Genomic DNA, 57671 nt, shown 5'->3' on the forward strand with positions numbered 1-57671 from the left:
TCACTAACCCTGATTAAATGTATGAATAAAAAATGCCAGTCAGAAAAACTGACTGGCATTTTTGTGTTTGCATCTTAAGAAACAATGCTTGAACCATAGTTGAATCAGCGCAAGTTTAACTCAGGGACCGTTTGACCACGCTTGCTGTAGAATTCGCTAACAAATCCATCAAATTGATCTTGTTCGAGGGCGTCTCTGATGCCTTGCATCAAACGTTGGTAATAGCGTAAGTTATGAATGGTCGCCAGCTGCGCGCCAAGCATCTCTTTACACTTATTTAGGTGATAGAGGTATGCGCGGCTAAAGTTTTGGCAAGTGTAGCAGTCGCACTCAGGATCTAGTGGGCCTTCATCATTGCGATATTGGCTATTACGGATACGTACCACACCAGCATTATCCGTGTCGCCTGTCACAAAATAATGACCATTACGCGCGTTACGGGTCGGCATGACGCAATCAAACATATCGACGCCGCGGCGCACCGCTTCTACGATGTCTTCGGGCTTGCCCACACCCATCAAATAGCGCGGCTTGTCTGCTGGCATCGCATCTGGGATATAGTCGAGCACATCCATCATCTCATCTTTTGGCTCGCCAACCGATAGACCACCGATTGCGTACCCATCAAAGCCAATTTCTAGCAGACCTTCAAGAGATTGCTTGCGCAAATCAGGATACATACTGCCTTGAATAATCCCAAATAGGGCATTGGTACTGCCCAGTCTGTTGTGCTCATCCACGCAGCGCTGGCCCCAACGCAGTGATAATTCTAAAGATTTTTTTGCTTCCTCGTGCGTTGCAGGATAGGGGGTACATTCATCAAACTGCATGACGATGTCTGAATTCAAGCTATATTGAATTTGCATCGATTTTTCAGGGGATAAAAATACCTTGGCACCATCGATGGGGGATTTGAAATTAACCCCTTCTTCAGTAATCTTGCGCATCGCGCCCAGACTGAAAACTTGAAAGCCACCCGAATCCGTCAAGATAGGCTTGTCCCAATGCATAAATTTATGCAGGCCGCCAAACTTATCAATCACTTCGGTACCAGGACGTAACCACAGATGAAAGGTATTGCCCAAAATGATATCGGCACCAATGGCTTCGATATCACGGGGCAGCATGCCTTTGACTGTGCCATAAGTACCGACAGGCATAAAGGCTGGCGTTTGGACATCACCATGATTAAGATGAACGGTACCGCGACGGGCGCGGGTGTCGCCACTGGCGGTTTTGTGAAGAGTAAACTGCATAAAATAATCGCTATCTGAGCTATGAAAATGACACCAATTATAGCATTGCTACTGATTGATTGGGGTGGCGATATGCCCTTCTTCTACAATTGCCGCGCCTGCACAGTCAGACAAGGTTGTCACTACCGAAATGACACAGACAGGGCGAGCGTCCAGTTGCTAGAGTAGGCAACATGCTGGTGAGATTATTAAAATAAAATCATCAGACCCTACTTTGAAAGACTGGAGACATCATATGAAAAAAACAGGTTATTTATTACTGCTGGGCGGCCTATTGGTGATATCAAAAGCAGCTGTGGCTGCTGATACAGAAGAGCCAGAGTATACATTATTGGCAGAAACGGATGATTTTGAGTTACGCCATTATGATGAGCAATTGGTTGCCCAAACGTGGGTAAGCGGCGATCAAGACAGTGCCAGCCGTGCTGGCTTTAAAATCTTAGCGGATTATATCTTTGGTAACAATACGGTGCCCACAGGTGGCAGCAGTAAAATCAGCATGACCGCACCTGTGACCATGCAGCCTGACAACCAAAAAGATGAGGGTGAGTCACAGAAAATTGCGATGACCGCGCCTGTGAGTATGCAGCAAGAAGATGGTAAATGGCGCGTAGAGTTTACCATGCCCAGTAAGTATACAATGCAAACGCTGCCCAAGCCGAACAATCCAGATATCACGATTAAGGAAGTGCCAGCACAGACATATGGTGTGATTAAATTTTCAGGATTGGCAGGCAGCAAAAAAGTCGCTGCGAAAACTAAGGCGTTACAGTCTTGGATGGAAGAGCAAAATCTGATCGCAACTGGTGAGCCTGAGCTGGCTCGTTACAATCCGCCTTGGACGTTACCATTTATGCGTCGCAATGAAATCATGATTGCCTATGAGCAACCGTAACGGCTATATCAATAGATAGATTTGCAGCTCTGCCATGATATTAAAACCATAAAAAAGACAGCCATTGCTGTCTTTTTTTATGATGAAACATTGGGTGGTCAGTCCAGCTGTTTTTTTAGCTGTTTTGCTCACGGATGATATTTAGCATACGACGTAATGGTTCTGCTGCGCCCCATAGGAGCTGGTCACCAACAGTGAACGCCCCCAAATATTCAGGACCCATGTTAAGCTTACGCAAGCGGCCCAATGCCACTGTTAGCGTGCCTGTCACCGCGACAGGGGTTAGACGGTTCATGGTCGCTTCTTTGTCGTCTTCGACTACGTCCAACCACTTATTACCGCTGTTTTTCAGCGCCGCTTCGATGTCCTCTAAAGGAATGTCTTTTTTGAGCTTAATGGTTAAGCCTTGCGCGTGGCAACGCATGGCACCGACGCGAACACACATACCATCAATCGCAATGGTATCTTCTGCTGAGTTGCCAAGGATTTTATTGGTTTCGACGCCGCCTTTCCATTCTTCTTTTGATTGCTTGTTGTCTAGCTGTGCATCAATATAAGGAATCAAGCTGCCTGCAAGTGGTACACCAAAGTACTGCACTGGGAAGCCTGCAGAACGCTGAGTGTGGGCGATTTTTTTATCAATATCGAGGATGGCGCTTGCAGGATTAGCCAGCTCATCTTGTACCGCATCACGCAATACACCCATACCATTGATCAGCTCACGCATGTTGTTGGCACCAGAGCCACTGGCGGCTTGATAGGTCATGGCACTGACCCATTCAACCCAGCCTCTATTAAACAGCTCGCCGATGGCCATTAACATGAGAGAGACGGTGCAGTTACCGCCGATAAAGTCTTTTGTGCCACCAGCTAGCGCATCATCAATGACACTGCGGTTAACAGGGTCTAAGACGATGATGCTATTCTCTTCCATGCGTAAGGTGCTGGCCGCATCAACCCAGTAACCTTCCCAGCCACTAGCACGTAGCGGTGCGTGCACCTTTTTGGTATAGTCGCCGCCTTGGCAGGTAATAATCACATCGCATGCTGCGAGCGCATCAATATCATGAGCGTCTTTGAGTGTGCTTGCGGTAATGTTATCAAAACTTGGTGCTGCGCCGCCTGCGTTACTGGTTGAAAAAAATACAGGGGTGATGCCTGCGAAGTCATTTTCTTCGCGCATACGTTCTACCAATACCGAACCGACCATACCGCGCCAGCCTACCAAGCCTACTGTCAAGTTGCTCATTAAACTCAATCCTTATTACAGTTGTTTTTGACCATATCGACAGATAACAATGCCGTGAATAGTCATAAAAAGCAAGGGCTTTTGCGCGATAGTGGCCAAAATTTGCTCAATAATCGCTATGGCTATGATAACTTTTGTTTATACCAAAAAAGTATGTCGATGAGAATAAGCGGTTAAGCACTAGACATATATATGACTGGGTAGCGCTTGATGGAACTTGGTCAGGCTAAGTGTAGTGTTTTGATGACAAGCGTATGAGAATCAATGATAAGCAGTAGGCGACGCGGTGTCTAAGTGCTAAAGTAAGCAGGGATATATGGCTTGTGCTGACAGTTGCTACAATATGCTCGCTCAAATCATTCACTGAATAATGGATCAACATACCTTATGGACTTCTCTTTACTTTATTATGGCGTGCTATCCTTGGCCGGATTTGTGGCATTTATCACTGCTTGGGGCTTGCTACCGCTCGATCATTGGTGGGTACGTATGGTTGATTTCCCGCGTATCCAGATTTTGGTACTGGGCATAGTCGCTTGGGTGGGTATGTTGTTCTTTTTGTCACAGTGGCAGACATGGCAGCTTTTATTGTTCGGTGCACTGAGTATTGCGCTCATTTTTCAGCTGCGTATGGTGTTGCCATACACCAGACTCTGGAAAAAGGAAGTTAAACATGCCAAAGATAAGCCAGAAGGTGAGGTACACCAGCTCAAATTGATGGTGTCCAATGTTTTAACCCCTAATGAAAATAAGCAAAAGCTGGTCGATCTGGTCAATGAAAAACAACCAGATATCCTCATCACGTTAGAGTCAGACAAGAAGTGGGAGACAGCGCTGGAGTCGGTTGAGCCAAGTTATCCTTATACGGTAAAAATTCCGCTGGATAATCTATATGGGATGCATCTGTATTCTAAGCTTGAGCTGATTGATCCGCAGGTCAACTATTTGATGATCGATGACATCCCCTCGATTCATACGCAGCTGCGCTTGCAAGGTGGGCGCGTGATTTGGTTGTATTGCTTGCATCCGATGCCACCAAGCCCTACTGAGGCAGACAAGTCAACCACGCGTGACGCTGAGCTGCTGATGGTCGGTCGCCATATCAAGGAGAAAAATCAGACAGCGATTTTGGCAGGCGACTTGAATGATGTGGCATGGTCTCAAACCACGCGCCGTTTTCAACGGATTTCAGGACTATTAGACCCGAGGATTGGGCGTCATTTTATCAATACCTTTCATGCCGACTATCCTTTTTTGCGCTGGGCACTTGATCATATCTTTCATAGCGCCTGTTTTACTGTGGTTGATATCAAGCGTATGCCCTCTATCGGCTCTGACCACTTTCCTGTGATGACGACGCTACAATATGAGCCAGAGGAAGCGAAGGAACAAGAAAAAAATGCGCCTAGTGCTGAACCGGAAGATATTGAAGAGACCGAAAACAAGATAAAAGAGGGCAAAAAAGAAGGTTATAAAGTCTCACAAGATCATGCTGACGCTGCTTTGAAAAAAGAATGCGTGTAAGCATAAGCGTACATCAAATAGCGCTTTTGGCGGCTAGTGGTCTATGCTAGATCGGCATACAATACAACCATCAACACAAGGATAGGCAAGGATGCAGTGTTGAGGCAGTAGCAAAACAAGTACAGGTCAGCCCGCTGTCTTATACGTTACTGTTTATGACTTAGGATAAGTCGCCATGGAAGAGATAATAATAATAATATGACACCCGAAACCCGAACCAATCGCCCTAGGTTCGGGTTTTTTCTTGTCTCGTGATTACTGGCAGTGCATTGACAAACCATAAGCGCTGGCAGATAGTGCCAAGCAGTGTATTCCCAGCCCATCAATCTTTATTTTTTAATAAGCATGTCCAAAAAAATTCAGTAAAAAAAGGCATGTGCATCAGCACATACCTTTTTTATTAACATATAAAATTATTTTTTTGAGATTAGGGACACGCCCTAGCGTATCTTAGTTTAACACTTGAATATAAGCACCTGAACGCAGCTCTTGTAGCCAGTCTTCCTTGGCTTGCGGTGCTAAGCGTTGGTACAATGTTTGACGTGCCATATTACGTCGGTATTGTTCGCTCACGTCTTGTTGACGGGTATCTTCAACTTTGAGGATATGCCAGCCAAACTGAGTTTTAAAAGGTGCAGAATAGTCACCAACTGGTGTACGTTTCATCATTTGTTCAAAAGACGGAATCATATCGCCTTCACTGACCCATTCCAAGTCGCCGCCACGTCCTGCAGACCCAGGATCATCAGAATAGGTCGCTGCAAGCGCTTCAAAATCTGCGCCCTGACGCAACTGCTCGTACAAGTCATTGATTTTTTGCTCGGCAAGCGCATCGGTTTGTAAGTCATCGACTTTAACCAAAATATGACTCGTGTGCCATTGCGGGATTACCATATCGCCGCTGTCTTTTCTATCTGCAAGCTTGATAATATCAATACCTTCAGGCGTTACTAGCGGCTGGCTGACCTCGCCAACGTCAAGCTTGGTGATCTCGCTTGATAGTTCTGTAGGGAGATTGGCGGCTTTGTGAAAGCCCATGTCACCACCTTGAATGGGCAAAGCATAATTGTCCTGCGTCTGGGCAATGGCAGCTGCCACATCGACGTTTGGCGCTTGTAAGCGGGTACGCAGACGTTCTGCCACCGCCAGCGCATCATCACGCTGCGATTGTGACAGACGGCTATAATCATCGATATAAGGGACGCGTACGTGGATGGTTTGATATTCGCTTTGATTAAGGCGCTTGGCTTCAGGTGAGGACAAGAACGCATCGATATCCTGCTCACTGATGCGCACACGATTGCCGACTTGGCGTTGCTGCAAAGATTGAATGGCCGCGTCTTCTATCAGTTTTGCGCGTAGTCCTGCGTAGCTGCCGGGCTGCGCGTTATCCATATACTGCTGAAGGGCACTTAGGCTTGGCAGGCCTTCTGCTTGGGCAATTTGAGCCAAGCGCTGGTTGATAGCAGCTTCATCTGGACGCAGACCGACACGATTGACCAGTGACAGCTGTAGCTCGCGCAATATCAAGGCATTTAGTACCTCTGATTGCAGCTGCGCTGAGTTAGCAATAGGCTCACCAGCGGCTTGTGCCCGTGCACGCGTCTGCTCAATCGCGTTAATGAGGTCACTTTTTAAGATCACGTTATCATTGACCAGTGCGATGATGCCGTCACTGTTAGCCGCAGGCGCACTGCGAGTAGCAGTGCTTTGGTTGGCAGCATCTGTGTTTGGTGTGGTTGCTGCCTGCGCTTGCACGCCAAGCAACAGCGCAGTGCTGGTACTCATCGAAAACAACACAGCACGGCTGGTCTGACGTAAAGAAAAAAATCTCATGATGCTCCTCATCAATATCATCGCATCGGATGGTAGTTGGTCATTTTTATCTGCTCTGTCAGTACTGCAGGTAAGCTATTTGCTATACCTGCGGTCAAAAACAAGATAAATTTGCCTATAATTTTGCGTAAGTCTATCGCGTTCTATAACCACTTGCCAATACGTTAGTCTTTCCAAGCAGTTTGTACCGGCTCAAATCCCAGTATTTTGTCAGATAATAAGCGCGTTAAGCGGCTACTACTGCTGCCAAGTCCGTTCAGTCTGATCTCTGCCATAACGGCTTGTGTTGGTTTGTCTTTGATGTTCAAGTCATTGTAATAACGGCGGCCATAAACAGCGAAGCCAAAGCAGCAATCTTCGTAGTCAATACCGACGAGTGAGTCGAGTACTTTGTTACGGCGATGATCGTACTGGCCTTGTGCCAATATGCGCCAGTTGTCATTGACTGGAAACACAGCTGAGGCAGTAAAGGCGGATAATGGCAGCTGATTGGTATTGTCATCACGTTGGCGTTTGACATAGCCAAGGTTGAACAAGCTGTTCATGGATGGCTGATAACGCAGTTCTGTGGTCACATAGTTGAGATCGTAACTGGTGGTCAACGCACCGCTCACATCCACCCAAACATTGTTATAAGGCTGTGTGCTTGCATCCCAAACCATACCTGATGATGAGGCGTTAAAAACAGGCTGCTGGTCTTCTAAAGTGACACGACCATCATCAAAATAAAATTGCTCTGCAATGCTACCATCAAAACGTGTCACGCCCGTTGCATCGATGTAACGATAGTTAACGCCAGGGGTCAAGGCATGCAAATCCTGCAAGCGATCGTGCCCCAAAAACCAACTGTCAGAAAACAGCTGCTCATAGTTGATTGAGGCGATACGGGTATTAAAGTTAGGAATGTCGTTTTGATTTTCATATGGTGAGTAAGTGTATTTTAGACGTGGGCTGAGCAGCTGATAACCACCGAGCGAGTCATCAAATGTCCCAAAGGGTGAGCCTGCTTGATAAAAATGTAATCCTGCATCAATACTTGCTTGTGGTACAAATACTGAGCGGCTACCGTCTCTATCATTTAGGTTATTGTCCTCTAGGCTGTCTTGGTCGTATGAGGTATACAAATGCTGTAAGCTGAGCTTTGGTTTGACATAGCCCCATGCATTTTCCATTGGGTAGGTGGCACTGATTTTATCATAAATACGGACACCGCTTTTTTCCGCTTCAGAGCCGTCATCAATGGACTTTTTAAAGTAAGCTGAGTCGTGTACACCATTGACATCAAAACGCTCAAACCACGGCAAGCGATAGTTCAGCTCTAATTGCGGCAAACGAGAGTACGGCTTGTCCTTGTCTTCTAACACCATTTGACTGTCGGTAAAGGCTTGCAGGGTTTGAAAGGTTTCAATTTTCAGTTCGCCATTGACATAGTCATTGTAATAATTCAGACGCGCGCGTCTGGGTAAGTTGAGTGTGTTGTCCGATAGCCCCAAGGTGTCAAAGTCATTGATATAGTCAGCGTCGGATACATAGCTGTATTTGGCGTCACCGCTCAAGCGAGGAATGCTACTTGATGACCAATAATGATCATAAAAAAAGCTGCTGCGATCTTTGCCATCATATTCTCTATCGTTAGGCAAGTACGAGCCATTAAATACTCCTTCGCCGTATTGTTCGTCCAGATAGCGAAACTCGCCTGACAGCATGGGGTTGCGGTTGCTATAAACGCGGGTGTTTAGCGTGGCATCATAGTTGGGTGCAAGGTTGAAGTAGTAAGGGACATTAACCTCAAGACCGCTTTCACTGCCGACACTGGCGCTGGGCAATAAAAAGCCAGAGCTGCGCCGATCGTCAATCGGGAAGTTGAAGTAGGGCAAATAAAACACGGGAATATCAGCGATACGAAAGGTGGTATCACGGGCTTCGCCGCGACCAGTATCAGTGTCTAAATCGATACTTTTGGCTTCAAGTTGCCATTTGCGATTGGTCGGCGGGCAGGTACTGAACATGACTTCATCTAATTCGTACTGACTCTCATTGGGACGGTTGAGGCGTTTGGCATAGCCGTGAGATTGTAGGGGCACGCTGGTAAAGGCCACACCGTAAGCGGTGGTCTGGCCGTTTTGGGTACTGTAGGCCAAGCTGTCTGCCACCCCAATCAATCCTCCTTGAGCTGAGCGATCAGTAAGTGATAGGCGGCTACCATCTGAAGACTGGTCTGAGGATTGGGTGGCGGTATTGCTCATTGCCTGCTCGGTGAATCTGACTTTGCCTTGCGCCCCTGCCACGCCATTACTCAGATCGATAACGATGTTATCCGCTTCAATCTGCTGTGTGCCTTGGTTAATCACCACATTGCCCGACAGCTCGGCATAGTCGACGTTGTCATAATAACCATAGTCAGACTCTGTAAATAAAGGTGCCTGATTGTTGGGTACTGCGCTGACATCAGTGGCACCTTGAGGGTTGGCCTCATTGAGGGCGCGCTGATAGTTGGGATTGGGCTTTGGATAGACCCATTGTCCTTCGCAGCGCTGAGCGCTATCGACGGTATTAGAAAATGGGTTTAGGTTGGTGCCCAACTGCTCAATAGTTTGCGGCTCGGCAAGGTTTGGTGTCTTAATATCGTCTGCTGGGGCGGGCGTTGGCTCACCTTGATCGTGAGTAGCTGTGTGGCTGTCCTGTGCTGACATTCCGCTGTTTTCGGCGTCATTTGATTTGGGACGCAGCTCATAAAACTCAGCCAAGCGCTGCAAACTCTCTTGAATACTCTCGTCACTGACATCAAGCTCGCTATTATCCAGTGCAGGATCGGTGGCTATGTTTTGCTGTGCTCTTGATGGTGCTTTGAGGTATGTTTTTTGCTGGGTCGCTGTTTGGTTTGGTGTGACCGTTGTATCATCGCCAGCGTCTGCCGCAACCACCTCATCGGCAGGCGGCGCGTCAGCAACAAAATCGCTAGTGTCTATGCCGCCCTTGTTCATACTTTGGGTAGGTGACTCGCGTGTAGACGTCGTCGAGACAGAGGCATCAGGTAGGGCATTTGCTGCCTCCAGCGTTTGGGTGGCTGCAAGTGTCTCCTTGCCCTCACTGTTGATGGCTGGCATTTGTGTCGGCACACTGCTTGGAGCGGCATCGCTTGAGTGGCTGCGTGTAATAACGGTGTGCTCGCTGATGGTCAGTTTGGGCGCTGGCGGGTTGACGGCGGCACCAGCAGCGCTCACAGTCAGGCCTAAAGCACCAAATAAAATCAAACGAATGCTTTGGTAAAGCGGAGAATATAACAAGGGCACACCTATGATTGCAGAGCCGATTCGAGTGCGGCGGGTATAAGACACCATACATCACCGCAGATAAGGCACATAAACGTAAAGCATTGTGGCAGTATGAGAACTGCCTGTGGCATTGACCAACAATATCGTGAATACGGTCTAATATATCATTAATAACCCAAAGCAGGCACAGATTGTCAGATCCGATGACTGTTATCAGTCGTGTAATAGCATCGCTGCCAGCGCCGTTTGTGATGATTAATGAGGATTGTCATGTTTGTTTTGACGACTTATCATAGTCAAAAAAAAGCAAATCAGCTACACTGTTCGGCAGATTTTATGGCGCTACTACGCCGTTTTTGCATAATAGCGTTTTTGATTGGCGGCGCAGTTTGATTTGCCGCTCATCATTTTAGCAAGTATTCTTCTGAGTTATCACTGTTTTAGTCAGTGATGGCTTATCTTTATATGTAAGGGCTTGTCACTGCTGTGGTGACAGGCAAACGATGGTCAACCTGCGATGCCCTTTGTGAGTGACAGTTTATGAATGACAATGCCCAACCCATTTTTGATCATGATAGTACAGTTCTCCATGCTCCTGAGACTCGCCAGCAGCAGCTGACGCAGTGGCTCCAGCAGATTTTTGCTGAGCAGGACTTTGTGCTGGAGAGCTTACCGGGTGATGCCAGTGCTCGCCGTTATCACCGTATTCAACTGAACGACGCGCCAGATGCCCGCTATATTGTCATGGATTCTGCAGATGAGCAAGATGCTATGCGTCAGTTCATTCATGTCGCCAAACTGATGCTGCCTGCCGTCAATGTACCTACCATCATCGCACAAGAGGTGAGTAAAGGCTTTTTGGTATTACAAGATTTTGGCTCGGTTGAGTTTGCGCACTTGTTGGTTGAGGTGCCGCTTGAAACTGTGGATGACCATTATCAAATGGCGCTAGATACCCTAATCGCCTTGCAGCAACTGCCCGTACAAGCGCCTTATCCATTACCACTCTATGATAAAGCGTTATTGGATCGTGAAATGGATCTGTTTAGCGAGTGGTTTGTCCCTTATATTGGCGTGAATTTAAATGACGCCGTATGGGAAGACTTAAAATCGGCGTTGGTGAATGAGATTTTGCAACAACCACAAGTGATCGTTCATCGTGATTATCACAGCCGTAACTTGATGCAGGATCAGGCCAACCCCTCGCGCTTAGGGGTGATTGATTTTCAAGACGCCGTAATTGGCGCGTATACCTATGACTTGGTATCACTGGTACGCGATGCTTATGTTGAATGGCCAGAATCGCAAATATCTGCATGGATACATGATTTTTGGCAGCTGCAACAGCAGCACTCGCTTACCACAGCAGACAATAGGGTTCAGCTTGAAAACGATGTGAATGTCATGGGCGTGCAGCGCCACTTAAAAGTGCTGGGTATTTTTATCAGATTATCTGAGCGCGATGGCAAAGATCGCTATCTGGCTGACATTCCAAAAGTCATGCGTGATTTAATCACCGAGTTAAATTGGCTGGCGGAGCAAGGTGATGACGCGATAAAGCGTGCTATCCTACCTTTCAATCAATGGCTACACGACACAGTCATGCCTGCATACAAAGACAAGTTTCCTTCAGCGTAGATGATGCTCAACCAAATTAATGATATAAATAATAAAGACAGGAGTAAGCATGTCTAGATCGACGATTACACAAGCCATGATTTTGGCTGCAGGCAAGGGCACACGCTTGCGTCCGCTAACACTAGATACGCCCAAGCCTTTGGTCGAAGTGGGCGGTCAGCCGCTGATCGTTTGGCATATCAAGGCGCTCAAAGCCGCTGGTATTACCGACATTACCATCAATGCCTCGTGGCTTGCGGACAAGCTGATGGACGCGCTTGGCGATGGTGAGCAGTATGGTGTGCGTTTGCATTGGTCTGTGGAGGATGATGAGCCATTAGAAACAGCAGGCGGTATTTTTCAGGCGCTGCAAACAGGTAAACTGCGAGATGAGCCGTTTGTTTTGGTCAACTCTGATGTCTGGACGACGTTTGATTTTGCACGCTTAACAGGCTATACGCTGAGCACTGATCAGCAGGCGCATTTGATACTGATTGACAACCCTGAGCACAACAGCGGTGGCGATTTTGCCATTAACAACGGTTTGGCCAGTGAGCAGCCTATTGCTGACGCAGACAAATATACCTTTGCAGGCATCAGCGTGGTATCGCCGCGCTTGGTCGATGGGTTGGCCGCAGGTCAGCCTGCGCCGCTTGCGCCGTTACTCAAACAAGCAATGCTCAAGTTTCAGGTGACTGCTGAGGTAATGAGCGATAACTGGATCGATGTCGGTACGCCTGAGCGTCTAGAGCAGGTCAATGACTTTATCGCTAAAAAAGGAGCAGGTGAACACAGCGGCAAATAGCCTGAGTTATAACACCAAAAACGCCGTAGGGGCAACGATATTTCTCGTTGTCCCTACGGCGTTTTTATGCGCACTGTGGTTTGACGGTTAGGGCTTGATGGATATGAGCGCTGTACTTAGACGCCCATAGCGAGTTTGATAAGCTGTGCAATCGTAAAAATGGTTAAAAACCCTGCGACATACAAGCCAATAAACCAAGCCCATTGGCTTTGTTTTTTACTCAAATTTTTCATACAAACCTCTTGTCTGATAAATGTGCTGCAGACGCCATCAGCGTTGATGACGACTGCACTTGGGAAAATATTAATATATTCTGATCAATACATATGCTCGTGGTCTGTTTTGCCTTTAAAAACATAATAAGCATAAGCGGTATAACTTAAGATAATCGGTAACATAATCACCGCACCAACCAGCATAAAGGATAGCGAGGTATCGGCAGCCGCGGCTTCATGTAGCGTCATCTGATAAGGCACGATATAAGGGAACATCGCGACACATACACCAATGTAACCCATCAAGAATAACGCCACCGTCAATAAAAATGGACGGTATTCGCGTTCTGTCTTGAGATCCTTGCGCATGATAAAAAACAGTATAAGAGCAATAATCGGCATGGGTGCCAAGTAAGGCAGACGTGCGAGCGTGAACCAGTTCTCAAGTGCGTCGATATCTGAGAAATACATAAAGATAGTGACCACCACCATCGCGCCCACCAGTGCTGAGAGTAACCACCCAGATACTTTTCTAGCCCATACCTGTAATTTATGTTCGGTTTTTAGAATCAGCCATGTCGAGCCGAGCAATCCATAACCAATGATGACCGCGATACCACTGACCATCGAAAATGGTGTAAACCAATCAAAAGGCCCGCCCGTATACAAGCGGTTGCTCGCATCAAGACCGTGAACCAGCGAGCCGAGCATCACCCCTTGGAAAAAGGCAGCCATCAGCGAGCCGACAAAAAACAACGTGTCCCAGATATAGCGGTGGTCGTGTTCTTTAAAACGAAATTCAAAAGCCACGCCGCGCAAAATCAGACCAACCAACATCAAAAACACAGGCAAATATAGCCCTGTCATAATAATGCCATAGGCTACTGGGAAGGCAGCAAACAAACCGCCACCACCCAATACCAGCCACGTCTCGTTACCGTCCCAAAACGGCGCGATGGAGTTCATAATGCGGCTACGGTTTTTGTCCGAACCTGCAAAGGGAAACAAAATACCACAGCCCAAATCAAAGCCATCTAGCAGTACATAGATAAAGACCGCAAGCGCAATAAGTCCGCCCCAAATGAGAGGTAAATCTAATACATCACCGAAGTTAAACATTAGCGTAGCCCTCCATCATCGACATCATTTGCAGGTGTATCGGCGTTCGGTTCAGTGGTGTTACTTTCAGGATCATTATCGCCGCTGAGCGTACGACCTTGACCTTCAGTTACTGAATGCTCGTAGAAATTATCTTCTGCAGGATCTGCGTATGGTTTTGGCCCTTGACCAATCAAGCGCAGGATATAAAAGCTGCCTGCACCAAAGACAAAGGTATACACAACGATAAAGCCGATCAATGTGGTGGCCACTTGTTGTGCGGCAAGTGGTGACATGCTCTCAGCGGTACGGATAACGCCATATACAGTCCATGGCTGGCGACCAGTCTCGGTGACAAACCAACCTGAAAGGAGCGCGATAAAGCCAAGTGGTGTCATCATCATCCACGCTCGGTGAAATAGCTTGCTGTCAGGATTGAAGTGTTGTTTTTTGAAATATTTGAAGGCACTAAACAGACCGACCAGCACCATTAGCATACCAATGGCAACCATGATACGAAATGCCCAAAACACAATGATAACAGGTGGTTGGTCTTCAGGCGCCCAGTTCTTGAGTCCTTTAATCTCACCATCTAACGAGTGGGTTAAAATCAAACCTGAGACGTAAGGGATCTTGACTTCGTATTTGTTAGACTGCGTTTCTTGATCGGGAATCGCAAACAGACGCAAAGCCGCGCCGCGCTCATCTTCCCAAATACCCTCCATCGCTGCCACTTTGGCAGGCTGATGCTCAAGGGTGTTGAGCCCATGCTCATCGCCAATCAAGGCCTGCGCTGGTGCCACAAAAATGGCCATAATCATTGCCATGCCGAGCATCACTTGACCATGTTTTTTGTGCTCAACGTGTTTTTTGGATTGCAAATAATACGCACCGATACCACCGACCACAAACGCAGTGGTTAAAAATGCTGCGGTCACCATATGGGCTAAACGGTAGGGGAATGAGGGGTTGAAGATAATCTCAAACCAGCTGGTGGGGTAAAGCAGGCCGTCTGCACCGATCATAAAGCCTTGCGGTGTCTGCATAAAGCTGTTGGCTGACAAAATCCAAGTCGCTGATATCAGTGTGCCAATAGCGACAGTGGCAGTGGCGATAAAGTGCATGCGTTTACTGACACGGCCCCACCCAAAGAGCATGATGCCCAAAAAGGAAGCTTCGAGGAAAAAGGCGGTCAATACTTCATAGGCGAGGAGTGGGCCTAAAACGTTACCGGCTTTGTCGGAGAATACAGCCCAGTTGGTTCCGAATTGGTAAGACATCACCACCCCTGAGACCACGCCCATGCCAAAGACCACAGCAAATATTTTTACCCAGTGTTTGTAGACTTCAGCAAAAACAGGATTACCTGTCTTTAACCAACGAAACTCAAGCACGGCCAGCCAGCTGGCAAGTCCAATAGAAAAAGCGGGGAAGACGATATGAAAGGAGACAACAAAAGCGAATTGGATACGTGCCAATAGCAGCGCATCCATTTGATCGATCATAAACGTAGCAAACATAAATGGTTACCCTTATCTGTTAGCCGATTGGGCGCTAGCGTCCATGATACGCTCAAGTAATTGTCCCAGACCAAAAGGACAAGTAGTACGGGCAATAGCCAAGTGCTGAGATGCAAGCAATACCCTAAGACCCAATATTGCAAGGCGACACACTATTTAAGTGATGTGAGTCATTTATATCCGTATAAATTGACAGTAATAAACCTTTTTAGTGTATAAAAATGACAAAAATGTAACGTCAAGACATTATGCGCTTCCCTAAACACGCACGCAAGCTGTGTGTGAGGATGGTCGCAAAGCGATGCATTGCGAAATATTTGGGTAAGGTCGGTAAATATTTCAGACAATTTGGCTAACATTATGATTATTAATATATTATGAATATAAATAATAAGAACAGTGTTTTTTTTATGCCAAATTGCCATTTCATTGTTTACAATGCTTATACAATTAGGCGGCGATAACCATCAATAATCGTTATACGGCTTATCGCCATAGGTATCTTTGCGATACTTATTGCTCCAATTGTTGATGCAAAATACGTCGTAGGTTGAGTACGGTTTGTGGGTTCTCTTGAATGCTGTGGCCGCCGCTGATGACAGTCTCAGAAGCTGCGCCATCCAAATGGGCACTGCGATACGGCACAATGCCATCGGATAAGCGTGCGGTGAGAGAACTATTGATGCCTTTATTCACCATTACCGAGGCGATCAGCGGATCACGCTCGTTTGCTGATGACGCTGGCGTGCTACTGGCATTTTGGTTTTCGTTAACCGCATTGGCTTTAGGCAGGGCTTTTGAGAGATCGATTTTTGCGCCACTTGGCTGCATTTGCGCCAAGCCTTGCGTGATGTCCTCGTCATTGCTGGCAATGATGGTGTGGTAGGTGATGTGCTTATCGATTTGAATGTCGCGAGTCAACTTGATAAAAGAGGACTTGTCACTGAGCTGGCTGGCCCCGTTTTGAAGGTACAATGCGCCCAGTGGATTGTCTGCCAGCTCACCTTCGGTGGCGATGGTGGTTAGGTTGTCAGTGACGGTTTTGATGACACTGATCGGCAGATAAATGATGCGGCGGATGGCACGGGTAAACCAGCGATCGGCGTAGTCAGTACCTCGAAACGGCGCGGACAAAAATACGGCGGTATCCACCTGTGGTAGGGGTTGTAGTGTGAAGCGCTGACGCAAATCCTCGTTGTCAAAAGCGGCTCTGAGCATGGTGTCGATTTGACGTTTGCTGTTGCTGGCGATGATGCTGTTGTCATCTAACTGGTCAAGGTTTTGACGCAAGTCGTTATCTGAAAGCATCATGCGCGCAATGACCGCACCCATACTGTGACTGATAATGACGCTGTGCTGGCTGGCACGATTTTGGCCGCTGGGGTCAGTCTGTTGATAGGTGGTTTCGATCAATTTTTGGATCTGATAGCGGTTTTCTAAAATAGGTAAGTTGGTGGGATAAAAAATCTGCCACACTTGGTAATTATCACGCAATTTGTCATCATTAAAGATGTCGTTGGTGAGGTTGACCCATGTGGTAGGGCTGGATGCCAAGCCATGAATCATGATGATCACGCGCTTGTTGGGATCATAAGGCTCTAGCATAAACAGCTTAGGCAGGCTGGCTTCTTCTTTATGTGCCAGCAAGTTCAGATAGCCGACACCGTCCAATTGGTTTTCAGACAGCCACAGTCCATAGCCCGCTGAAAAATTGGCTGCCAGTGGGTACTCATCGCCCAAAATAGTAACGCCCTCGCTGCGATACGGGTTATATAAATGCACGTCTAACTGATTACTGCTCAGTACGTCAAGCACGCTGGAGCCTGTAGGCTGAATAAGGCCTGTCATGAGTAAATGCCCTGTGGGATAGATACGCGCGCTGGGATCATCGGTGTGAGGGTCACGTTCCTCATCACTATCGTTTTGTGACAGTCTGCCTGAGAGAGACGATACCAGCAGTTGCTTGATGGTGGTGGTATAGCGATCGTCCAATGAGGCCACCAGACTGATGCCTAGCCCAGGGCGTTTGCTGATAGAGTTAAGTCCAGATAGGCGTATCTCATACGTTGATACCAGATCTGCTAAGGCTGAGGTTTGTTTGTGCGCATTTTGCAAATAATTGTTTTCGTTGGGCAGATAGGTATTTAGATGATAATTGCCAATTTGGGTTTGCATCACCTGCACTTGATCAGTGGCTGCGCCGCGCATGGGGGCATGGTTCGCCACTGATGCTGCACGGCTGTCTTCTAACTGATCGGCGATGGGCAGATAACGCACTTTGGTATCACCCATCAACTTATAAGCACTACCCGTTGTGGTATACAGTTGAGTGATGATGTCATTGCTGGCAGCGTTATAAATGTCTTGTGTTTGGATATCCAAGTCGCTGGGAATACGGTTTGGCGGCGCAAAGCGACTGCTGTGTTTTTTGGCACCTTCAAAGTCATGCGCCAAGCTGTCATAGAACAAATAGGTATAGCTGTATTTGACCGCATCAAACAACCGCGCTTGATAGTCCAATAAGCAGCGACTGGCCGCTTGTTTTTGCTCAGCAGCTTGTTCAGCGGTGGGGTCGGCATTGGCATAATAAGGGTCTAAAGGTGGACGAGCAAGAGCATCGCGGCACGCAGAGGATTTTGCAAGTTGGCGTGCTTTGGCGTAGTGCAATTCGGAGAAAATTGCCAGTTCAGGTCGATAGTGTTGGTTGAGCATACTGTCGGTTAATTGATCCAAACACAAATCAAACTGCTGAAAACAGGCCTGCTCATTCAAGCCTGCAGAGCGTAAGGTGGAGGCAGTATCGCTGCTCAACTTGTTCTCAGTAACGATATTACCGCGCTGGGCGGAGATGGTTTTGGCGGACGCCTGCTTACTGACAGAAACCACACTGCACGCAGGCAGTACGGCTATAGCTGCGCTGAGCATAACGACGCTGGGCCATAAATAGGACGTGTTTTTGGCAGGCGCTGTCATCGAAGCGACAAGGCTGATAGGTGTCATGATAGGCCCTCTGATTGGGTCATGGTTAACGCGTACAAACAGTATAAGCGTGCGCCGTCGGTGACTGAGATGTTGCTATTGCGAATGATGTATGGCTATAGATAGATAGGTACGTACTAGCCTGCCGTACCGTTTATCTGACAGTGTAATGCCGCAACGCGATCTATCGCGACAAAAAAACGCAGTCGCTTGATGATTGATAACCTATCAATATCAGGCGACTGCGTTATTGATCAGTTGCTGGCAAGGCAGCAACCGTCATCTGCTTGTGGTCAATCAGTTGCTAGGCTTGATACTGATGCTTGGGGCTGGAATGTCCCAAATGTAATATTCACCGTTTTCAACCATTCTGATTTGCTCACGAATGATGCCATTATTAGGCTCGCGCTGCTCAAGGCGGCGCAGGCGATCTAATGCTTGAGAGCGGCGATCGCTCAGCAGGTCCGACTGTGCCAAGCTTTGCTCAGCTTCTGTATAGCCCAGATTTACCGCGCGATCTAGGTATTTTTTACCTTCTTTAAAACCACCACCTTCTGACAGCATCATGCCATACAAGAAGTTGGCTTCAGCACTATCCGATTTGAGCTTGATGGCGCGGTCAATATACGTGCCTGCACGTACTGCAAAATCTGAGCCTAAGTCTAAGTTGCGCCCCATACCATTCAGTTTAGCGGCACGCAATAACACATCGTAAGAGGCGTTCGGCGCGCTCGCATATGGCTCGATCCATTCTGACATGGCTTTGACTTTTTCACGCGTGTAGTAGCGCTGTGAGCGGTTGGGGAAATTGGGTGGGTAGTGACGCGCGTTTGGTGAGGCTTTTGTGATAAAGTCATCGAGTAAGCTGACATCAATTTTATCTGTGCCCAGCCCTTGTTTTTGTGGAATTAAAACAGTGGGGACAAAGCTGATATCAGAGATGCGTACTTGCGGCGTAGGAATGCGAGACAGTTGACTGACATCGATACCAGTGCTACTGATCGGTGCGTTTTGATAGACACGGGTGGTGGCGTTATCATTGTCTGTGCCAACAGGGCGCAAAATAGGTGGCGCGGCTTGAGCATTTGCTGCTGGTTGAGAACCTGAGGAAAGGCGAACCACGCGCTTGCTCGAATCGATAGCGCTTGGAACATTGGTTGCGCCAGTCGTAGGTGCGGCGGTCGCGGAGACAGACAAGAGCATCGCGCACGCAGTGGCTAATGCGGTCAACGCCGCCATAGGACGTGAGGTCGAAGCAGGGATGTTTGTTATCGTTTGGGTCTTAGCATTCATAGCAGTCCTTACCTTAGTTACCTGTCGTGTTAATATAGCGTCAGCGCATACGACAGAATATATTAATATATCAGCTGTTGATGAAAAAGCGATCAAAAAAGGGCGCAAATTTTTCATACCCTAGCAAATTCGGACAAACCCTCTCAATAGTAGGATTGTTAACCACCTCACTTTGATAGCCTAGGCGGTTGTGCCAGTACCTCCTTGCACATGACAAAACCTTAGCTAACGTTACAGATGATAAGCCGTGGCTTTCATACGATTTGCCATCCAGCGCATGGTGTGGCGTACAGGTGCGGATAAGGCTGCGCCGCCATTTTCTAACGCCAGCTCACGATGATGCAGCTCCTCAATATCCATCTGTGCCAATATTTCTTTAGAGCGAATATCTTGCGGTGGCAACTGACCGATATGGTCTTGCAAATGCTCGCTGACCTGCGCTTCAGTTTCGGCAACAAAGCCCAAGCTAAAATCGTTAGAGATGGCCCCTGCCAATGCGCCCAAACCAAATGACATACCATACCATAACGGAGTAAAGATACTCGGATGACTGCCCAGCTCCGTCAGTCGCGTCTCACACCAGACCAGATGATCGACTTCTTCTTCTGCCGAATGCTGCATGGCCTGCTTGACCGCCTCATCTTTGGCCGTAAATGCCTGCCCGTGATATAACCCTTGCGCGCACACCTCACCTGTGTGATTGATGCGCATCAAGCCTGCGACATGGCGCGCTTCAGTGATGCTGAGTTCAGGAATATTGTCACTGCTGACAGGCAGTGGGCGTGTGCTTGGGTTGGAGTGCGGTACGACTGCCCGCAGCGCTTTATCGACACCCAGTAGCAACTGGTCAGTTCGGGATAAGGAACGCAGTGCCATAAATAGCTCCTGTAAAATAACAGTTGAGATCAAAAGAGACGCTTATTTGGCGATAAGCCCACTTTTATCGTAAGTTTACAATGCCATGAGCGCATTGGTATAGAGGATAATAACAAACAATCTTGGTCGCCTGCGTATCAATTCTATTTACTGTCGTCTTTATTGCTCGTTTGACTGACCAATGACAGCGTTAAACCGTAGGCGCATCTTCATTGGTCTGAATCACGGCATTTTTAATGTGCTGATTGAGTTTTTTATACAAAAACAGACCAAAGACAATGTTCAGCACGCCCGTGACCAAAAACAGCTGCGGCAATGACAGACCAAGGGTATTTAGCAGTACGATCGCAAAAATCGCTGAGCTGACCATAAAGATGGCATTAAAGATATTGTTCGCGCCCACGATACGTGCGCGGTGGCTTTTTGGCGCATAAGCCTGCATCGACGCATACAGCGGCACGATATATAAGCCGCCACTAAAACCCAAAAAGAATAAGTCAGCAAATACCCGCCAGCTGCCCGCCACGCTAAACAAATCAGTAATGCCAAACAGCGCTGCAGCATCAATACTCAAGCTTGATAAAGAAAAATACAAATCGATGGCAAAAATACTCAGGCCTGCAATACCAAAAGGCAAAAGGCGCAAGCTGACTTGATTTTTGGTAAAAGATTTACACAGTAGCGAACCGATAGAGACCCCAACCGAAAATAGGGTCAAAAGAAAAATGACCACCGACTCATCACCGTGCAAGATGACTTTGCTAAACTCTGGCGTCTGGGTCAAAAAGGTTGCGCCATAGAACCAAAACCAGCTGTTGCCCAAAATCACAAAAAACAAAAATGGCAAAGAATATAAATAGCGAATCGTCGCCATACTGGTGGTAAAAATATTCCAGTTGACCTTCAGCTCAGGCTGCATCGCAGGCGTCATAGGAATAAAACGCGCCGTCAAATAACCCAAAATCGCCACAATCACCACCGTGGCGCTGACCCAATATAGCGACTGGGGCAACTGCGTGAGCACGCCTGCGATGATCATACCCAGCAAAATTGCCAGCGAGGTGCCCATCTGGAACAATCCGTTTGCGCCGACCAACTCATCATCTTGCATGGCCTGCGGCAAATACGCGTATTTGATCGGGCCAAAAAAAGTCGAATGCGTGCCCATCAAAAACAGCGCCACAAAAAGCAGTGGATACCACTCAAACACAAAACCGACCGCTGCAATCAGCATAATGACCAGCTCAAGCAGCTTGATAAATCGAGTCAACTTGGATTTTTCATATTTATCTGCCAATTGACCTGCCAATGCCGAAAACAAAAAATAAGGCAAAATAAACAGCATGGCTGCTAAGTTGTTAAGAATACTGACGGCCACTCCAAGTTGGCTGGCGGCGGTATAGGTCAGTACCAATATCAAGGCTTGCTTAAACACATTGTCATTAAACGCACCCAAAAACTGGGTAAAAAACATGGCGCTAAAACGGCGATGTTTGAACAACTGAAACTGACTGGCCATGAGGGCTCCTACAAAGCAATATACGTTTGCACCTGCTGGGGTTGCAGGGTACACTGTGTTTCACGCGGATATTATTATTAATATAATCAAAAACTTATCTAAGTGTAACATGGGTTTTGTCACCGTTACGCCGTATAATAGCAAGGCTTTGGCGCAAATACATGCGTCAGGTGCTATGATTTGAAAATTAACTCAGTTATGATTTGTAAATTTTGTGCATCAGTATCATAATCTGCACAATAATATAGAGGTCGCCAATAGCAGACAAAACCCTGCTAAGAGAGTGCGCCGTTATAACCAGTCAATCGCATGAGCTGCTATGATTGCTCAGCGCCACAAATATATCCACCGGTAAATACTGACGTCAGCTGTCGTCATGATTGTCCCGCCGCTTGAAATGATAGGAAGTCAGCCACCATGAGTCGTCAGTTATCAAAGCCAGTCGGCAATCGCTGCAGTCGTTCATTCGTGCGTACCACTTTGTTTAGGGCGCTTGCCAGTAGCCTAGTCGGATTTGGGGCCTTGCCTGCGTTGGCTGCAGAAACCAATAATGCTGTAGACAGTGCCAGTGCTACCAGTCGTAAAGACAGCGACGAGCAGTTGAATGCGGCGTTAGATGCGCTGCACCTTAAAAAAGCAGTAGAGCAGAACATCATTGAGCAGTCTGTCTTAGACGACTATGCTGAACAAACGCTTGGTATCCCGCCCAAAAACAAGCGTCCAAAACAACCCGTCACCAATGTTAATGTCAATAGCAGCAATAAGAACGGTAATAGCAATAACAGTGCGGATGGCAATCAAACCACCTTGCAGCAGCAGGCCAAGCAGGTACAGCAGCAAGGTTATCAGATGATGACCCCTGAGCAAATTGAGCGTGAGCTGGCACAAGCTAACACCTTGAATGATGCTGGTTTTGATGAGCCAGTCGCCACACTAGAGAGTCATCAGCCGCCGCTTGGTCTCGATACCAGCTTGGACGCGGCTAACCTACCCGCACCGACCAATTTAGACACACTCGGCATCAATACTCCCGTAGGTGCCAACCAAAGCGCTGCTGAGATTGCCGAAGTGATGTCGCGTCCAATTGAGGTGAGCGACAGTGTCAGTAGCCAAACAGCAGCTAATGATGTTTCAAATGGGATATCTAACCCTGACCGTGAGGTTGCCAGTGCTGACGACATCACGCTGCCCACCACTGATGCGTCAAATACCGATATCAACCCTGATGATTATCTGCCAGATTATGAGGCGGATACCGAGAATGATGCCATCAATGCCAGTATCGAGCAGGCTGATGACGATGAGCCACGCGCTCGTAACAGTAGCAACTTTATCAAACGCACATACAATCGCTTGTTCAATGGCGGCTATGTGGCGCTACCCAATGTGGACACCACCATTTATGTGCAGCAAGCTGCCAAAGGTACCAATGCCGCACCCAAACTGGTCAAAGCAGATACTGACACGCAGCCAATCAGTAACATTAAGGCAGCGCTTGATGATACCAACGTACAGTCTGTGGCAGATTTTACTGCCGCGTTGCCGCGCCTGCGCCAAACGGCACTGGATGCTGCACGTGCAGTTGGGTATTATGATGTGACGCTGAGCTTACGTCAGCCCAAAGCAGATCGTATCGATGTGATTATCGAACAGCTTGGTGAGCCCGTTCTTGTGGACAGCCAGATTGTTGATGTTCGGGGTGAGGGTAGTGAGCAAAAAGAATACCAAGCGTTGGAGGACAATTTACCACCGACAGAAGGTGAGGTTTTCAATCACCGTGTATACAAGAGCAGTAAGGCGGCACTTGAGTCGCTAAGCAACACGTATGGCTATTTTGACGCCTTTTGGTTGAACAAATCAGTCGATATCATCTTGCCTGATAATACCGCTGATGTGTCACTGATTTATGACACCGGTCAGCGTTATGAGTTTGATGATGTGGTGTTTTTTACCTATGATCGCGCGTCAGGCACATTGACCACTGACCCCGACAAATTACCTGTTGAGCCGAAGCTGCTGCGCCAGTTGTTTGACTTCCAAGCGGGTGACCCGTTTTATCGTCCTGACATTACCGATTTTAGTAACAGCTTATCGGCGACGCGCTATTTTAATACGGTCAACGTTGAGACCATTTTGCCACCAGATGAGCGCAGTGAGAGCAGTACACTGGCTTTTGATAACACGTCTACGAGCAACACATCAAACGGTGATATGCTCGATGACGATGTTGGCGACGACTTGCTGGCGCGCGATGGCAGTGCTGACAATGCCGAATCAAGTAGGGCACGCACCGCAATGATGTCGGCTGACAGTGAGGAAGATACGGCCGCAACTGAGAATGCCGACGATGACAGCAGCAACGCGCAAACGTCAAGTGGCGCGGCGGTCAATGCAGCCGATATCGCGCCTATTGATTTTGAGGTTGATGAAGAAACCAGTGAAAAGCTGCAAGCGGTTAAGCAAAAAGCTGATCGATTGAGCCGATTGCCCAATGATCGGGTACTGGATGAGAAGCCAGCGAGTGCCAAGAATATCTTAGGTAAAATCAGTGACTCTATCAGTAATGTGGCACAAAAAATCTTTCCTGATGACGAGCCTGTCATAGACGAAAACTTTGTACCGCCAACCCTTGCTGGGCGTAAAACGCCTGCCGAAGTCCAAGCGAGCAAAAAAGTACCGTTATACGTTTTTGTCTCATCAGAGAAGCCGCGTGATGCACAATTGGGTATTGGTTATGGCACCGATACAGGTGTGCGCGCCACCGCCAAAATCGATTACAATTTGCTCAACCGTCAGGGCTATCAGGCAGGTGCGGAAGCGGCTGTATCTCGGATTAACAAGAATATCACCGTTTATGCCAGCCGCCCATGGCAGCATCCGCTCAATGACAAACTTGAGGGACGTCTGACGTATGAAGAAGAGGTGATCGATCAAGGTGAGGGTAACTTTGACTTGTCGACCAAGACGCTAAAGGCACGGGCTGCACGCAATATTCATGACGAAGACGGCTGGGATCGCAGCTACTTTGTGCGTTACCGCTTAGATGAGCTTGAGACGGGCGTTGAAGGTGCGGCACTAAAAGACTTGCCAGTACGCTTTACCTCATCAAGCCCCAGCCAGCAGGCATTGCTATTTGGCTACGGTATGAGTCAGACCAACGTGGACAATATCGCCAATCCAACGCAAGGCTTTCGTCAATATTACAGTATCGAGGCAGGCAGTGACAAAGTACTGAGTGATACTGATATGGCGATTGTGACAGCTGGTTTGAGCGGTATTTATAGCTTTGGTACAGATAACAAACACCAAGTTTTGGGTCAACTCACGACTGGTTATATTTGGGCGGATGACTTTTATGATGTACCGTATAAGCTGCGCTTTTTTGCAGGCGGCGATCAAAGCATCCGTGGTTATGACTACAATAGCTTATCGCCACTCGAAAAGGGCTATTTGACCGGTGGACAAATACTGGCGGTGGGCAGTGCTGAATATAACTATGAGTTCAAGCCTGGACTGCGCGGCGCGATATTCTCTGATGTGGGTAATGCTTATGACAAAGATTTCAAGGCCGATACCAAAGTGGGCGTCGGCGTTGGTATACGCTATGCCACGCCAGTTGGTACCGTGCGAGTCGATGTTGCAGCAGGCGTGACAGAAGACAACATCCCTGTACGATTGCACTTCTTTATTGGCTCGCCGCTATAATGGGTGAGGATGGCGTTATGATGGCAGGGCTTACATAAGTATCAAAGCGCGTCGTAACCAAGCAGTCAGGCAAGGTATCACAAGGTTGACCGCCTCAAATGCCTGCCAAATATATCACTCTGATTTTAATCGTACTGGTCGAATTACTGGCGGGTACTGAATTTTTCTTAATGTAGTTGAGCACCATGCCGATTAAAGATTCTCCGCCTACTCAAAACTCATCGGATGAAGATCCTGCACAAAGAGATGCCCAAGCCATGCAGCGCTGGTATCCGTTGTCATTTGTGCTTAAGTTATTGGTGCTGATATCGATTGTGTTGGCGCTGATGTTTGCTGTCTTTTTTTATATGGCGGGCACAGAGTCGGGCACGGAGTTTATCTTAGATAAGGTAGGCGCTGAGACGAATATTGACTTCAAATACGGCGCGGGCAACTTGCGAGATGGCCTTTGGGTTACAGATATCGATATCAACGCGACAGAAGACATCGAAGTTTTTGTGGACAAGGCCTACGTCAAAATCGGCTGGCGTGCAGTATTTGCTAGAGAAGTCCATTTGCGTGAAGCTGATATTCATCGCATCGATATCATCAATAAAAAAGCCCCGACAGGCGAGCCATTTGACTACAAAACTTTAGAACTGCCTGTCAATTTGCGCTTTGATCAGGCCAAAGTCGATACCATCGTCTATAAGCAAGTCACCAAAGAGCCGATGGTCATCCATAACATTGCCGCAAGAGATTTGACATGGGTAGGTACGACCGTAACCGTCGGCCGTGGCGACTTGCGCTATGCCGATATCGTCAAAGTGAGCGCGCTACAAGGCAATATTGACTTACAAGGCGATTATCCGCTTGATTTGACTGCGATTGCTGAAGTGAGCGCTTTAGAAAAAGCGTATATCGCCCCCTTAAATATCACTGCCAACGGCAGTCTCAAGCGCACAGTTGGCAAGGTGCGCAGCCGCTACAATGAAGGCGACGTGCGCGGTAGCTTTGTGGTACAGGGCATGGACAAAGACGCGCCATTTGAAGCCAAGTTGCAATGGGATGATGTGCTGATTCCTTATCTAGAAGCACAAGATATCCATTTGCAAAGCGGCATGGCGACCGCGTCAGGCGTGCTCTCAGAGATCCGCCTGCGTATCAATACTGATCTGAGCGCTACAGACATCCCGTCAGGGCAATACCAAGGCCGCGCGGTGATCGCTGACAGTCAACTGCGCATTGATCGTCTTAGTGCCAACGTACCCTCTGGTCGTTTATTTGTGCAAGGTATTGTTGATTGGCAAAACAGCGTTGATGCCAAGCTGCAAGCCTCAGGCACCAGCTTTGATATTCGCCGCGCCATTCCCAGTGAGTATGCTGATTATAAAGCCTACGCCCCAAAACAGCTCAATGGCAAGTTATCGCTTCATGTCCAGCAGGCCAACGAAAACGGTAATTTGCAGCTTGATGCCGACCTGCGCCAGCGTGATGGCGAACATGTTAATGCCAAAATTGTACAAGGCAAAACCTCCGCCAAATCCAAGCAAGCGCCGCCGCTGTATATTGACGCCATATGGCAAAATGTGCGCCGCCAGCAGCTGCCCAATATCGGTAATCTCGACAGCCCGCGTGGCACAGCAAGTGTTATTATGCGCGGATCACGCTTATCGGTCGATGCCAATGCCACGATCAATGAGTTAAGTGCAGCGCCCAAAGGCAACTACGACATTAAGTTGCTTAAATCAGGCAACACAGTGGATATCAACCGCTTAAACTATCAAGGGGTTGTGGGCGCGTTGTCAGGTCGTGGCCAGATTCAACTGGCTGCTAACAATCGCCCATTGACATGGCAAATCGATGCCAGCAGTGACGGACTGCTACCTAAACAATACCGTAGTGACCTTCCTGTAGAGCGTCTTACGGGCAGTATTCGTGCCAATGGTCGCCTACTGGACATCAGCAAAAATAATGTTGCAGGTCAGCGTCACATCGTCACTATCACGGACACAGACTTACAGCTGCAGCTTGATGACACACAAAACGGTCGCCGTGTCGGTATTGATGGTAGCGGCGATGCCACGGTTGACATCATCGGCGATGCATTGTCCGTTTTTGATGCGCGTTTTGATGGCCGTATTGATACCCAAGATGTGCCCAAAGGCCGCTTATCGATCAATGCAGCAGGCACACCTGAGCTGATTAGCTTTCGCCAGCTTGATTATGCGGGCGAAGCAGGCGCGGTGAACGCTAAAGGCGTTCTGGATTTGCGTAACGATATTGGTTGGAACGTGGCAGGACGTTTTGATGACTTTAATGTCGGTTACTTTTTGCCCAACACGCCTGCGATTTTGACTGGAGACTTGACCACCAGTGGCCAATGGCAGCCAGCACCTACTAACAGCAACGACAGCACTGCTGCCCAAGGCAAATTGCAGCGTTTTACGCTTGATTTTGATGGTGCATTGGAGGCTGAGCAATTGCCTGCAGGCAAGCTGTCTATCAAGGCCAGCGGTGATGATCAGCAAGTAAGTATTGATCGCTTTAGCCATGTGGGTGCTGCAGGCAGTATCAATGCCACAGGTTTGGTTGATATTCGCCAAGGCGTGGCATGGGATATCAAGGCGAATATGGATCGCTTTAATATCGGCTATATTCTAAAAGACATGCCCAGTACGGTGACAGGCAGTGTGAACACCAATGGCCGCTGGAGCAGTGCTGAGCAGGTGATCAATTTACCACAAATTGATCTAAGCGGTACGCTCAAAGGTCAGCCGCTTAGTGCCAAAGGCAGTTTGGCTGCCACCTTACACCTGCCAGAAGATATGGCAGGCTATTTAAGCCAGCTACAGACCAAAGACGCCCAGTCACAGTATCAACAAGTCAATGCCTTGGTCGAAAGCCTGAACGCAGATGATCTTGTACTGCGCTGGGGCAATAATTACGTCACTGCAAACGGCAATGCCAACCAATTACAAACCAAAATCAATATTACCAGCCTAGATCAGCTCTCAGATACCCTAAGTGGTAAAGTCACAGGCGGTGCTACCTTGCTGCAACCTGCAGGACAGGCGCTACCGACGGTTTATATTGATCTGGTGGGTGAGCGCATCTCGCTACCAAACTTTGTCCTGCGTGAGGGACGTGTGCGCGGCAAACTGGTCAATCTGGCCAATAGCCCAAGCCAGCTGATCGTCACCGCAGAAGGTTTAACGGCGGCAGGTCAGCGTTTTGAGAAGATCAATGCTTCTTTTGATGGTACTCAAGACGCGCATGTGCTCAACATGGATGTGGCTAACGAACAACTGGACATCCGCGCGCGTCTCAAAGGTCGCTTTGATAGCCGCAATCTGACATGGTCAGGTACGGTTGGCAACGGCCAAGTGCAGTCCCAATATGCCACCTTAAACCAATTACAACCCGCGCAGCTGATTTTAAATCTACCCAACAACAAAGCAGGCAGCGCTGACGACTTTAAGGTACAACTGGCTGCACATTGCTGGCAAGCTAAGGATCAAACAGGCAAGCTGTGCTTGCGCGAAAACCTTGTCGCTTCAGCGACAGGTGGGCAGGTCAATTTGGCTGTGCAAAAGCTCGATACCTCACTGTTTTCAGTCTTTTTGCCGCAAGATATCGACTGGCATGGCACGATTAATGGCAGAGCGATTGTTGGTTGGCAACGCGGCGAGACGCCAAAAATCAACGCGACATTATATTCTGACAATGGCAAGATTGGTCTGATACAAGATGGTGATGCAGCACCCATCAGCTTGCCTTATCAGCGCGTGTCATTGATTGCCCTGTCGGTTCCTGAAGGCCTCAAACTGCGTACGGATATCAGCACCACTGACAGCGCGCGCGGCTATGCAGAAGTGATTGTTGACCCTTATAAAACACCCAAACCCATTTCGGGTGCGCTGGTGCTCAATGAGTTGAATTTGGCAGTATTTAAGCCTTTCTTCCCCGGTATGCGCGTACTTGAGGGTAACGTGACACTGGCAGGTGGTTTGGGTGGTACATTAGAAAAGCCGCAGTTTTATGGTGATGTCAACCTGAGCGATGGCCGTGTTGCCATGCTTGATCTGCCGGTTAATCTGACCAACATCAATGCCACGGCCAAAATTCGCGGTACAGAAGCGCTGATTGATGGTCAATTCAATAGTGGCGACGGCGAAGGCACCTTAAAAGGAACGGTCAACTGGCAACAAAAACTGCAAGCCAAACTCAGTGTCGAAGGTGAGCGTTTGGTATTAACGCAGCCACCACTACTGCTGGCTGAAGTCAATCCTGATATTGATATCATTATTCGTCCTACAGATCGCTACATCAATATTGAAGGCGCGGTCAGCGTACCGTCTGCGACCATTCGTCCACCAGAAGCCAGTGAAGACATCGTCACCCAGACCGAAGATGCCGTGGTGATTGACAGACGCTTGATCGGCAATATTGACGAGGTTCTGGCGATCTCTCAGCCATGGTCAATCAATGCCGATATCGGTGTTGATTTGGGCGATGATATCAACTTCCGCGGTTTTGGTGCGGTGATTCCGCTGGCAGGCGCGCTGAACATTACTCAAAATGGTCAAGGGGTGATGCGCGCTAAAGGAGTAGTACAAGTTTCACGGCGTACCGATATCAATATTTTTGGTCAAAGTCTAGAGCTTAACTATGGTCAAGTGCGTTTCAATGGTGATGTGATGAAACCCAACTTGAGTATTGAAGCGGTTAAAAGTATCAATAGCAAAACAGTCGGCCTACGTGTGACAGGTACTACCGAAAATCCAAACATCGTGGTCTTTAACGATGCGGGACTGACCCAGCAGCAAGCGATGAATGCGTTGGTAACCGGCCGAATCAACAACACAGGCGCGACCCAAATCAGTGAGCAAGGCTTTAAATCTGAGGTCAGCAACAACTTGGCTGCCGCTGGTTTGAGTTTTGGTCTCAGTGGCACCCGCCGTTTGACCAATCAGATTGGTCAAGCATTTGGTCTGCAAGGCCTAACGGTTGATGCGTCAGGTAATAGTGAAGACACCAACGTCAACGTTACAGGATACGTGACGCCTGACTTGTATATTCGCTATGGTGTCGGCGTGTTCAATGCCCAAAACAGCCTATCGATTCGTTATCAATTGACGCGCCGTATTTATATTGAGGCGACATCAGCTGCCGAAAACGCCGTAGATGTGGTGTATAGCTGGCAGTTCTAAGCCAAAGTCACTGGTTTACCTGAATATGAGGAGCCATCGTTACAATTGCAGTCCGTTATCAACCAGTGATTAACCAATAAAAAACGCCTTATCAGTAAGGCGTTTTTTTATGCGGGTAGCTATGGTGTATCGGCTAAATTATTTGGTCAGAATCAGACGATTATTACGGGTTAAACGCAGGCGATATTCTTCACCTTCATGCTCAATGCGCACTTCTTTGGTCAGGGCAAATAGATGTTGTGATTGTAACGTTGGTAGGCGATTTTCACGGCAGTTCAAGTAACGAGAGATAACCATGCTCATAATAAATTCCTTTGATGGTGGCTGGGTGGTCATGTGTGATGTGACACGCCGCGCCAAGCTAGTAGTGTAATGGGATAGTTATATTAACGATAATAATTATCATTTAGATTGGAGGTCTTTGCAAGCGATTTATAAAACAAAAGACGGTTATTATGTAAACTTATGTATCGCTGCCATCATCAGGTCAGTATTTTGTGATTATTTTTGCGTTAACGCTGCCATCTATTTATCATCGTAGCTTTTATAAGCGTAGGATCGTTATGTCTCCCTCAGCTGCACCCACATTGTCTGGCTCCCTACCAGCTAAAATCGTTAATGTTGCCGTCGCGGTCATCCATTATCAGAATCAGTACCTACTTGGTTTTCGGAGCCAAGCTCAGCATCAAGGCAATCGTTATGAATTTGTTGGCGGCAAAATAGAGGATGGTGAATTACCGCAGGTAGCGCTGATCCGTGAGGTGGCTGAAGAGACAGGCATCGACATCACAGAGAATGTCGCCATAAAAATGGGTCGCTTGCACCATGACTACGGCGATAAAATCGTTTGTCTGCATGTCTATGACGTGGCGCTCAGCATCACGCAGTTTGCGCCGTATAAAGCGGTGGAGCAAGGCTTAGAAGGTCAAGCGTTAACATGGGCGGACAAAGACAAGCTGCTGGCAGGGGAATACCCATTGCCTGCGGCGAACAGCACCATTCTGGCATGGCTAACATTGCCACCGCATATCGCCATCACATATCCACTGGCGCATTTTGATGCGTCATCACCTGCGTTATGGCTCAGCTATCATCAATCATACTTGCCTATAGGGTCATGGGTCTATTGTCGCCCAAAAGCAGCCCAGCAAGGGCATGAGAGCGTATCAGCGGATACCACGCTAGACCGCATGGTTATACAGCAGTTGTTACAAGCGCGGCCAGATATCTCAGGTATTGCCCCTTGGACGGATACCGCCGCGCAGAACGATGAGTTATCAGCTGAGGCAACGGTATGTGCCTATCACCTGAGTCATTCCCAGCTGATGGCTTGGTTTGTACAAGCGCAGCATCAAGACAACCAAGCAGATAAAGAAGAACAAATCTTGCCAGCACTACAGCAGCCATTGATCGTCAGTTGCCATGATATCAGCAGTATTGAAGCGGCTAATCAGTTGGCACGTATCAGACTTGCAGCAAAGCTACCGCCCGTTATCGGTATGTTTTTGTCTCCTGTATTGGCGACACCGACCCATCCTGATGAGACAGGCTTAGGCTGGCAAGCGTGGGCGGCGTTGGCGCTACGTGCTGATATACCTGTCATTGCCTTGGGCGGCTTATATCCCGATATGAACGCGCAAGCAGCCGAGCAGGGCGCACTTGGCATAGCAGGCATTCGACATTTTCATGAGTGCCAGCCGTCATCACTTTTATGAGGTGAAAAACAAGGTATAAGTGCTTTACGTTGCCGCTCTCATGCTTTTACACAGGTGTTACACAGTAGGAGAGATGATAAATAACGGTTATCTCACTTACAAAGCGTTGCGTTTCCCTACATTGCTGCACTACTTTAATGTAAGCGGCAGTCTTACTATAAAGCATGAATCAATAGCTTCTATCAGAAAGTTAATATATATACCTATATAGGTTTAAGGCTTGCGGTATTTATGATTGATACAAACCGTGCATGATAAGCCGCCTTTGAGCTTGCTGATAGCCAATTATCAGAGACAGTTATTACGCATATTTTTTATTCACAAAAACAATGATTATACGGTATCACTATGAAAACCAATAAGTTACCTCAGCCAGCATTATCTGGCTCACAGGCAGCCGGTTCTCAGTCGCATCAAAACAATCAAGCGCAAACGCGTTATCTGTCTTCTGATGCTGATGAGCAAACGGATCAGGCCAGCAATGATGCAGACTATGCGCACGATCCTGAACGTGCTTATATTCGCCATTCATATGAGCGCGACAACAAGGCGACGACTATGGATGATAAGCGTGCAGCCAATAACTCTGCTATAAATAGCGCCTATAAAAAGGCATCAGGTGCACCAACTGATGAGTATTTGTCATTTGTATCTGATAACACCCCAGAGCCTGAGCATAGTGCTGAACCTTATGCGCATGCCAAGCTTCGTCAGTGCATGGCAGATAAGCCAGCAGTTGACAGACAACCCGCTCAGCATAGCCGTCGGCGCAACGCACAGATATCGTCTTCTTTTCCAGAAAGAGATATCCCTGAGCGTATTTTTATGAATACTCTGATCAAGCACACCGCGATTGCCTTGGCGATTATTGTTCCTTTAGCGGCCTTTTCTGCCTATGCGGCACCCATGCCAGCGATGACCATGAGCGCAGACAATGGCGAAAACAGTCATACGGCTGCCGATACCCTTGCGGTTACCCCATCAGACATTATTCATAACGTTGCTTCTGAGCCAACCACCGTTGACGGTGTTGACCTAGATCAATACGCAGGTACGTGGTATGAGATTGGCCGTTTGCCGATGCGTTTTCAACGCAACTGTGCCCGTGATGTGACTGCCACCTATACGCAGCAGACAGATAACTCAGGTATTGACGTGCTCAACCAATGCGTGGGTGAAGATGGCAAGTCCATTACCGCTGATGGCGTCGCTACTACCGCCGACGACTCAGGCAGCAAGCTGAAAGTGACGTTTTTACCCTCATGGCTACGCTGGTTACCCATTGGCCGTGCCAATTATTGGGTACTGGCGCGTGATGATCAATACGATACAGCATTGGTCGGTACGCCTGATCATAAGTACTTGTGGTTGCTGGCACGTACGCCAGATATTCGTCAAGACACGTATGCCAAATACCGTCAGATTGCGCAGCAACAAGGTTATGATCTCAAGGAATTCAACTTAACAGTACAAACAGGTCAAACGGCCAATCTGGTGCCTTAGAATAACAAGTGTCACATCAGCTGGCAGCATGAATCAATCCACCTCAAGGCAGTGAAGTTTTGACGACAGTCATGAGTAATCATGGTTATTACTGGCAAAATTGGGCGTTTTAAGCTAAAATTTAGGCGATTTTGTTGCACTGACTGTAATAGTGAGGTCTTTATAAGCCACTGTTACTGCAGCCAATCCCAGTTTTTGCCTTGTTTTATCACTCGCAACTGACCCTCATTTTACTGACCATAAGGATGTTTCTCGTGAGCCACGCTGATACCTTACGCCAATTGCATCAAGACAACTTAAATAACTATAACAATCAAGAGCAGCAAGCCATCGAATTGATGGGTTTGCTTAACAAGCTATACAATGAGCAAGACGTACAAGTAACCATGTTTGGCGAAAGCTTCGACACCACCTCTGTGGGTCAAGTATTGGCATTGCATCAAAAAGCTGCCAATCGTGAGCAAGGCGCTCAAGCCATTGCTATCGCCGATACCCTAGCTGTGGTAAAAACATTGGCAGCGAGCAACGATCTCCAAGCCTTGCGTGTTGACGTGGGTCAATTGATTGCCAACGATACTGACGTGGCACAAGCGCTACAAACCATCAACCGTGATGCCTCTGTAGAAAACAATGCCACTGACGTTGTATTGTATGGTTTTGGCCGTATTGGCCGTATCCTAACGCGTTTGCTATTGTCACAAGCATCCAGCGCAAAAGGTTTGCAACTAAAAGCCATCGTTGTACGTCCAGCGGCAAAAGGCGATTTGGCCAAGCGCGCGTCATTGCTAGAGCGTGATTCAATTCATGGCAACTTTGTTGGCGGCGTGAGTATCGATGAAGAGCATAACGGCATTATTATTAATGGCCGTTTTGTCCAAGTGATCTATGCCAATGACCCAAGTGAAATCGACTATACCGCTTATGGTATCGAGAACGCTGTGGTTATCGATAACACAGGCAAATGGAAAGATGAAGACGGCCTTGGCAAGCATTTGCAGTCTAAAGGCGTTCAAAAAGTATTGTTAACTGCTCCTGCAGGCGGCGAGATCAAAAACGTCGTGTATGGTGTAAACAATGATACCATTGGTGATGACACCATCGTGAGTGCGGCCAGCTGTACCACCAACGCCATCACACCAACGCTAAAAGTATTAAACGACGAGTTTGGTATTGAAAACGGTCATGTTGAAACCATTCACTCATTCACCAACGATCAAAACTTGATTGATAACTATCACAAAGCCGATCGCCGTGGTCGTAGTGCGGTATTGAATATGGTTATCACCAGCACAGGCGCAGCCAAAGCCGTCGGTAAAGCCTTACCAGAGCTTGGTGGCAAATTGACTGGTAATGCCATTCGTGTACCGACGCCGAACGTTAGTCTTGCGATTTTGAACCTAAATCTAAAAACTGCGCCGCAAAGTAGCGATGCATTGAACGATTTCTTACGTCAAGTGGCCAATAGCAGCACATGGCAGTCACAAATCGCTTATACTGACTCAACAGAAGCTGTATCAACTGACTTTGTTGGTACCAAGCACGTTGGTATCGTGGATGCACAAGCCACCATCGTGACGGACAACCATGCCACCGTCTACATCTGGTATGACAATGAAGTAGGCTACAGCACGCAAGTATTGCGCGTTGCTACCCAAATGGCGGGTATCAGTTACACGCAAATTCCAGCATAATACCCCTAAGGCTGACTGCACTTGCATTAGGTGTGGCAGTTTTAGATAAAGCTGTGTTGGTTTGTGCTTTACCCATGGTACTTATGGCACCCGATAGTCTTTTTGGTTATCGGGTGTTATTTATCATGCTGATGATAAAAACCATATCAAGCCACCAAAGGGTGCGATATGATGCATTATTGACAGTTATTAATGATTTTTTATCACAGCCATTGATGACAGATAAGCGGCATGAATGACCGCGCACAACCAAAAAAAGACAGTCATTGACTGTAAAGATTGCAAATTAAGGAACGTAACATGCGATTTATTGATGAAGCCGTCGTAACGGTAAAAGCAGGTGACGGCGGTAACGGTATCGTCAGTTTTCGCCGAGAAAAATACGTCCCACGTGGTGGACCTGATGGTGGTGATGGCGGTAGTGGCGGTGACGTCTATGTTATTGCTGATGACAACACCAACACGTTAGTCGATTATCGTTATACGCGCCGCTACGATGCCAAGCGCGGCGAAAATGGACACAGCAAAAACTGCTCAGGCAAAGGCTCTGACGATATCTTTTTGCCAGTACCGATTGGTACCACCATTATCGACACCGAAACAGATGAAGTCATCGGTGATATGACCGAAGTCGATCAGACACTACTGATTGCCAAAGGCGGTGATGGCGGTTTGGGTAACACCCATTTTAAAAGCTCAACCAACCAAGCCCCTCGTAAGGCCACTTCTGGCTTTGAAGGCGAGCTCAAAGTGTTAAAATTTGAGCTAAAAGTTGTGGCAGATGTGGGTTTGATTGGTCTGCCAAACGCGGGTAAATCAACCTTTATTCGTCAGGTTTCTGCGGCGAAACCAAAAGTTGCTGATTATCCGTTTACCACCATCGTGCCCAACCTAGGTGTGGTCGATATCGGTCGTCATCGCTCTTTTGTGATGGCTGATATTCCAGGTCTGATTGAAGGCGCGTCAGAGGGTGCAGGTCTTGGCATTCGCTTCTTAAAGCATGTGGCACGTACTCGCCGTTTGCTGCACATCGTCGATGTACAACCCATCGATGGCAGTGATCCTGTACACAATGCCCGTATTATTTTAAATGAGCTGGAGCGTTTTTCACCCGAGCTTGCTGATCTGCCGCAAATATTGGTACTGAACAAAATCGATCAGGTGTTGGATGAAGAGATCGATGCCTTATGCGAGCATATTGTCGCTGAGCTTGAATGGACGGGTACAGTATTTCGCGCCTCAACCTTAACGGGCGAAGGCATTGATCCGATCAAATATCATTTGATGAATGAGATTGAGCTCGAACGTGAGCGCGAACTAGAAGATCCAGATTTTGCTGCGGCTCAAAAAGCCCGTTTTGAGCGCCTGGAGGCTGAAGTGCGCCGCAATACTGAAGCACAGCGTGAGGCTTATCGCGCCGCTCGTAAAGCGCAGCGTGAAGGAACTGACTTGGATGATGATTTTGATGACGACGATGAAGACGGCGTTGAAGTGGTCTATGTGCCGTAATGTGGACTGCATATAATAACACGGCGATACGCTACTATTGTTGTTGATAATACCGATTGTCGTTATCAATCGGTATCTATTTTAATTAAGAGGCCTTATTGGTTATATAATCGGGCCTCCATTTATTTTAATTTATGCCTACATAATATACAGGAGTTTTTATGGCAGTCGATATGGAACAATCACTTGACGAAGCACGGTTTGTCAAACAAGCGCGTAATTTTGATATCAAGCGCGTCATCGTTAAAATCGGCTCGTCACTATTGACCAATAACGGTCGTGGTCTTGATCGGACTGCCATTTATGAATGGGCAAAACAGATTGCCAAGTTGCACAATCAGGGTATTGAAGTACTGTTGGTGTCATCGGGTGCCGTTGCCGAAGGCGTGGTGCGCATGAATTTGGATGAGCGCCCCAAGAAGTTGGCTGCGCTACAAGCCTGCGCCTCTATCGGGCAAATGGGTTTGATTGAAACGTGGTGGTCAGCGCTGATTCAGCATGGCGTCCATAGCGCGCAGCTGCTACTGACTCATGATGATTTATCCAACCGACGCCGTTATCTCAATACCACCAGCGCGTTAACCCAGTTATTGGATTGGCATGTGTTGCCCGTTATTAACGAAAATGACACCATCACTATTGATGAAATCAAATTCGGTGATAATGATACGCTTGGTGCCATGGCAGCGGCCATGGTACATGCCGACTTATATATCATTTTGACGGATCAAGATGGGGTGTTTACGGACAACCCCCGTGATAATCCTGATGCCAAAATGATTCGTCAAGAGCGCGCGATGGCAGATTATTTGTTTGATATCGCAGGTGATGGCGGCAAACTGGGTCGCGGCGGTATGTTGACCAAAATCCGCGCTGGACGCTTGGCTGCGATGGGCGGCTGCCCGACTGTGATTGTAAGCGGTGCGATTGACAATGTCATCACACGCGTGGTCTCAGGCGAAGCGGTAGGTACCCTGTTGACTACTAATGATGAGGACAAACTCATTGCTCGTAAGCAGTGGTTGGCCGCGCATTTACGGATGGCAGGCACGTTGATCGTCGATGCGGGTGCTGCTCGTGCTGTGATTGAGCACAATAGAAGTTTGCTACCTGTCGGTGTGGTTGAGGTGCGTGGTGACTTTGATGAAGGAGATGTGGTTGAGATCGTACATCAAGACACAGGCGAGCGCTTAGCTGTTGGTCAGGTCAACTTCTCATCTCCAGATGCCCGCCGCGTAGCGCGCGAGCGTACGGAGCAGTTTGACCGTATTTTGGGTAACAGTGAAGAGCGTGTGGTGATGGTACACCGTGACAATTTAGCCTTATACATGTAGCGCTAAACGATCAGCAAGCGCCTCATTACGCTGACCTATTTTATCGTTTTTATTCTAACTAATTTCTAATTTATTTTTTGGAGAGTTGTGCATGAGCGCCTCAGAGACCAATACCGACCCGCAACACAAATTTGCACCGCTAAAAAACGATAGATTGTTGCGGGCGCTGCGTTTTGAGCCAGTTGATACCACACCTGTGTGGATGATGCGTCAGGCAGGCCGTTATTTACCAGAGTATAAAGCCACGCGTGCTGAAGCAGGCGACTTTATGAGCCTATGCAAAGACACGGCGCGCGCAACTGAGGTGACGCTGCAACCGCTACGTCGCTATGATTTGGACGCGGCTATTTTGTTCAGTGATATTCTGACCATTCCTGATGCGATGGGACTGGGCTTGTATTTTGAGACTGGTGAAGGGCCTAAGTTTAAATATACCGTCCGTGGTCAGTCAGACCTTGAGCAGTTGCCAGTACTAGACGTGAATGACTCTTTGGATTACGTCATGCGCGCAGTGACCAGTATCCGTAAAGCGCTAAATGGCTCAGTGCCGTTGTTTGGTTTTTCAGGCAGTCCGTGGACGCTGGCCACGTATATGATCGAAGGCGGCAGTTCAAAAGATTATCGTTATACCAAAGGAATGCTCTATAGCAAGCCTGAATTTTTGCATCAGTTGCTTGATAAACTTGCCACGGCAGTGACCGACTATCTCGATGCGCAGATCATCGCAGGCGCTCAAGCGGTACAAATTTTTGACAGCTGGGGCGGGGCGCTGGGTCATCGTCAATTTATCGAGTTCTCTCACAACTACAACAAGCGTATTGTTGCTGCGCTTAAAGCGCGTCACCCGTCAGTGCCTGTGGTGCTGTTTACCAAGGGCGGCGGCCTATGGCTCGACATACAAGCCGATAGCGAAGCCGATGCATTGGGACTTGATTGGACCATGCCTCTTGATCGCGCCCGCCAGACATTGGTAGAGCGTCAGCGTCAACTGACCAAGCAGCACAAAAAGATACAGCAAAGCAAAGCCATTCAGGGCAACCTTGATCCAGCAACGCTATATGGCTCTCCTGAGACCATCCGTGCTGAAGTCAAAGCCATGCTCGATAGCGCTTACGCGGGCGGTGAGAAAACAGGCTATGTGGCAAACTTAGGTCATGGCATCACCCAGTGGGTTGATCCTGATCGCGCCAAAGTCTTTATCGATGCGGTACATGATTACAAACTATAATACGTCTATCGACTTACTTCTAAGCGTAAAGATGGTGCGCTTGGCAATAATGAAACATCAAAATTAAGGACACTTTATGATTTCAGTAGCTATTGTTGGCGGTACCGGATATACCGGTATTGAGCTTATTCGTCTGCTCTCCTCACACCCTGAGGTATCCATTGACCTGCTGACATCTCGAAGTGAAGCGGGTACCCGCGCTGATGAGATTTTTCCAAGTTTGCGCGGCATCTCTGATATTGTTTTTAGTGACTTGGGCGATGATACCTTAACGGCGCTAAAAGAGCGCGACGTGGTCTTTTTTGCTACGCCGCATGGCGTGGCAATGAAGCAAGCAGAAGCCTTGACGACAGCGGGCGTTAAAGTGATCGATTTGGCAGCAGATTTTCGTTTGCAGTCACTTGCCGAGTTTGAGCAATGGTATCAGCAGCCGCACAGCTGTCCTGAGCTACTCAAAACGGCAGTGTATGGCTTGCCAGAATTGAACCGTACGAAGCTTGCAACAGCAAAAGTCGTGGGCAATCCAGGCTGCTATCCAACCACCGCGATTTTAGGTTTAAAGCCAGTCATTGAGGCGCAAAACGAGCAAGGTGCGCGCCTGATCGACGCACGTATCGTGATCGATGCCAAATCAGGCGTTTCAGGGGCGGGCAGACAAGCCAAGCTGGCACTCAACTACGCAGAGACAACAGACAACTTTGAAGCCTATGGCGTGACGGGTCATCGCCATTTGCCAGAGATTGAACAAGGCGTATCGCAGCTGCTTGAGAGCCAGTTTGATCATCGAATTCGCTTTTTACCACATCTGGTGCCCATGATTCGAGGTATGTTCAGCTCAATTCATTTAGAGCTGACCGACGCGGGCAAGGCGATTGATTGGCAGCAGGTGTTTGAAAGCAGCTACGCGGACGAAGTCTTTATTGATGTGTTGCCACGTGGCATGTATCCAGACACGCGCAGCGTTCGCGCCAGTAACCGTTTGCGTATTGCCGTCTATCAAAATAATGATAGAGACGAGCTGACCGTCTTGGTGGTACAAGATAATTTGGTGAAAGGAGCTGCAGGACAAGCCGTACAAAATATGAATGTTATGCTGGGTCTTGATGAAACCTTGGGCTTAACCTTTGCGCCAATTGTGCCTTAACCTTTTGCGCTTATCGTATGATTGTTACGACAAAAAATGATGGTCAATTTTGCATGGTGTATTTTGTTTGGTATTACAGAATCATTACTACAAAGTCACCATGCTTACAGCGCTGTGCTAGGTATTGATCCTGAATTCCGTTATAATGTGCCGCCTTTCCTGTTAAGAGATATTGCCTAAATGCGTGTTAAGACTGCCCCCCGCTTGTGTTCGCAGCCAGCACGTTTATCGTGTCACGCATCTGCATCCGTATGGTCTGAAGATATGCCTATTGCCAGTACGGTAGTGGGTCGAACAGTGGGCAGATCGCAGCAAGGGGCGGGGAAGCTACTGCTGTTTTTGTTTATTGTTGCCATATCAGTCACTGCGGCCGTCACTTCTGTTTTTGGGCACATGATTGGCTACCAAAGTGGCTATCATAAACTGGAGTCTGAGGCGGCGCTGGCGGCCAATATCAGCAAGCAGGCCAGCAATGAAGTCAAAGACTTACGCCTGAGCAATAAGGTGATGGAAAATCAGGTTGAGACGGCCAAACAAGAGCTTGCGATTAGTCTGGCAAATCTTGATGATACCCAAAAAAGAAACCAAATACTCAAAACAGAAAGTCAACAAGTCTCACAGCTCAATATGTTGTATGGCAAGTTTATCACTGAGCAAGGTGGCATGCCGCTACAGGTGCTTGGTTATAAAATTACCCCATTGCCAGAAAATGCGTTTGAATACGGTTTTGATGTGGCGATGTTGAGCGAAGATGGTCAGGCCAAAAACCTAACGGTCACGTTGACACTGCAAGATGAAGACAACTTTATCTCCGTGCCGCTTGATCCAAAAAGTTATATGATTGAGGGCATCGTGCGTATTCGCGGCCGTTTTGTGATGCCAGCAGACTTCGAGCCTCTACAAGTAAAACTTAGCTTAGAAGCAGGTGATGAGCAAGTTGAGCAGCTTTACGATTGGAGTCTTGGCGATATGGTAGATAATATGCCACTGTCGCTGACAGATTTGCCAGAAGTAGATGAAAGTCCTATCATAACTGACACTGACACTGACACTGACACTGACACTGACACTAAATAACGCATAATGCACTAAACATTCTGTTATCAGCGTATCTGTTCTCACAGTGAGCGCTTGCATAGCAATAGCAAAATTTATTTAATATTTTTCAATATATCTTTATCTAATATATTATATATGGTTATGAAGACGCCTATGTTATCCGTAATGACGCCGACAACTTGTGACTGGCATTTCCCAACTGCGCCAGCAGGCCACCGTGCGCAAGACAATGATACTGATGCTGAGACCACACCCCAAGTAGATGTGATGGTTGCTGAGCCAGAAGTGGCCAAACCTCCGATGTATGCAGTGGTAATGTATAATGACAACTACACGCCGATGGAGTTTGTGGTTCATATTTTGCAATCAGAGTTTCGCCACAACATCGAAAAAGCGGTAGAAATCATGCTGGCCATTCACAACAGTGGCAAAGGCATTGCGGGAATTTATCCAAAAGACATCGCAGAAACCAAAGCAAAAAAAGTAAACAGTCTGGCGCACCGCGAAGGCTATCCGTTATTGACTCAGATTGAGCCGAATCAAGGCGACTGAGTTATCTAGCCGTACATTTTTTGCATCAAATCCAAATTTATTTCATCCTATCCCATTGTTAATCTTGATTTTATTGTTTTATCCTCCATATATTATTGTATGATGGTTTCGGTGTGCTATTGACCTATTGAATCGCTGTTATCATCATAAAATTGTCTGTTTTTTATTCTCTAAGTTCCTTTTCTCTCATTGATTATCCATTTTTTATCGTATTCATTATTCAGCATTTGTTAACCACCCAAAATCTATTTAATTCAGTCAAACCGTTCATCCATCAACATTGTGCATGCTTTGATACATTTTACAACGTGTTAATAGATTGACTATGGGCGATGATCATGTTGATATGAAGAAAAGTGGTTAATAGTAGCTCTCCACTAGTAGTAGCTAGTAGCTATCCGCTGTTTTGTAGAGTAGACACTTGCTGATTAAGCCATCGCTTCCCTTGAACAATTCGTTTGTCGCCCTGATTTACTAAGTAGTGACCCATAATATTATTATATGAAAATAGGTATAACCGTAGGAATCCATTATGTTAAGTCGTCATCTTGAAGTCTCGTTGCGTTTAGCAATGACGCTCGCGCGTCAAAAGTCACATGAGTATCTCACTGTGGAGCACTTGTTATTGGCGCTACTAGAAAACACCCATGCTGCCAATACGTTGACGGCTTGCAATGCTAATATTTCCAGCCTTCGTGCGGAGCTTGAAGCTTATATCAGCAAGCATACGCCAACCATAGAAGAAGACATGGAGCAATCGCCGCAGCCAACACAAAGCTTTGATCGCATTTTGCAGCGTGCCATTTTTCACGTGCAGTCGATTGGCGGCGGCCGCTTGGTCGAAGGCTCAGATATTTTGGTATCGATGTTTTCAGAGCATGACACCTATGCGGTTTATTTGCTTAAAAAACAAGGCATCAGCCGTTTAGAGCTCACGCAGTACCTATCACATGGTCAAGACAAAAATGAACCATCTGAGCCGCGTGCATCCATGACGGGTGAGCGCCGCAGTGCCTCTGAAAAAACCAGCAAAGACCCACTGGTTGAGTTTGCGACCAACTTAAACCAGCGTGCTGCAGAAGGAAAAACCGATCCGCTGATTGGCCGTGGCCCTGAGATTGAGCGTACTGCACAAGTGCTATGCCGCCGCCGTAAAAATAACCCCTTATTGGTGGGTGAGCCAGGTGTTGGTAAAACCTCTATTGCCGAAGGTTTGGCATGGCTGATCATCAACGATAAAGCGCCAAAGCCATTAAGTGGCTGCGTTATCTACAGTCTGGATATTGGTTCGCTAATAGCGGGTACCAAATATCGCGGCGACTTTGAAAAACGCATGAAGTCTTTGTTAGAGGCGCTTAAGAAAAAGCCCAATGCCATTTTGTTTATTGATGAAATTCATATGATTATTGGTGCAGGGTCATCAATGAGCAGCAGTATGGATGTGTCAAACTTGATCAAGCCTGCATTGGCCAATGGTGAGTTGCGCTGCGTGGGCTCAACGACATTTACTGAATATCGCCAAGTGTTTGAAAAAGATCATGCCTTATCGCGCCGTTTCCAAAAAATTGATATTAAAGAACCAAGCATCGATGACAGCATTGATATTTTGCGCGGTCTCAAATCGCGTTATGAGTCTTTCCATAATGTCGAATATACCGACCAAGCCTTGGTAAGTGCTGTGGAGCTGTCGGTGAAGTATGTTCATGAGCGCTTTTTGCCCGACAAAGCCATTGATGTGATTGATGAAGCGGGGGCGTATAAGCGCCTAGGGGTGATTCCTGACGCTGATGACATCAAAGCTGAAGAGAGTTTTATCAAAGATTTGGCACAAGACTTTGATGAAGAAACACTGAGTGGCATTGATGATGATTTTGACGCGCAGGATAACGAGATGGATGCTGCTGCTACGGCAGCAAAAGCAGAAGACACGGCCAAAACGGTCAACGACCTGCCGACTGGTAATAAGAACAAAGCGCCTGTTACCATTGATGTGGGTGATATCGAAGCGATCGTTGCCAAGCTTGCCCGTATTCCGCCCAAAGCGGTCTCAACAGATGATAAGAGCATTCTTGAGCACTTAGACCGTGATTTGAAGCGTTTGGTCTTTGGACAGGACGAGGCCATTGCTACCCTTGCCGATGCGATTAAATTGTCTCGTGCAGGTCTTAAAGCGCCAGAAAAACCAATTGGTTCGTTTATGTTTGCAGGCCCAACAGGGGTGGGTAAAACAGAAGTCTCGCGTCAATTGTCAAACTTATTGGGTGTTGAGTTGGTGCGCTTTGATATGTCAGAGTACATGGAAGCGCATACCGCTTCTCGCTTGATTGGTGCGCCGCCAGGCTATGTGGGTTACGATCAGGGTGGGCTCTTGACTGAAAAAATCAATCAGTATCCGCACTGTGTCCTGCTGCTTGATGAGATTGAAAAAGCCCATCCAGATGTTTTTAATCTATTGTTGCAGGTGATGGATCATGGTACGTTGACGGATAACAATGGCCGCGTTGCCAGCTTTAAGCAAGTAATTCTGATTATGACTACCAACGTCGGTGCGGACAGTATCAGTCGCTCATCGATGGGCTTTACTCAGCAGGATCACAGCCGTGACAATACAGAAGCGCTAAAACGTGTCTTTACTCCTGAGTTTCGCAATCGTTTGGATGCCATTATTCAGTTCAACCCACTAGATACCTCAGTGGTGATCTCAGTGGTTGATAAGTTTTTGGTTGAGTTGCAAGCACAGCTGGATGACAAGCAAGTTACGCTTGAGATTGATGACGATGTGCGTGATTATTTGGCAGAAAAAGGCTATGATCGCTTGATGGGGGCACGGCCAATGCAGCGCTTGATCCAAGATGAGATTAAAAAGCCGCTGGCCAACATGATTTTATTTGGCGATTTGGTCAATGGTGGTGTGGTGCATCTGACGCTAGAGCCAGAATCTACGACTGATGATAGTACTGCGGATACGGAACAAACCGCGCAGCTACCCAGTGATAAGGGGTCAGCCAACAGCCGTATCTTACTTACCGTGGTTGAAACTCACGAGCCGCGCTCCGACTCCGAATCACTCGCCAGCTAATAAAATAGCCTAAGCAGAAAACCTAAACGTATCACAAAACGGCTGCCTATGTAGCCGTTTTTTCATGTCAGTTTTTTCTCTATAGTAGCCAATAGCATTGACAGCGGCTGTTGTCCTGCTATGCTAACGTGGCTTTTGTCAATATCATTATTTTACAGTCAGGGTGTGGTGATCATCTTAAGATAGATTATGTGCAGTTGCACCGATTAAATAATAAATAAAAAGAGGCAATACCCATGCAGTTATTCGACGACCAGTCCGCCGATTCTGAAAAAACCAATGCCGAAAAGCAGGCTATATTAGACAAAGTGCGTTTACCTGAAGATTGGAAAGTAGCATTGGCAGAGGAGCTGACCTCAGAGAACATGGACAAGCTACGTGATTTTTTAAAGCAAGCGTATCAGTCAGGTACGCCAGTATTTCCACCAGCGCCACTGATGTTCAATGCCTTTAATCTAACGCCGTTGTCAGAGGTCAAAGTAGTGATTCTGGGTCAAGATCCTTATCACCGTGCAGGTCAGGCCATGGGACTCTCGTTTTCAGTACCAAAAGCCATCCCAAAGCCGCCTTCATTGAACAACGTGCTTAAAGAAATGGCCAATGATATTGGTACCAGCTATTCTAAGCATGGTGACTTGACCCACTGGGCAAAGCAAGGTGTGTTGTTATTAAATAGCTCTTTAACCGTGAGCGAAGGTGCACCGAACAGCCATCAAAATAAAGGCTGGGAAACGTTTACTGATGCAGTCATTGATGTCATTAATGAGCAAACCGAACACACCGTATTTATCTTGTGGGGCAGCAAAGCGCAGCAAAAAGGTAAGTATATTGACACCGATAAGCATTTGATCTTAACAGCGGTTCATCCTTCACCATTAGCAGCCAATCGAGGCGGTTTTTTTGGTACAAAGCCATTTTCCAAAACCAATGACTATTTGCGTCAGCACGGCCGCACGCCGATCGACTGGCAGCTACCGCAATAAATAACGATAAAAACAGATGACACTCTATTCAATAAATCCTCTGTACCCACCTGCTAGCCACCGTGATTTGACCATGTGTCGGTTTTGGTTGTTGTCTGATGTGGCATGGATGCAGCACGCTTTGGTGGTGGCTAAGCAGGGCGGCGCGCGGGGGGAGGTGCCTGTGGGTGCCATTTTAGTACACGAAGGCGTCATCATCGGGCAGGGATTTAATGAACCGATTGGCCGTCATGATGCCACGGCACATGCCGAAATCGTTGCGCTGCGGCATGCTTGTGAGCATTTGCGCAACTATCGTCTGCCGCAGGACACGACTTTATATGTCACCTTAGAGCCCTGTACCATGTGTATTGGCGCGCTGATTCATGCGCGTGTTGCCAGAGTGGTTTACGCTGCCTCTGAGCCACGAGCAGGGATGGCAGGTAGCCAAATGGATTTGCCAGCTTGTGATTTTTATAACCATCGTATTCACGTACAACAAGGGTTATGTGCTGATGCCAGTAGTGCTATGCTGAAGCATTTTTTTCGTGCGCGTCGTCAAGCGCTCAAGCAAGCAAAACGCGATGGTTGCACCTCACCGTCGTAGCATAGGCCGCTTTGGTCGTCATGATAAATTAAGTAGCGATATGCCCTAGTGGTATCAACGTTTTTTTGCTATAATATCGCGCTGTTTGGCTGGTTATGTATCAGTTAAATCATTACGATACCCATAAGACGCTGCTATGACTTCAACTGATCTACAGTCTGAGACCGATACTTCGATACCAGCTATCACTTATCCTGTCATTTGTATTGATGGCCCAAGTGGTGCAGGCAAAGGCACGGTTTCATGGCGCTTGGCGCAAGCGCTGGGCTATCAGTTGTTGGATTCAGGAGCGCTGTACCGTATTGTTGGCCTAAAAGCTTTTGAAGCAAAACTGATTAGTACTGACACCCAGCAGCGTCTCGATGAGACTGCATTACTCGCATTAACGCAAGGGCTACAGATTACTTTTGAGCCGAACAATGATTCAGGTCGTGTGGACATCATTGTTAATGGGCAGGCAGTGGGTGAGCAGGTACGTAACGAAACGGTTGGCGGTTATGCGTCGCAAATCGCCGTATTTCCGAGTATTCGCCAAGCACTGTTGCAACTACAACAAGATATGGCGAAGCGCTCAGGATTGGTCGCTGACGGGCGCGATATGGGAACGGTAGTGTTTCCACAGGCTGATATTAAAGTATTTTTGACTGCCAGTGCTGAGGCGCGTGCCAAACGCCGCGTGGCTCAATTGATGGCTGCTGGCAAAGACGCAGACTTTGATAGTATTTTGAGTACCATCAAAGCCCGTGATGAGCGAGATGAAAACCGCGCGACTGCGCCATCAAAACCTGCTACTGATGCGCTACTTATTGATAGCTCAGCGCTAGATGCTGATGCGGTATATGCGCAAATAAAAGCCCATTGCCAAGCTAAAGGCATTTGTTTTTAATCATCGGTGGTAGACAGGTGACATGACAGGTCATAAAAAAATACCCGAAGACATCATTTTTAGTATAAAATTGTAATGATTATAATGACATAGGTGGAAAGAAAGCCACTCTGTCCCCATAAAGACCATTGTTGTCAATGAATCAGTATCATAATATTTGTTAACAACCATCGTTTTTTTATATGGCATATAAGATATAAAACCAGTATCTCGTTTTATATGACCATGAATTTGATCCGTACTGTGCTGGACAGGATGCGGCTATACAAAGGTAGACATAATGGAATCATTTGCTGAACTATTTGAAGCGAGTATTGAAGAACAGGGTCTGGATATCGAGCGTGGCTCGGTCATCACAGGTGCTGTTGTGGCCATCGATAGCGACTGGATCACAGTAGACACTGGTCTGAAATCTGAAGGCATCGTTGCTCGTGAAGAGTTTTTGAGTGACGAAGGCGAGCTTGAAGTAGAAGTTGGCGATAGTGTTGACGTTGTGGTAGAAGCGGTTGATAACGGTATGGGTCAAACCCTACTGTCACGCGAAAAAGCCAAACGCGTTGAGACGTGGAATGTCCTTGAAAAAATCTATGACAACGATGAGATTGTAAAAGGTATCATTTCTAGCAAAGTAAAAGGTGGCTTTACGGTAGACGTGGGTTCAGTACGTGCGTTCTTGCCAGGTTCATTGGTAGATGTTCGTCCTATCCGTGATACCACACACCTAGAAGGCAAAGAGCTAGAGTTTAAAGTGATCAAGCTTGACCAAAAACGTAACAACGTTGTGGTTAGCCGCCGCGCAGTTATGGAAGCTGAAAACTCAGCAGAGCGTGAAGAGCTATTGAACAAGCTTGAAGAAGGTATCGAGATCGAAGGTATCGTTAAGAACCTAACTGATTACGGTGCGTTCGTTGATCTAGGCGGTATCGATGGTCTATTGCACATCACTGATATGGCATGGCGCCGTATCAAGCACCCATCAGAAGTTGTTGAAGTGGGTCAAGACCTTAAAGTTAAAGTACTTAAGTTTGACCGTGAGCGCAACCGCGTGAGCCTAGGTCTAAAACAACTAGGTACTGATCCTTGGGATAATGTTGGCGCTACTTACCCAGTAGGCAGCATCGTTAAAGCACGTGTAACCAATTTGACTGATTATGGTTGTTTTGCTGAAATTTCTGAAGGTATCGAAGGTTTGGTACACGTATCAGAAATGGATCACACTAATAAAAACATCCATCCATCAAAAGTGGTTCAAGTTGGTGATGATGTTGACGTGATGATTCTTGATATCGACGAAGAGCGTCGTCGTATCAGCTTAGGTATCAAGCAAACCCTTGCTAATCCATGGGAAGAGTTTGATAAGAAACACGAGCGCGGTGATAAAATCACTGGCACCATTAAGTCAATTACTGACTTTGGTATCTTTATCGGTCTAGACGGCGGTATTGATGGCTTGGTTCACCTATCAGACATTTCTTGGAACGAGACTGGCGAAGATGCTATCCGTAACTACAACAAAGGCGACACCGTAGAAGCAATGGTACTGTCTGTAGATGCAGAAGCAAACCGTATTAGCTTGGGCGTGAAGCAACTAAGCTCTGATCCATTCAACGAGTACTTGGTTGGTAACGACCGCGGTGCTATCGTAAATGGTAAAGTGAAAGAAGTTGACGCTAAAGGTGCAGTGATCGAGCTTGCTGACGATGTTGAAGGTTACCTACGTGCCTCTGAGATCCAACGTGACCGCGTTGAAGATGCTACTAAGCATCTAAATGTTGGTGATAATGTTGAAGCCAAAATCATCAGTGTTGATCGCAAATCACGTAACCTAAGCTTATCTATCAAAGCAAAAGATGAAGCCGAAGAGCGTCAAGCAATCAAAGAGCTAGGCAGCAACGCGCCACAAGCTACTGAAGCTCAGCCAAAAACCATTGGTGACTTGATCAAAGAGCAGATGCAGTAATCATGTGCTGAATAGTCTTTACAATAGTTATGATAAAAAAAGCGACTTCGGTCGCTTTTTTTACGACTTTGTTTTTTTATTGGGTATTAATAACTACTAAAACTAGAGTTTGATGATAAATAAGCACACAGCCATTCCTATTTGCAGTGATTTCCGCTATCATTTGCAATGTTGAGTAACGAAATGTAATCTTCTACTAAGTGCTTGAAACCTCATAAACTTTTTGCTGACAAAGTCTATTATTGTTGGCTTTAAGCGGTAATATAAAGGGGTAACTGCGACGTAATACACTGGTGATGTGAGAGCCGTAGCTATTTTTACCGTAATGATCTATGGTGAACTCAAAACGGGCTCATAGTCACTCATACGCAGTTATGACAATCATCAATTGATAAGGCAAGCGTAATAATGCAACAAGCGATTAATAAGTCTGATTTTATTAACAATTTGAGCGCCAACTGTGACACCATCACTGATATGATTGTGGATGATGCAGTACGCGAAATATTAAACCTCATGGTGGACACGTTGGCCAATGACGGCCGCGTAGAAGTCCGTGGCTTTGGTAGCTTTTGTTTGCACCATCGCCGTGCCCGTATGGGGCGCAACCCAAAAACAGGTGATAGCGTGCCTGTGCCTGCTAAGGCCATTCCCCACTTTAAGCCAGGTAAAGCACTGCGTGAAGCGGTCAATGCCAAAGCAGGATCATAATTATAGACAGATACCTGTGCCACCTATAGCGCTGTATCTTTAGATTTGCATCATTTTTACTATCAACAAAGGCAGATGCACATGCGCTTTTTACTATTTGCGTTACTTTTTCTAAGCTTCGCTTATGCCCTTGGACTGGTACTGGTCAACAATACTGAGATTGGCGTCAATCTCTTGTTTTCACAAGCGCCAACGATGAATCTGGGGCTGCTGCTGATTTTGTGCCTAATGCTGGGTATCATCATTGGTATTTTACTGGCGTTATTGATCTTTAGAGTGCTGCAAAATAAGTGGGAAATATCGCGCCTGCAAAAGCTGAATAAAAACCTGCAAGACCAACTTGATCAAGCGCACATTGTGATTGATCGTCAAGCCCAAGAAGCAGCAGTACCAACGGTTGATAAGTTAACGAGCGATCATGCCCATGCCAGTACTGTAGAAGCGATGCCCGTACTGACAAAGCGTAAGCGTGATTAGTTGCCCAACCACGGCCAAATGGGTGTTCTACTTCAAAAACATATAGTGACAATTTTATGACTCATACCACCACTTCACCTGTTATTGTCGCGCTAGACACGACAACCATGAACGATGCGCTAACGCTTGCAGATCAATTGGATCCAGCACTATGCCGCCTTAAAGTCGGCAAAGAGTTGTTTACCCGCTGTGGTCCTGCTATTGTCGAAGCATTGCAGCAACGTCAATTCGATGTGTTTTTAGATTTAAAGTTTCATGATATTCCCAATACAACCGCGCAAGCGGTGCTGGCAGCAGCTGATCTGGGTGTATGGATGGTTAATGTCCATGCCAGTGCTGGTAGTGAGGCCATGTCTTTGGCCAAACAGCGTCTTTTAGATAATAATCATGACACTTTATTGATTGCGGTGACGGTCTTGACCTCGATGAGTGAAGAGGTATTGTCAGACATTGGAGTTGCAGGATCGCTAGATGCGCAAGTAAGCCGTCTAGCGCAGTTGACCAAAGCGTCAGGGTTGGACGGGGTAGTGTGCTCAGCTCGTGAAGCGAAGGTATTAAAGACATTATGTGGTCAAGATTTCAAACTGATAACGCCTGGGATTCGTTTACCAGAGGACAGTGCTGATGACCAAAAACGTATTTGCACCCCAAAGCAGGCGCTAACAGATGGCGCGGATTATCTGGTGATTGGACGCTCGATTACTCAAGCTGACCAGCCAACGGCCAAACTGCAAAAAATCTTGCAAGGGATTTGATAGGGCAATTATCAATAATGTTGCCTCGCAGTCGCTCTATCAAAAAGACAACCAAAGTGTTGTCTTTTTACTTTTTGGTGTATGGATAATAGATGCTACACTAGGGCGTGTCCCTGATTTAAACGTTTATCACTATTTTTAGAATAGGAACACGCCCTAGATATTCTTTTTGATTGGTTTTTTATAAGTACTGGATAGTATGAAATTACAAATTTTGAGCGACTTACATATCGACAGCTATACCAGACAATCGCATCCTGAAGGTCATATTCCAAAAACGGATGCTGACATTGTGCTGGTGGCAGGCGATACAGGCAACAGCGCAAGTGGTATGCCATGGTTGAAGGCGCAAGCGGCACGTTTACAGGTGCCTGTGATAACGATTGCGGGTAACCATGAGTATTTTGGTGAAGATGTTTTAACCTTTGATAGACGGCTTGCTACTTGGGATAATTATGATGCTAAGTCTCAGCAAGGCGTGCGAGTGCTTCAATGTCAATATGTGGACATTGGTGACGTGCGTATTTTGGGATGTACGCTTTGGACCGATTATCAATATCAGGCCACGGACGAGACGATGGCATTGGCACAAAATTTTATGCGCGATTATCAGCAAATTTATGCAGGCGATCAGGCATTTTCGCCCACATTATCTATAGAGCTGCATGAGCAGCAGCGCCGCTGGCTCAAAGCCGCATTGATAGAGGCCAAAGCGAGCCATAAAAAAGTGGTGGTGATGACCCATCATAGTATCAGTCCACGTTCAGTATCCGAAAAATATGCCGAGCTGCCCAGCAATGCTGCGTTTGTTAGCGATTTATCGGCGTGGATGCACGAGCCGTGGGCACCGACGCTGTGGGTACACGGCCATACCCATGAGGCTTTTGACTATTATGTTGGAGATACTCATGTGGTGGTCAATCCTCGTGCTTATCCTAAAGAGATCAGCAGCACTGATTTACAGTTTTGCTGGGATAAGGTAGTGGACATTGGCTGATGATACCATCCTTATTTGGACAGTATCAGACCATTTTATTCACTCACTACCAAAAATTTGCTAGGCTAATGATTATGAGTAATGTATCCGATACGGCCCATTCAAAGCAGCATACCGAGAAGTCCATGCGCCATATTAATAGTGCACCAGCGCCCGCTCACTTGCCTGAGAGCATGATTGCCTCAATCAGATTGCTACCGGAAAATAAACGGCTGATTTTATTTACCAGGCACTCGCTACGTGAGCGCTCTGATGGTAACGGCTTTGCCAGTTATCAGTTACCACTGACACCAAAGGGACGTGTATTGGCGAAATCTTGGGGTCGCTGGTTGCATGAGCATTTGCCATATTCACTTGATGTAGACAGCATCTCAAGTCCGATTGGTCGCTGTGTGGATACAGCTCAGCTGATGCAAGAGGGCGCAGGTTTGCAGCGAGAGATTACGCATCAATCGCTTTTGGTTGAGCCAGGGAGTTTGGTAACAGAACCTGAGATTGCAGGCGAGATATTCAAAGAAATCGGCGTGCTAAACTTTATCAATCGCTTTTTGCAAGGCAATCTTGAAGGCACCAAAAATGCCCATCAAGGCGGCTTGGATATTTTGTCTCTTTTTTATCAACACCAGCCGCAAGCAGGTCATCTGATGCTTGCGGTGAGTCATGATACGCTGCTATCTGCTTTTTTGGCGGTGATGTTTGATGTGGCCGAGATCGACTGGAACGACTGGCCAAAAATGATGGAAGGGGTCTTTTTGTGGTTTGATGATCTGCCATTTGATCAAGCCAAGGCGCATTTTATTTGGCGCGGCGAGATGTATACTCGTCCTGTCCGTACGCTACTAGAAGAGTATGTGTCATCGGGATTTCATCCAAATGAGCTGCTATTGCCACCAGATGTGACGTGGCGTTAGAAGCTTGTTAACAGATCTATAAATAAACATCAGGCATAAAAAAAACCTTGTCACAAGGACAAGGTTTTTATCGTTATACTGGCTAAGACTGCGATATTTTTACTAAAATGATTTTAAATAATATTATCGAAGTCACCAATCTAACTGAGTGCTAGCAAAGCAACCATTAAGCTTGTAAGCCTTTGATTGCTTTGTTTAGGCGGCTTTTGCGACGAGCAGCTTTATTCTTGTGAATAATGCCTTTGTCAGCCATACGGTCAATAACAGGTACCGCTCTTTGGTATGCTTCAGTGGCAGCAGCATAATCTTTAGATTCGATAGCCGCATCAACACGCTTTAGGTAAGTGCGAACCATAGAGCGTTGTGATGCAGAGTTCTGACGACGTTTGGTGTTTTGACGGGCGCGTTTACGAGCTTGTGCAGTATTAGCCACGCGTATCTCCTTTATAAAAGACAGATAAAAATATCAATGTCGATTGCAATAATGTGTTTAACAATCACCAGTGACGAGCAGCCGTCTCGTCAAATATGATGTCGATGGATATCATCAGGAACGTCGCGGTGGTTTGGAATAATTAAACAACCGCGCCGTGTAAAGCCAGCTATCTTAGCAAATTATTGTACCTAGAACAATATATTTGCGCGTCTATCGTCAAAGAAGTTGCGAAAAGGCTGCGCCTGCTACGGATAAATGGTCGTACCGTACACCTATGACAAAATCGCTTACAATTAAGCATGGATAATTGCTCAGGTTATAGGGTAACTTAGGTGGGATACTGGGTTATGATACCAGCGCGGTGCGATCAAAACAGAAGTGGATGCATGAGTGCACGAAGATCATAAACTTTACAACGATGGAAAATGGATAGGGTATGCAGCAAAAAGCGATTGTGATTGGTGCGACAGGACTGGTAGGTCAACATCTTATCAAGCAGTTGAGCGAGCTATACGACACGTTGATTGTGATTGCTCGTCGCCCGCCACGTTATATCAATGCCAGCATGCGCTTTTATCAAGTAGCAGACTTTGAGAACTTGGGCGAGGTTTTTAGCAGTGTGGGCGCGGACAAAAACACAGATGCGTTTAGTTGCCTTGGAACAACCAAGAAGCAAGCAGGCAGCGATGAGGCTTTTCGCCGTGTTGATCATGATTTTAATGTCAACTTTGCCACGCTTTGCCGCGAAAAAGGGGTGGAGAACTTTTTTTTACTGTCGTCTACGAATGCTGATAGCACCAGTCGCTTTTTATACAATCGGATCAAAGCAGAAACAGAGCAATCGATTATGGCGCTAGGCTTTAATCAGTTGGTGATTTTTCGTCCTTCATTGTTGCTGGGTAAGCATAAAGGCCGGCCGCTTGAGAGTATCAGTCAAAAGGCGTTTCAATTGGTGTCCCCGCTGTTATCAGAATCATTGCCACTTCATCCCATTTCTGCTAAGCGGGTAGCCATTGCGATGGCGATGACTGCACATGACTTGTATGAGCGCAATAAATACCGCCAAAAGGCATTGCCAGCACATAGCTATGTCATTGAGAATAAGCAAATGCTGTCGATGACCAGAGTAAAGTCATAGCGGAAAAATATCTCAATTAATATTATTAATCAGTACGACACAATATGAAAGGTTAGTTATCAAATCCTTAAGGATGATTCATTTTATAAGCAAGGAGCTTAGCGTTATGTCAGATAACCACAATACTCAAGACAACTTTATCACTTGTGATTTACTCGATGCTCATCCTGAGGCGCAGGTCTGTTTGCCTAATATCGAGGGCAAGTTTTTTCAGAGCTTTGGCGGCAAAGATCGCTTTTGCGGTGAAATTGTGACGGTCAAGTGCTTTGAAGACAATAGCCGTGTCAAATCGCTGCTAAACAGTGATGGTAAAGACCAGTATGGTCAGGGTAAGGTGCTCGTCGTCGATGGTGGTGGCTCGATGCGCTGCGCGCTCTTAGGCGATATGATTGCTCAGTCAGCAATAGATAATAACTGGGCGGGAGTGGTGATCTATGGTTGTGTGCGTGACGTGGACGACTTGGCGACCATGAGTCTTGGGGTCAAAGCGCTTGGCTGCATCCCGCGCAAATCAACCCGACGTGATGAAGGTCAGACTGATATTGAGGTGCGCTTTGGTGACATGGTTTTATATTCTGGCATGTTTCTTTATGCTGATAATAATGGCATTATCGCCAGTCAGACATCACTGTTGGATTAATGAACCAATACGATGAGCTCAGATAGGCCAGCTTAGCTATCATTTGCCCAGCCATGATGCTGGGTTTTTCGATGATAGGCTTGCTTGTTTTGATATGGTTTTTTTAAACATTTATTTAATACTGTGGGTGACAAACCGTTACGGCATAAATTTTGGTCAATGCTAAAAATGTTCGTATAATGGTGCTCCGACTTTTAACTTTGACGCCATTTGCTATGCCTATCACTGCTTTAACTGACGCGTTTGACCCGATTAATCAGCAGCTTTTTCCTATTAAAAATACAGAGCGCCGCTGGCTGGCACCTGTGCATGGTGCCGTCAGTAGCTTGTGGCTGGCAAGCTTGGTGCAAACCGATATCTGGCAGATGACAGATCGCCTTAAGGTGGTGGTGGCTCGCGACCAAAGCCAGCTCAACCAAATAGAGACAGAATTGGCATTTTGCGGGGTCGATGCGTATGTGTTTCCTGATTGGGAAACGCTGACCTATGACGAGCTATCTCCGCATCAAGATATCGTCAGTGAGCGTATTAACTTACTGACAGATATGCCAACGTCAGGGGTGCTGCTCATCTCGGTACAGGCGCTGATGCACCGTGTTGCGCCGCCCAGTTGGTTGATTGGTCAGCATTTTGACTTGAGCGTGGGCGACCGCTTTGACATTGCGATCCAGCGTGAGCTGCTGGCTAAAGCAGGCTATCGTGCGGTGGACAACGTGTTTGAACCGGGTGAATTTGCTGTGCGCGGTAGCATTGTCGATATTTTTGCGATGGGACAGCCTTTTCCCTTACGTCTGGACTTATTTGATGATGAAATTGAGACCATTCGCTTTTTTCATCCACAAACCCAGCGCACGTTGACGGTCGACGATCTCAAATCCATCATATCGGGTAATGACAGTAGCATGGGGCAAGAGTCGCTGTCACTGCTGCATAGACTCCCTGATATTTCCAAAGCCATCAAAAAATTCCAAATATTACCAGCAAAAGAATTTCCGTTAGAAGAAGGCCGTGAGACGTTTCGTGCCAACTTTGCAGCGATGTTTCCAGCCACCAGTAGCCGTAAGTTTGAACTGTATAAAGATGTGATGGCAGGTATTGCCAGCAGCGGTTTAGAGTACTATCAGCCATTGTTTTTTGAGCCAGACACATGGCAACAAGAAAGCAGCCTGTTTGCTTATTTGCCTAATGACGCTGTATTTGTCGTCGATGAGCTGATCAGCGAGCGTCAAGCGGACTACTGGGCACAAATCCAGCGCCGTTACGAAGAGCGCCGTCATGATATTGACAAACCCATTGTCGCGCCTGAGCTTTTGTATCTACCAAGCAATATGCTTAATGAGCAGCTCAATCATTATCCCCGAGTGATGTTAAGCGCTCGTACTGAGTTAGCGGATGCCGACAATCAGACCCAAGGGCTGGTGAGATTAAGCGCACAAGTACCGCCGCAGCTTTCTGTCAATCATCAAAAAGCAGAGCCTTTGTTCGAACTGCTGGATTTTTTAGTCACACAAGTGGAGACAGGC

The 57671-nt window shown here is 47.1% G+C and carries 41 protein-coding genes (1 of these 41 running past the window's edge); 28 read left to right on the forward strand and 13 right to left on the reverse strand.

The window, feature by feature from the left end:
- Positions 1–104: 104 nt before the first annotated feature.
- Complete coding sequence (tgt, locus tag ACFI32_RS02875) at positions 105–1256, reverse strand: tRNA guanosine(34) transglycosylase Tgt (protein WP_462625001.1); 1152 nt, start codon at positions 1254–1256, stop codon at positions 105–107.
- A 235-nt stretch (positions 1257–1491) separates the two neighbouring features.
- On the opposite strand from tgt, the gene ACFI32_RS02880 reads away from it, so the two are divergent.
- Positions 1492–2151 (forward strand): SOUL family heme-binding protein, encoded by a 660-nt coding sequence (locus ACFI32_RS02880; RefSeq protein WP_462625002.1) that lies wholly within the window; start codon positions 1492–1494, stop codon positions 2149–2151.
- A gap of 115 nt (positions 2152–2266) precedes the next feature.
- Here the strand turns inward: ACFI32_RS02880 and asd are convergent, their stop codons facing one another.
- Positions 2267–3391 carry an aspartate-semialdehyde dehydrogenase gene (gene asd / locus ACFI32_RS02885; protein WP_462625139.1) on the reverse strand — a complete coding sequence of 375 codons (1125 nt, stop codon included), beginning with the start codon at positions 3389–3391 and terminating at the stop codon, positions 2267–2269.
- Positions 3392–3787: 396 nt separating this feature from the next.
- Here asd and ACFI32_RS02890 point away from each other — a divergent pair, with 396 nt between their 5' ends.
- The gene (locus ACFI32_RS02890) at positions 3788–4924 is read left to right on the forward strand and encodes an endonuclease/exonuclease/phosphatase family protein (RefSeq protein ID WP_462625003.1); all 1137 of its coding nucleotides are present in this window, start codon (positions 3788–3790) and stop codon (positions 4922–4924) included.
- Positions 4925–5374: 450 nt separating this feature from the next.
- On the opposite strand, the gene ACFI32_RS02895 is transcribed toward ACFI32_RS02890, so the two are convergent.
- Together ACFI32_RS02895 and ACFI32_RS02900 are read right to left on the reverse strand one after the other, a co-directional pair.
- Positions 5375–6760: a peptidylprolyl isomerase gene (locus tag ACFI32_RS02895; protein ID WP_462625004.1), complete on the reverse strand. Its 1386-nt coding sequence runs from the start codon at positions 6758–6760 to the stop codon at positions 5375–5377.
- Positions 6761–6924: 164 nt separating this feature from the next.
- Positions 6925–10047 carry an LPS-assembly protein LptD gene (locus tag ACFI32_RS02900; protein WP_462625005.1) on the reverse strand — a complete coding sequence of 1041 codons (3123 nt, stop codon included), beginning with the start codon at positions 10045–10047 and terminating at the stop codon, positions 6925–6927.
- A gap of 528 nt (positions 10048–10575) precedes the next feature.
- Here ACFI32_RS02900 and ACFI32_RS02905 point away from each other — a divergent pair.
- Together ACFI32_RS02905 and murU are read left to right on the forward strand one after the other, a co-directional pair.
- Positions 10576–11673: an aminoglycoside phosphotransferase family protein gene (locus ACFI32_RS02905; protein WP_462625006.1), complete on the forward strand. Its 1098-nt coding sequence runs from the start codon at positions 10576–10578 to the stop codon at positions 11671–11673.
- A 49-nt stretch (positions 11674–11722) separates the two neighbouring features.
- A complete protein-coding gene (gene murU / locus ACFI32_RS02910) occupies positions 11723–12457 on the forward strand; it encodes an N-acetylmuramate alpha-1-phosphate uridylyltransferase MurU (RefSeq protein ID WP_462625007.1) in 735 nt (244 codons plus the stop codon).
- Between the two features lie 116 nt (positions 12458–12573).
- Here the strand turns inward: murU and ACFI32_RS02915 are convergent, their stop codons facing one another.
- The 7 genes from ACFI32_RS02915 to ACFI32_RS02945 all read right to left on the reverse strand — a co-directional run bounded on the left by ACFI32_RS02915 (position 12574) and on the right by ACFI32_RS02945 (position 21957).
- Positions 12574–12690, reverse strand: coding sequence for a DUF2474 domain-containing protein (locus ACFI32_RS02915; protein ID WP_406621521.1), 117 nt, complete (start codon positions 12688–12690; stop codon positions 12574–12576).
- A gap of 84 nt (positions 12691–12774) precedes the next feature.
- Positions 12775–13791: a cytochrome d ubiquinol oxidase subunit II gene (gene cydB / locus ACFI32_RS02920; protein ID WP_462625008.1), complete on the reverse strand. Its 1017-nt coding sequence runs from the start codon at positions 13789–13791 to the stop codon at positions 12775–12777.
- Entirely contained in the window at positions 13791–15290 is a 1500-nt protein-coding gene (locus ACFI32_RS02925) for a cytochrome ubiquinol oxidase subunit I (RefSeq protein ID WP_462625009.1), read from the reverse strand. Before ACFI32_RS02925 ends, cydB begins: the two co-directional genes overlap by 1 nt.
- 513 nt (positions 15291–15803) lie before the next feature.
- Positions 15804–18290, reverse strand: coding sequence for an esterase/lipase family protein (locus ACFI32_RS02930; protein ID WP_462625010.1), 2487 nt, complete (start codon positions 18288–18290; stop codon positions 15804–15806).
- 276 nt (positions 18291–18566) lie between these two features.
- Positions 18567–19562, reverse strand: a complete 996-nt coding sequence (locus tag ACFI32_RS02935) for a tetratricopeptide repeat protein (protein ID WP_462625011.1) — start codon at positions 19560–19562, stop codon at positions 18567–18569.
- Between the two features lie 231 nt (positions 19563–19793).
- Positions 19794–20432, reverse strand: a complete 639-nt coding sequence (gene coq7, locus ACFI32_RS02940) for a 2-polyprenyl-3-methyl-6-methoxy-1,4-benzoquinone monooxygenase (RefSeq protein ID WP_462625140.1) — start codon at positions 20430–20432, stop codon at positions 19794–19796.
- Positions 20433–20628: 196 nt separating this feature from the next.
- Complete coding sequence (locus tag ACFI32_RS02945) at positions 20629–21957, reverse strand: MFS transporter (protein ID WP_462625012.1); 1329 nt, start codon at positions 21955–21957, stop codon at positions 20629–20631.
- Positions 21958–22374: 417 nt separating this feature from the next.
- On the opposite strand from ACFI32_RS02945, the gene ACFI32_RS02950 reads away from it, so the two are divergent.
- On the forward strand, positions 22375–25662 hold the full coding sequence (locus ACFI32_RS02950; protein WP_462625013.1) for an autotransporter assembly complex protein TamA: 3288 nt from the start codon (positions 22375–22377) through the stop codon (positions 25660–25662).
- A gap of 185 nt (positions 25663–25847) precedes the next feature.
- Positions 25848–30854, forward strand: a complete 5007-nt coding sequence (locus ACFI32_RS02955; protein WP_462625014.1) for a translocation/assembly module TamB domain-containing protein — start codon at positions 25848–25850, stop codon at positions 30852–30854.
- A 138-nt stretch (positions 30855–30992) separates the two neighbouring features.
- Here ACFI32_RS02955 and hemP read toward each other — a convergent pair whose 3' ends face one another.
- Positions 30993–31151: a hemin uptake protein HemP gene (gene hemP, locus ACFI32_RS02960; protein ID WP_227672156.1), complete on the reverse strand. Its 159-nt coding sequence runs from the start codon at positions 31149–31151 to the stop codon at positions 30993–30995.
- 266 nt (positions 31152–31417) lie between these two features.
- Between hemP and ACFI32_RS02965 the strand changes: the two genes are divergently transcribed.
- The 19 genes from ACFI32_RS02965 (at position 31418) to ACFI32_RS03055 (ending at position 53934) form a co-directional block, all read left to right on the forward strand.
- On the forward strand, positions 31418–32569 hold the full coding sequence (locus tag ACFI32_RS02965) for an NUDIX domain-containing protein (RefSeq protein WP_462625015.1): 1152 nt from the start codon (positions 31418–31420) through the stop codon (positions 32567–32569).
- Positions 32570–32917: 348 nt separating this feature from the next.
- Positions 32918–34072 (forward strand): lipocalin family protein, encoded by a 1155-nt coding sequence (locus ACFI32_RS02970; RefSeq protein ID WP_462625016.1) that lies wholly within the window; start codon positions 32918–32920, stop codon positions 34070–34072.
- A gap of 245 nt (positions 34073–34317) precedes the next feature.
- Complete coding sequence (locus ACFI32_RS02975) at positions 34318–35763, forward strand: glyceraldehyde-3-phosphate dehydrogenase (RefSeq protein ID WP_462625017.1); 1446 nt, start codon at positions 34318–34320, stop codon at positions 35761–35763.
- Between the two features lie 300 nt (positions 35764–36063).
- Entirely contained in the window at positions 36064–37272 is a 1209-nt protein-coding gene (gene cgtA, locus ACFI32_RS02980) for an Obg family GTPase CgtA (RefSeq protein ID WP_462625018.1), read from the forward strand.
- Between the two features lie 173 nt (positions 37273–37445).
- Entirely contained in the window at positions 37446–38606 is a 1161-nt protein-coding gene (gene proB / locus ACFI32_RS02985; protein WP_462625141.1) for a glutamate 5-kinase, read from the forward strand.
- Between the two features lie 91 nt (positions 38607–38697).
- Positions 38698–39834: a uroporphyrinogen decarboxylase gene (gene hemE, locus ACFI32_RS02990; RefSeq protein ID WP_462625019.1), complete on the forward strand. Its 1137-nt coding sequence runs from the start codon at positions 38698–38700 to the stop codon at positions 39832–39834.
- A 76-nt stretch (positions 39835–39910) separates the two neighbouring features.
- Positions 39911–40978, forward strand: a complete 1068-nt coding sequence (gene argC / locus ACFI32_RS02995) for an N-acetyl-gamma-glutamyl-phosphate reductase (protein ID WP_462625020.1) — start codon at positions 39911–39913, stop codon at positions 40976–40978.
- A gap of 264 nt (positions 40979–41242) precedes the next feature.
- Entirely contained in the window at positions 41243–42055 is an 813-nt protein-coding gene (locus ACFI32_RS03000) for a hypothetical protein (RefSeq protein ID WP_462625021.1), read from the forward strand.
- Between the two features lie 135 nt (positions 42056–42190).
- The gene (locus tag ACFI32_RS03005; protein WP_462625022.1) at positions 42191–42589 is read left to right on the forward strand and encodes an ATP-dependent Clp protease adaptor ClpS; all 399 of its coding nucleotides are present in this window, start codon (positions 42191–42193) and stop codon (positions 42587–42589) included.
- Positions 42590–43121: 532 nt separating this feature from the next.
- Positions 43122–45668, forward strand: a complete 2547-nt coding sequence (clpA, locus tag ACFI32_RS03010) for an ATP-dependent Clp protease ATP-binding subunit ClpA (protein WP_462625023.1) — start codon at positions 43122–43124, stop codon at positions 45666–45668.
- 236 nt (positions 45669–45904) lie between these two features.
- Positions 45905–46651: a uracil-DNA glycosylase gene (locus ACFI32_RS03015; protein ID WP_462625024.1), complete on the forward strand. Its 747-nt coding sequence runs from the start codon at positions 45905–45907 to the stop codon at positions 46649–46651.
- 16 nt (positions 46652–46667) lie between these two features.
- Entirely contained in the window at positions 46668–47237 is a 570-nt protein-coding gene (gene tadA, locus ACFI32_RS03020) for a tRNA adenosine(34) deaminase TadA (protein ID WP_462625025.1), read from the forward strand.
- A gap of 136 nt (positions 47238–47373) precedes the next feature.
- The gene (gene cmk, locus ACFI32_RS03025) at positions 47374–48123 is read left to right on the forward strand and encodes a (d)CMP kinase (protein WP_462625026.1); all 750 of its coding nucleotides are present in this window, start codon (positions 47374–47376) and stop codon (positions 48121–48123) included.
- 280 nt (positions 48124–48403) lie between these two features.
- Positions 48404–50083, forward strand: a complete 1680-nt coding sequence (gene rpsA, locus ACFI32_RS03030; protein ID WP_462625027.1) for a 30S ribosomal protein S1 — start codon at positions 48404–48406, stop codon at positions 50081–50083.
- Positions 50084–50491: 408 nt separating this feature from the next.
- The gene (locus tag ACFI32_RS03035; RefSeq protein WP_462625028.1) at positions 50492–50794 is read left to right on the forward strand and encodes an integration host factor subunit beta; all 303 of its coding nucleotides are present in this window, start codon (positions 50492–50494) and stop codon (positions 50792–50794) included.
- An 81-nt stretch (positions 50795–50875) separates the two neighbouring features.
- On the forward strand, positions 50876–51271 hold the full coding sequence (locus tag ACFI32_RS03040; RefSeq protein ID WP_462625029.1) for a lipopolysaccharide assembly protein LapA domain-containing protein: 396 nt from the start codon (positions 50876–50878) through the stop codon (positions 51269–51271).
- Between the two features lie 56 nt (positions 51272–51327).
- Complete coding sequence (pyrF, locus tag ACFI32_RS03045) at positions 51328–52026, forward strand: orotidine-5'-phosphate decarboxylase (protein WP_462625030.1); 699 nt, start codon at positions 51328–51330, stop codon at positions 52024–52026.
- A 199-nt stretch (positions 52027–52225) separates the two neighbouring features.
- The gene (locus ACFI32_RS03050; protein WP_462625031.1) at positions 52226–53023 is read left to right on the forward strand and encodes a metallophosphoesterase; all 798 of its coding nucleotides are present in this window, start codon (positions 52226–52228) and stop codon (positions 53021–53023) included.
- A gap of 74 nt (positions 53024–53097) precedes the next feature.
- Positions 53098–53934 carry a histidine phosphatase family protein gene (locus tag ACFI32_RS03055; RefSeq protein ID WP_462625032.1) on the forward strand — a complete coding sequence of 279 codons (837 nt, stop codon included), beginning with the start codon at positions 53098–53100 and terminating at the stop codon, positions 53932–53934.
- A 166-nt stretch (positions 53935–54100) separates the two neighbouring features.
- Here the strand turns inward: ACFI32_RS03055 and rpsT are convergent, their stop codons facing one another.
- Positions 54101–54367 carry a 30S ribosomal protein S20 gene (rpsT, locus tag ACFI32_RS03060; protein ID WP_462625033.1) on the reverse strand — a complete coding sequence of 89 codons (267 nt, stop codon included), beginning with the start codon at positions 54365–54367 and terminating at the stop codon, positions 54101–54103.
- A 439-nt stretch (positions 54368–54806) separates the two neighbouring features.
- On the opposite strand from rpsT, the gene ACFI32_RS03065 reads away from it, so the two are divergent.
- The 3 genes from ACFI32_RS03065 to mfd all read left to right on the forward strand — a co-directional run.
- Positions 54807–55508, forward strand: a complete 702-nt coding sequence (locus ACFI32_RS03065; protein ID WP_462625034.1) for an NAD-dependent epimerase/dehydratase family protein — start codon at positions 54807–54809, stop codon at positions 55506–55508.
- 106 nt (positions 55509–55614) lie between these two features.
- Entirely contained in the window at positions 55615–56148 is a 534-nt protein-coding gene (gene rraA, locus ACFI32_RS03070; RefSeq protein ID WP_462625035.1) for a ribonuclease E activity regulator RraA, read from the forward strand.
- A gap of 215 nt (positions 56149–56363) precedes the next feature.
- Positions 56364–57671: the beginning of a transcription-repair coupling factor gene (gene mfd, locus ACFI32_RS03075; protein ID WP_462625036.1), read on the forward strand. It continues 2346 nt past the right edge of the window; 1308 of the gene's 3654 nt are visible here — the first part of the coding sequence; it begins with the start codon at positions 56364–56366; its stop codon lies beyond the right edge, outside the window.

This window comes from Psychrobacter sp. PSi21 (genome assembly GCF_054960615.1).

Bases quoted from the DNA above. Each gene is read 5' to 3' on its own strand.
- hemP (WP_227672156.1), bottom strand. From the start codon at position 31,151: ATGGTTATCTCTCGTTACTTGAACTGCCGTGAAAATCGCCTACCAACG.
- rraA (WP_462625035.1), top strand. From the start codon at position 55,615: ATGTCAGATAACCACAATACTCAAGACAACTTTATCACTTGTGATTTA.
- rpsA (WP_462625027.1), top strand. From the start codon at position 48,404: ATGGAATCATTTGCTGAACTATTTGAAGCGAGTATTGAAGAACAGGGT.
- argC (WP_462625020.1), top strand. From the start codon at position 39,911: ATGATTTCAGTAGCTATTGTTGGCGGTACCGGATATACCGGTATTGAG.
- ACFI32_RS02955 (WP_462625014.1), top strand. From the start codon at position 25,848: ATGCCGATTAAAGATTCTCCGCCTACTCAAAACTCATCGGATGAAGAT.
- ACFI32_RS03005 (WP_462625022.1), top strand. From the start codon at position 42,191: ATGTTATCCGTAATGACGCCGACAACTTGTGACTGGCATTTCCCAACT.
- ACFI32_RS03040 (WP_462625029.1), top strand. From the start codon at position 50,876: ATGCGCTTTTTACTATTTGCGTTACTTTTTCTAAGCTTCGCTTATGCC.
- tgt (WP_462625001.1), bottom strand. From the start codon at position 1,256: ATGCAGTTTACTCTTCACAAAACCGCCAGTGGCGACACCCGCGCCCGT.
- proB (WP_462625141.1), top strand. From the start codon at position 37,446: ATGGAACAATCACTTGACGAAGCACGGTTTGTCAAACAAGCGCGTAAT.
- pyrF (WP_462625030.1), top strand. From the start codon at position 51,328: ATGACTCATACCACCACTTCACCTGTTATTGTCGCGCTAGACACGACA.
- ACFI32_RS02925 (WP_462625009.1), bottom strand. From the start codon at position 15,290: ATGTTTGCTACGTTTATGATCGATCAAATGGATGCGCTGCTATTGGCA.
- ACFI32_RS02935 (WP_462625011.1), bottom strand. From the start codon at position 19,562: ATGAATGCTAAGACCCAAACGATAACAAACATCCCTGCTTCGACCTCA.
- ACFI32_RS02965 (WP_462625015.1), top strand. From the start codon at position 31,418: ATGTCTCCCTCAGCTGCACCCACATTGTCTGGCTCCCTACCAGCTAAA.
- ACFI32_RS02890 (WP_462625003.1), top strand. From the start codon at position 3,788: ATGGACTTCTCTTTACTTTATTATGGCGTGCTATCCTTGGCCGGATTT.
- ACFI32_RS02950 (WP_462625013.1), top strand. From the start codon at position 22,375: ATGAGTCGTCAGTTATCAAAGCCAGTCGGCAATCGCTGCAGTCGTTCA.
- murU (WP_462625007.1), top strand. From the start codon at position 11,723: ATGTCTAGATCGACGATTACACAAGCCATGATTTTGGCTGCAGGCAAG.
- ACFI32_RS02880 (WP_462625002.1), top strand. From the start codon at position 1,492: ATGAAAAAAACAGGTTATTTATTACTGCTGGGCGGCCTATTGGTGATA.
- cgtA (WP_462625018.1), top strand. From the start codon at position 36,064: ATGCGATTTATTGATGAAGCCGTCGTAACGGTAAAAGCAGGTGACGGC.
- ACFI32_RS02915 (WP_406621521.1), bottom strand. From the start codon at position 12,690: ATGAAAAATTTGAGTAAAAAACAAAGCCAATGGGCTTGGTTTATTGGC.
- ACFI32_RS03015 (WP_462625024.1), top strand. From the start codon at position 45,905: ATGCAGTTATTCGACGACCAGTCCGCCGATTCTGAAAAAACCAATGCC.
- ACFI32_RS02905 (WP_462625006.1), top strand. From the start codon at position 10,576: ATGAATGACAATGCCCAACCCATTTTTGATCATGATAGTACAGTTCTC.
- ACFI32_RS02970 (WP_462625016.1), top strand. From the start codon at position 32,918: ATGAAAACCAATAAGTTACCTCAGCCAGCATTATCTGGCTCACAGGCA.
- ACFI32_RS03050 (WP_462625031.1), top strand. From the start codon at position 52,226: ATGAAATTACAAATTTTGAGCGACTTACATATCGACAGCTATACCAGA.
- ACFI32_RS03065 (WP_462625034.1), top strand. From the start codon at position 54,807: ATGCAGCAAAAAGCGATTGTGATTGGTGCGACAGGACTGGTAGGTCAA.
- ACFI32_RS03035 (WP_462625028.1), top strand. From the start codon at position 50,492: ATGCAACAAGCGATTAATAAGTCTGATTTTATTAACAATTTGAGCGCC.
- ACFI32_RS03055 (WP_462625032.1), top strand. From the start codon at position 53,098: ATGAGTAATGTATCCGATACGGCCCATTCAAAGCAGCATACCGAGAAG.
- cydB (WP_462625008.1), bottom strand. From the start codon at position 13,791: ATGTTTAACTTCGGTGATGTATTAGATTTACCTCTCATTTGGGGCGGA.
- tadA (WP_462625025.1), top strand. From the start codon at position 46,668: ATGACACTCTATTCAATAAATCCTCTGTACCCACCTGCTAGCCACCGT.
- ACFI32_RS02945 (WP_462625012.1), bottom strand. From the start codon at position 21,957: ATGGCCAGTCAGTTTCAGTTGTTCAAACATCGCCGTTTTAGCGCCATG.
- ACFI32_RS02930 (WP_462625010.1), bottom strand. From the start codon at position 18,290: ATGACACCTATCAGCCTTGTCGCTTCGATGACAGCGCCTGCCAAAAAC.
- cmk (WP_462625026.1), top strand. From the start codon at position 47,374: ATGACTTCAACTGATCTACAGTCTGAGACCGATACTTCGATACCAGCT.
- clpA (WP_462625023.1), top strand. From the start codon at position 43,122: ATGTTAAGTCGTCATCTTGAAGTCTCGTTGCGTTTAGCAATGACGCTC.
- hemE (WP_462625019.1), top strand. From the start codon at position 38,698: ATGAGCGCCTCAGAGACCAATACCGACCCGCAACACAAATTTGCACCG.
- ACFI32_RS02975 (WP_462625017.1), top strand. From the start codon at position 34,318: ATGTTTCTCGTGAGCCACGCTGATACCTTACGCCAATTGCATCAAGAC.
- ACFI32_RS02895 (WP_462625004.1), bottom strand. From the start codon at position 6,760: ATGAGATTTTTTTCTTTACGTCAGACCAGCCGTGCTGTGTTGTTTTCG.
- ACFI32_RS03000 (WP_462625021.1), top strand. From the start codon at position 41,243: ATGCCTATTGCCAGTACGGTAGTGGGTCGAACAGTGGGCAGATCGCAG.